The following is a 56,358-nucleotide window of genomic DNA, read 5'->3' as shown; positions in this document are numbered from 1 at the left end:
AATCATTGCGGTTTTGATGCCCAGGCGATGCAGTGTGGCGATGGCTTGCGCAGCGGAAGGCTTGATCGGATCGCTGACCGCGACCATGGCAGCAATTTGCCCGTCCACGGCCACGTAGATGGGGGTTTTGCCTGCTGCGCCCCAGGCGGCAATGGGATCTTGCGTCTCTCCATGGCCCGCATTGTGCCTTGCGGCGACGTCGACACCATGCTCGGACATCAAACGGCTATTGCCGGTAATGACTTTTCTGGCTTCGACGGTGGCTTGTACGCCGGAGCCGGTAAAGGCCTGAAAATCGTCGGCGTTCGGCAGGCTGAGGCCTCGCTCCTCAGCCGCTGCGACGATGGCCAGTGCAATGGGATGCTCGGACCGAGTCTGTACGGCAGCGAGCCAGCGCAGCACCTCTGTCTCGTCGAATCCATTCATCACATGGATATCAGTGAGCGCGGGCTTGCCTTCGGTCAAGGTGCCGGTCTTGTCGAATGCGATCACGTCCACGTCGCGCAACGCCTGCAAGGCGTCGCCCTGACGAAACAGGATACCCATATCCGCGGCTCGACCTGTACCCACCATAATCGAGGTCGGCGTGGCCAGTCCCATGGCGCAGGGGCAGGCGATGATGAGCACCGCGACCGCATTTACCAGCGCAAAGGGCAGGGCAGGCGCCGGCCCCCACATCAACCACGCGGCAAAGGTCAGCAGCGCGGCGGCCATCACGGCTGGCACAAACCACGCGGTAACCTGATCAACGAGCGCTTGAATGGGCAGACGCGCGCCTTGGGCGGCCTCCACCATACCGATGATGCGTGCCAACATCGTGTCCGCACCGGTGTGAGTGACGCGCAGTGTGAAGCTGCCTGAAGTGTTCAGGGTGCCGCCGGTCGCGGACATGCCTACGCTTTTTTCGACGGGAACGGGCTCGCCCGTCAACATCGACTCATCGACAAAGGAGCGGCCTTCGATAATCTCACCGTCGATAGGGATTTTTTCTCCCGGACGGACAACGACATGTTCGCCGCGCAAGACCTGTTCAATGGGCACATCCTGCAATTTTCCCTCGCGCAGCACACGCGCGGTGCGCGGCTGCAGGCCGATCAAACGCTTGATGGCTGCGCCGGTGCGGCCTTTGGCGCGTGCTTCCAGCATGCGTCCCAACAAAATCAGCGTAACGATAACGGTGGCTGCTTCGTAATACACGTGCAGCGCATTGCTGGGTAGCCAGTCCGGCAAAAAGGTCGCGACAGTGGAGTAGCCCCACGCTGCGCCGGCACCGACAGCAACCAGCGAGTTCATCTCTGGCGCGCGCCGCCATAATGCGGTCAGGCCTTTGGTAAAGAACACGCGGCCCGGCCAGGCCAGCACGAGCGTGGTCAGGACGAACTGCAATAGCCAGCTATTTTCCCGTCCCAGGGTGTCGAGAATCCAGTGATGAAAGGCCGGCACAATGTGCGAACCCATTTCCAATATGAAAACCGGCAAGGTCAGGATCACGGCTATCGTAAAGGCACGGCGCAGCGCGCGAGCCTCCTCGGCACGGGCCTGGGTTTGGCGATCTTCGTGTCCGTCGTTGGCGGTGATGGGCTGGGCCTCATAGCCCATGCGAACGACGGCAGCAATCAGCGCCTCGGCATTCGCGGCGGCAGGGTCATAATTCACTTGCGCACGTTCGGTGGCCAGATTGACGCTGGCCTGATTCACGCCGGGCACAGCCGTTAGTGCCTTTTCAACGCGCTTGACGCACGAGGCGCAGGTCATGCCCGTAATGGCAAGCTCTGTATGGGTGAGAGAGGAGGCGTTCATGGTGAACTCCGTCAAAGTTGAGAGCGAATAGTGATAGTCTCAACCTTGACATGATGGGAAGGTCAAGCTTGATTGTACGCTTGACCTTGACATCATGGGAAGGTTTAAGCTGGTTGCAATCGGTCCGGTGCCACGCTGAACACGTCTCGTGCCACGCGGACTTGATGTTGACTACCTAAAAAGGAGCATTTATGTCTTTCCAATTCAACGTTCCCGATATGACCTGCGGCCACTGTGTGAGCATGATTACCAAGGCTGTGAAAGAGGCGGTGCCGGGCGCCACCGTGGCCACCGACCTGAGTGCGCATCGCGTCACGGTTGACGGAGCCCCGGACGTCGAAGAAGTACGGCAGGCGATTGTCGACGCCGGCTACGAGGCTCAACTGGCCTGACACGCCGTGGGCACAGGCCGTGCTGCAAACAGCATGCAGGCGGCCTCGGCCCGATAGTGGTTCGGCAGTTCACTTTTGTTGTTTAATTAGTGTTGTCTTTTTATTTCCAGTAGTCGATTGGTTTTGTCTATCAATTAATTAAAATAATTAAATTGGATATATCGATAGCTATTGTTTATTATTTCCGCATGGTCGCTGAGGACCTCTCAACACATCTGGAGATAAACGAATGCTGCAAAACCGCGAAGGCCAACGAGTCCCTAACGTCACTTTCCCTGTCCGCGAGGGCAATGAGTGGAAACAAGTGACGACCGACGATATTTTCAAGAACAAGACCGTTGTTGTCTTCTCCCTGCCTGGTGCTTTTACGCCGACTTGCTCGTCGACCCACCTGCCTCGTTACAACGAACTGGCGCCGGCCTTCTTTGCTGAAGGCGTCGATAGCATCGTCTGCGTGTCGGTGAACGACACGTTCGTGATGAACGAATGGGCCAAGGATCAAGAGTCCGCCAACATCACGCTGCTGCCCGACGGCAACGGTGATTTCACCGAAGGCATGGGCATGCTGGTCGACAAGCGTGACCTGGGCTTTGGCAAGCGCAGCTGGCGCTATTCCATGCTGGTGAAAGACGGCGTGGTTGAAAAAATGTTCATCGAGCCGGAAAAAAAAGGCGACCCGTTTGAAGTGTCCGATGCGGACACGATGCTGGCTTACTTCGCCCCGAAGGCCAAAAAACCCGATCAAGTTGTCGTGTTCTCCAAGCCGGGCTGCCCGTTCTGCGTAGAAGCCAAGGCCCTGTTGGATGAGAAAGGCTACAACGCCATCGAAATCCCCTTGGAAAACAAGGTGCGCGGCCGTGTGATCGGCGCAGTGTCGGGTAAAGCGACTGCTCCGCAGGTCTTTATCAACGGCAAGCTGATCGGTGGCCTGGAAGACCTGAAGGCGCATTTCGCCTGATGGCCAGGGGGCCGGGAGTTTCTTGGCACCCCAACCGTTTTTTATAGATAACGCTCGCGTCAGCCATTAAGGCGGCTGCGCGGGCGTTTGTTTTGGGCGCGTTGGCCTTGCTCAGGGCGCAGCGCAAGATTCAGTAGGAAAAATGATGAAGACTCTGCATACCGATGTTGCGGTAATTGGCGCGGGCACCGCAGGGCTCGCGGCGTATCGTGCGGCGCGTGCGGCTGGCAAGCGCGCTTTCTTGATCGAGGGCGGCCCCTATGGGACGACATGTGCGCGTGTCGGATGCATGCCTTCCAAACTGTTGATCGCTGCTGCCGAGGCCGCTCATCATGCTGCGCATACGGCGCCGTTTGGCGTGCATGTGGATGGGCCGATCCGCGTTGATGGGCGTGAAGTCATGGCGCGCGTCCGCCGTGAGCGTGATCGTTTTGTCGGATTCGTGCTCGAGGGCGTTGAAAACATTCCTGCCGAGGACAAGATCCCCGGGTATGCGAAGTTCGTTTCAGACACGGTATTGCGCGTCGACGATCAAATGGAAATTAAGGCGGCTAGCGTGGTGATTGCGACAGGGTCGCGTCCCATAGTGCCCCCGCCATTCCAAGGATTGGGCGATCGTCTCGTGGTGAACGATGATGTATTCGACTGGGACGACTTGCCCAGCAGTGTGGCGGTCTTTGGTCCTGGCGTGATTGGGTTGGAACTGGGGCAAGCCCTGGCGCGTCTAGGTGTGCGCGTACGTGTGTTTGGTGTGAGTGGCAGTCTGGGCGGCCTGAGTGATCCCGCCGTGCGCCAGCGTGCGCGCCGCACGTTCCAGGACGAGTTCTATCTGGATCCGGATGCGCGTGTCCTGTCGACAACGCGGGTCGGCGATCAAGTGGAAGTACGCTACATCGCGCTGGATAACACTGAACGCACCGAGACGTTCGATTATGCGTTGGTGGCAACCGGCCGTCGCCCGAATGTCGATCAGCTGGATCTGCAAAACACCAGTCTCGTGCGCGATGCGCGCGGTGTGCCGGAATTCGATCGTCATACGCTGCAATCGGGCAATTCGCAGATCTTTATCGCTGGAGATGCGAATGCAGACGTGCCGTTGTTGCACGAGGCTGCTGACGAAGGGCGCATTGCCGGCCAGAACGCCGCGCGATATCCCGACGTGCAACCCGGTTTGCGCCGGGCGCAGTTAGGTGTGGTTTTTTCTGACCCGCAGATCGCATTGGTGGGAACGCCGTATGCCCGTTTGCCGCAGGACGGATACGTCACCGGCGAAGTGGATTTCGGGGATCAAGGCCGTTCACGCGTCATGCTGAAGAACAAAGGCATGTTGCATGTTTATGCCGAGATCGGCACGGGGCGTTTCCTGGGCGCAGAGATGATCGGCCCGTCGGCTGAGCATATTGGCCATTTGCTGGCGTGGGCCGTGCAGCAAGAACTGACAATTGCACAGATGCTCGATATGCCGTTCTATCACCCAGTAGTAGAAGAAGGCCTGCGCACGGCATTACGCGACGCGGCGGCGCAATTGGCACGTGTCGATGCGACGCCGATGCGCGCGGCTGCGTAGTGGTGACCGTCTTGCCCTGACGTACGCGACGCGATGGAGAAAGCCTGCCTGTGAGCGTAGCAGTATGGCTGAGACAGGCCTTCTCAGGCGTGGGATAGGGGATCGACGACGGACGGCCGGTCTCTGCGAAAAACCTGTGCGGCTCGGTCTGTGGCCGTGGTGATCATGAATGCCTATTGCAATTTCACCTGAGCATCCGTGATCACCTGGTGCCACGTATCGAGTTCGGCATCGATGTGTTTACCGAATTCCGCCGGAGTCGATCCCACGACCTCGTAGCCATAGCCGGCCAATTGTTCCTGTAATGCGGGTTGCTTGACTGCGTTGGCGATGCCTTTGCTGAGTTTGTCGACGACGTCTTTCGGTACCCCTGCGGGCGCAATAATGCCGTACCAGCCGTTGACGACAAAGTCCGGCGTACCGGACTCTTGCACAGTGGGCACCTGGGGCAACACCGCTGCGCGTGAGCTGCCTGTCACCGCCAGTGCTTTCAGTTTGCCGGCTTTGACCTGGGGTAATGATGTCGAGATGCTGTCGAACATCAATCCCACTTCGTTGCCTATCAAGGCCACGACGGCCGGACCGCTGCCTTTGTATGGCACATGCAGCAGGTCGATGCCTGCCTTGCGCTTGAACAATTCGACCGCGAGGTGACTGGTGTTGCCGTTGCCTGCCGACGCAAATGAGATTTTGCCGGGATGGGCTTTGGCGTACGCGATCATTTCCGGCAATGTGTTGTATGGCGCCGGCGTGGGCGCGACGACTAACAGCGGCAGATTCGCCACCCACGATACCGGCGAAAAATCCTTGCGCGTGTCGTACGGCAATGACGGGTACAGGCTGGGATTGATCGCATGGGCGGCCAACACCATCAGCACGGTGTAGCCATCCGGCGCCGAGCGTGCGAGCTGAGCCGTCGCTATCGAGCCGCCTGCTCCGGGTTTGTATTCGATGACGATCGGTTGCCCCAGTTCCTTCTGTAGCACCGCGCCCAGTGGACGTGCCAGCATGTCCGCGCTGCCACCGGGCGGATAGGGGATCAGCAGCGTAATTGGTTTGTTGGGATAGTCCGATGCTGCATGGGCAACTGCGGTCGTGATCAGGCAACTCAGTGCGCTCGCCAAACTCAATGCGGCAGCGCCAACCCGGCGTGTCCAACGTCGATTCAATGTCGCTATGGGTGTCATGACGTCTCCTGCTGTCTGGTGGTGATGAGGCTATGCGTCGTCGGATTCGCTCTCGTTGCGGACAGCGATGTCCTTTATCCACGCGCGTTCGAGCAAAGTCGATTCCGGGCGTCAGTCACGCTCGATATTGCACGCGATCATCGGATACGCGTTCGATAATGCGCGGCGGGATCGGCGTGTGCAGCGTGGCTTGCGTGACGGATTGCAGCGTGGCGATGCTGATTCCGTCCAGAATGGCGTAGAGCACCATTCCCTGAGTGCTGATGTCGACCACGGCCATGTCGGTGTATATGCGGTCCACCACCTTTAAACCCGTCAGGGGATAGGTGCATCGGTCCAATAGCTTCGGCATCCCTTCGCGTGTGCAGTGATCCATAGTGATGTAGACCTTGCGCGCGCCTACTGCCAGATCCATTGCGCCGCCCACGGCGGGAATGGCGTCCTTTGCATCGGTAATCCAATTGGCCAGGTCGCCGTTAGCCGCGACTTGAAATCCACCCAGCACGGTGTAGTCCAGATGGCCGCCGCGCATCATGGCAAAGGATACGGTGTGTTCCGAGATAGATGCGCCCGGCAACAGCGAGATGGTCTCGCGGCTGGCGTTGATCAGATCGGGATCGGCTCGTTCACCCTCAACAACGGCGCCCATGCCCAAAATGCCGTTCTCGCTATGCAGCACGATTTCTCGATCGGGCGGGAGGTAGTTCGACACCAGCGTAGGCATGCCGATGCCCAGATTGACGATAGATCCGTCAGGGATATCGCTGGCCACGAGTTGAGCGATGTGATGGCGAGATAGGCGTTGTTCGCGTGGAGGCAATAGCGCTTGACTCATTGGGGATCCTTGGCGAGTACCACGGTCTTTACAAAAATGCCTGGCGTCATGACGTGCTCTGGTGCGATCGCGCCTAGCTCTACGATCTGGTCGACCTGAGCGATCGTGTGCCGTGCGGCCGAACTCATGACGGGGTTGAAGTTGCGCGCCGCAAATCGATAAGTCAGATTGCCCCAGCGATCACCCAAGTGACCGCGCACCAATGCAAAGTCAGCGCGCAACGGTTGCTCCAGCACATAACCGATGTCATCGATGACGCAGGTCTGCTTGCCTTCGGCCAGCGGCGTGCCATAGCCGGTAGGGGTAAAAAATGGCCCTAATCCGGCACCGCCTGCGCGAATGCGTTCGGCCAGTGTGCCTTGCGGGACGACTTCGAGCGCCACCTGGCCTGCGCGGTAGGCGGCGGCAAAGACCTCGGAATTAGGCGGGCGGGGGTGCGAACAAATCACCTTGCTCACCTGCCTGGCCAGGATGAGCGCCGCAATGCCGCGATCGAATGTGCCGCTGTTGTTGCTGATGATCGTCAAATCCCGCGAGCCATGTTCCAACAGGGCTTGCATCAATTGCATTGGAACACCGGCTTCGCCGAAGCCGCCGATCATGATGCTAGCGCCGTCTGCGATTGGCGAGACGGCATCGCGCAGGGAAGGACATATTTTGTTGATCACCGGTTACTCCTGCTTCAAGCCTGCTTTTTGCACAATGTCTTTCCATTGCGTCCGTTCGCGCTCTACGAACGCCGCATAATCGTCGGGAGTATCCCCGCCGGGCTCGCCCCCCAATGCGCGAAAACGCTCGGCGATGGGACCGTCGTGAATGATCTTGTTGGTCGCTTGCTGCATCTGGTTCACGATATTCATGTCGGTCCCCGCAGGGGCGAACAGGCCGAACCACGCGGTGACCACCATGTCCTTTACACCGGCTTCTTCCATGGTGGGGACATCGGGCAGAACGGGTGATCTTTTTGCACTGGTCACAGCCAGCGCGCGAAATTTTCCATCTTGTATCGCGCCTAGCGAGCTCGGAAGGTTGTCGATCATGAAGGTGAATTGAGATCCGAGCAATGCAGCGACGGCGGGACCGGCGCCTTTGTACGGAACGTGAGTGGCCTCGATGCCGGTGCGCTGTTTGAACATCTCGGCAGACATATGCGGTGATTGGCCTGTGCCTGACGATCCAACGGTAACGGGCTCTTTTTTCGCGGCTGCAATCAAGTCCGCTACGGTCTTGTAGGGAGATTTGGCGTTCACGACCAGGATGTTGGGCACCATGATGACCTGCGTCACGGGCGTGAAATCGCTGGGTTTGTAGGGTAGCTCTTTGTACAGGGAATAATTGATGGCATTGGGGCCGATATTGCCCATGAGAAACGTATAGCCGTCATTCTTGGCGCGGGCGACGAGCTGTGCGCCAATGATGCCGCCTGCACCGGCGCGGTTCTCTATGACGACTTGCTGTTTCAAGGCAGTGCTGAGTTTTTCGCCTACGAGACGAGCGACGATGTCGGTGGTGCCGCCTGGGGCGGCGGGGACGATGATGGTGATGGGATGGTCAGGCCAGGCCGCGTTTGCCTGAGTCGCGCAAGCCAGCGCGCACATCATCGCAAGACGCCGTACGTTCTTGATCATGAATGTCTCCACGGTCGCCGGATGTTTCGATGTTCCAGCGTTATTGGTATCTCGGTCGCAATGTGTGCGGCACGGATAGAGTGTTACCGGTGGAGCTTGCGGTGACTATTTGCTTTTGCTGAAGTTAGGGTTCGGCGGAGCAAAGTGCTTTGATTCGTTTATTGTTGTTGCCACTGCCACTGCTGCTGCTGTTACTACTATTGCTATGGTCGTTAGTGCTATTGCTGCTGCGGGATTGTCGTTCTTTAGGCGTCCCAACCGGGAGCCTGAAAGCCACACCGGGCCTATCGCCGCGACTCGGCCCATGACCAGGGGCCTCGGCCTCGCTGCGCGAGGCTAAATCGCGGCTCTACGGTCCGGTGTGGCTTTCAGGCTCCCGGCTGGGACTCGCAATGAGGAAATGCCGCGGATGCTGTCTGGCGTGCGGCTAGGTTCTTAATGGCAAAATCGTTGAGCCGCGGGCCATAGCACTAGATGAACGCAATCTGTAGATTGTTTTGACCGCCGTCGTTAATCTCTAATGCAGCTGGTGGTCGGGGTGCGAAGGCGATGCTGGCCTTTTGAGCGACGGGTAGTCCCCGTAGGGGACCTCGGCGCCTGGTGTTGCGCCGAGCCGTTGCGATTAGGCCAGCATCGCCTTCGCACCCCGGCCGCCAGCGTCAAAAGAACCAACAACCGCACAAAAGAAGACCCAACACCCACTCAATAGAACCAATAACAGCCGATCATAAAAATCTAAGCCGCCCGCTTTTGCTCTTCATCCCCCGCCAAAGCATCCAACACAGCCCGTTCAAACTGCATCTGACTACGTGGCTTCTCCAGCGTCGCCCCCGTGAGAATGAACACGTCTTCGACGCGATCGCCCAGCGTCATGATCTTGGCCATGCTGACCTCGACCTTATGCTTGGAAAACACCCGCGTCAACGCATGCAACAGCCCAGGCCGATCCGTTGCCGTCACAGACAAACGCCACGATTGGCTACGCTCATCAGGCTGCAATTCAGCCTGAGGCAAGACCGGAAAAGCCTTTGAAATACGGGATTGACGACGCTGCGGCGCGACCTGATATGTGGTCGAAGCGCTCGTGCCATCCTGCAGCTGACGCAAACGCTGCGTCAGTTCGTGCTCAACCAACGTCGCCTGCGCGCGTAGATCCGACGCGCCTTCCGGCGGCAGCACGATGAAACTGTCCAATGCCCAGCCGTGCCGCGTCGTATGAATGCGGGCATCCTGAATGCTCAGCGCCTTGGCGTCAAAGTAGCCGCAGATCGCCACCACCAACTCTGCGACGTCCCGCGTGTACACCATGATCTGCAGGCCTTCGCCGTGTTCGGTGGGGCGGGCGCGCACGACGGGTCCATCGGGTGCGACCTGGTAATACAAATGGCGCGTGTGCCATGCGATGTCCGAGGCGTCGTGGCGCAGGAAATACGCGACGTCCAGTTGATTCCAGAACGCCTCGCGGGCATCGTCCCGCAGGCCCGCCAAACGCGTCAAGCGTGCGGCTTCTTCTTTGCGCTCGGTCAACACCGTGTGCGTGTCGGCAGGCGATCCCCCTAGCGCCGCCAAGGTCAGGCGATAGAGGTCCTCCAGAAGCTTGCCTTTCCAGGCATTCCAGACCTTGGGGCTGGTGCCGCGGATATCGGCTACCGTCAGCAAATACAACGCAGTCAGATGCCGTTCGTCACGTACCGTGGCGGCAAAATCGGCGATCACGGCGGGGTCGGAGAGATCGCGTTTCTGTGCCACGGCAGACATCAGCAGATGCTGGCGCACGAGAAACTCCACGAGTTCTGCATCCTCGGGATCCAGGCCGTGATCGTGAGCGAAACGCCGTACTTCGCGCGCGCCCAATTCCGAATGATCGCCGCCGCGGCCTTTGGCAATGTCGTGAAACAGTGCCGCGACATACAGCAGCCAATGGCGTTCGAGGTTGGCAATCAACTGGCTGGCCAACGGATATTCCTGCGCGTGCTCAGGCATGGTAAAGCGCCGAACATTGCGCACGACAGCGAGGGTGTGCTGGTCGACGGTATAGACGTGGAACAAGTCGTGCTGCATTTGCCCGACAATGCGCCGAAATACCGGCAGGTAACGCGGCAGAATGTTCAGCATCGTCATGCGCCGCAGTTCGTGCACAATGCCGCGCGGCTGTTGCAGGATCTGCAGAAACAGTTTGCGGTTGACCGGATTGCGCCGGAATTGCGCATCGATGCGGTGACGCGAATGCCAGATGGCACGCAGGGTGCGCGGCGACATGCCGGTTAGTTCGGTGTGCTGCTGCATCAGCAGGAACGCGCGCAACAACAGCGTCGGTTTGCGTTCGAAGCCATCGTCGCGCACGATATCCAGGCGGTTGCGTACGTTGCGGAAATCTTCGTCGATGTCGCGCGCGTCGGTGTCGGGGCGAGGGTAGAGCCGCTCTTCGATGCTGGGCACCAGGATGGCGTTTAGCTGCGTCACCAGGCGCGCGGCCCAGTAGTAGCGTTGCATCAATATTTCGCTGCTGCGGCGAGTGGCAGTCGCCTGTATGCCATAGACCTCGGCCAGACCAGGCTGCAGGTCGAATAGCAGACGGTCTTCGCGACGGCCGGTCAGCAGGTGTAGTTCAATTCGCAGGCGTTTGAAAGCCTGCTCGGCACGTCGCAGGTCGCGTGCCTCGGAAGGCGTCAATAACCCCGCCTGGGCGACTTCTTTCCAGGTGCCGCCGAAGCCCGCCGCGCGCGCCATCCACAAGATCACCTGCAAATCGCGCAGGCCGCCCGGCGACTCCTTGCAATTGGGCTCCAGTGCGTACGGCGTGTCTTGATAGCGTGCATGACGCTGCTGCATTTCGACGCGTTTGGCCTGGAAAAAGGCCGGTGCGTCCATTTGCTGCTGGATGGTGGACTCGAACTGCTTCATGAGCGAGCGGCTGCCGGCCAGCCACCGCGATTCGAGCAGGGCCGTTTGGACCGTGATGTCGGCGTCGGCCTCGCGGACGCAGTCCTCGAGCGTGCGTACGCTATGACCGGGCTCCAACCCCAAATCCCAGAGCGCAGCGACCAGCGCTTGAATGGCCTCGGCCTCGGCGGGCGAGGGCGCATGGTGCAACAGGATCAGCAGGTCGACGTCAGAGTGCGGATAGAGTTCGCCGCGACCGTAACCGCCCACTGCTGCCAACGTGGCGCCGGCGGGCAAAGGATGCAGCTTGAGCAAGTCGCGCAGCGCCTGATCGACAAGGCGCCGCAGATCGTTCAGCAGGGTATCGGGCCGTCGATGTTGGCGAAACTGCGCAATAGCGGCACGACGGGCCGCCTGGAGGCGCTCGCGCAGATCGGATAGCCTGGTGAGAGTGGCGTTCATGGCAGGACCTGCCCCGTAGGTGTACAAAATAAAACGCAATGTCGCTCAGACCGTCGTCCGGCCGGCATGTGGCTGGCACCCGATACAGAGCTGGTGAGCAGGGCGCACGAGGCGCCCTTGATCATGCCACGCCGGCGATCAGGCCGTCGGCAATACGAGCCGGTCGGCGATGAAGTCGGGCGGTTGGCGCACGCCCGCCGACAAGGTCAAGACTTCGTAGCCCGTGTCCGTGACCAGCACGGCATGTTCCCATTGTGCCGACAGACTGTGATCGCGGGTGACGACCGTCCAGCCATCGGACAACTGGCGGATTTCGCGGCGGCCGGCGTTGATCATCGGTTCGATGGTGAAAATCATCCCGGTCACCAGCGGCACGCCCGTACCGGGCTTGCCATAGTGCAGAACCTGGGGGTCTTCGTGAAAGCGGCGGCCGACACCGTGGCCGCAGTATTCGCGCACCACGGAATAGCCGTTGGATTCGGCATGTTTTTGAATCGCATGGCCGATATCGCCCAGCGTGGCGCCATTGCGCACCTGCTGGATGCCTTTCCACATGCACTCGAAAGTCACCTCGGCCAGGCGGCGGGACTGGATGCTGGGCTCGCCTACGTGGTACATGCGGCTGGTATCGCCGAACCAGCCGTCCTTGATGATGGTGACGTCGATATTGAGCGAATCGCCGTTCTTCAGGACTTTGTCGCCCGGAATGCCGTGGCAGATCTGGTGGTTGACCGAGGTACAGATCGCGCCGGGAAAGGGCGGATATCCAGGAGGCGCGTAGCCCACCGTCGCCGATTTCACCTTGAGCTCGTCAGTCAGATATTCCAGGCACAAACGGTCCAGTTCACCCGTGGTGACACCTGGTTTGACGTAAGGGGTGATGAAATCGAGGATTTTGGCGGCGTCCCGGCAGGCGGCGCGCATTTTGTCCAGATCGGCGGGGTTGGTAACGAGTCCCATGTATGGCGAAGTGTCTTTGGCTTGAGTAAGTGGATAGAAAGATAGTAGAATTATAGGCTTGCCTGAAAACCGGGGGCAATGCTTGGGTTAACCGCCTGCTGATCGCTGCTATCTATATAGCGCTCGTGATCGCGAGGGGGCCGAAGTGTTGCCGGTGGCCGGGTCTACTTTGAGATGCATTGTAGGCCCTATGCTGCTACGGTCGTCTGGGTTTGTTCTCCATAGCGGGTGTTTTGCTGTGGTGATCGGCCGGCCGGGTTCAGGGCTAGACCATTTCGGTGGCCAGGTGGCCATCGAAAAATCGCGCGTTATGCCACCCAGGGTGCCAGCCGTGTCATGCACGGGCCGGTACAGGCGTAACGCAAGAACCAACCCTCGGAGAACATTATGTCCCTCATGCGCGAAATGCTGGAAGCCGGTGTCCACTTTGGTCACCAGACCCGTTACTGGAACCCCAAGATGGCCCCGTACATCTTCGGTCACCGTAACAAGATTCACATCATCAACCTCGAACAGACCGTGGCGAAATACCAAGAAGCCACCAAGTTCGTGAAACAACTGGCTGCCCGTGGCGGCAACATCCTGTTCGTTGGCACCAAGCGCGCCGCTCGCGAACTGGTCGCTACCGAAGCCGCCCGTTGCGGCATGCCCTACGTCGACGCTCGCTGGTTGGGCGGCATGCTGACCAACTTCAAGACGGTCAAGACCTCGGTCAAGCGCCTGAAAGACATGGAAACCGTCGTCGCCGAAGGCGGCGCCGAGCGCATGATCAAGAAAGAAGGCCTGCTGTTCCAACGCGAACTGGACAAGCTGAACAAGTCCATCGGCGGCATCAAGGACATGAACGGTCTGCCCGACGCGCTGTTCGTGATCGACGTTGGCTACCACAAGATCGCCATCGCCGAAGCCCGCACGCTGGGTATCCCCGTGGTCGCCGTGGTTGATACCAACCACTCGCCCGAAGGCGTGGACTACATCATCCCCGGCAACGACGACTCGGCCAAGGCCATCGCGCTGTACGCCAAGGGCATCGCTGACGCCGTCCTCGAGGGCCGCGAACAGAACCTGAACGGCATCGTCGAAGAAGCCGGCGAAGGTTCGGAAGAGTTCGTCGAAGTGCAGGACAACCAGGCCTAATGCCTGATCCGGTGGTGGTTTGTGACAGCCTGGTCTGTTACAACCGCCGTCGGACGTCTCGAGACGGGCTCCCGTCTCATGCCCGCCGAAAGCGGGCGTCTTGTCGAATCAAACCATATGTCCCGGTGCGACCGGGGCATGTCTAAGCGAAATTGGAGCAATCATGGCTGAAATTACCGCCGCCCTCGTCAAGGAACTGCGTGAGAAAACCGACGCGCCCATGATGGAGTGCAAGAAGGCCCTGACCGAAGCCGAAGGCGATCTGGCCCGTGCCGAAGAAATCCTGCGCGTCAAGCTGGGCAACAAGGCCAGCAAGGCTGCCGCCCGCGTGACGGCCGAAGGCCTGATCGGCCTGTTCATCTCGGCTGACGCCAAGCAAGGCGCTGTCATCGAAGTCAACTGCGAAACCGACTTCGTTGCCAAGAACGACGACTTCGTCGCTTTTGTGAACAAGCTGGCCGAGCTGGTCACCACACAAAATCCCGCCGATGTGGCTGCCTTGTCGGCGCTGCCCCTGGGCGAAGGTACCGTTGACACCACCCGTACCGCCCTGGTCGGCAAGATCGGTGAAAACATCTCCGTACGCCGTTTCCAGCGCATCGAGACCCCCAACGCACTGGCCAGCTATGTGCACGGCGGCCGGATCGGCGTGCTGGTTGAATACACGGGCGCCGAAGAAATCGGTAAAGACCTCGCCATGCACATCGCTGCGACCAAGCCCAAGGCCCTGAACGCCGAAGGCGTCGCCGCCGCTGACATCGCTGCCGAGCGTTCGGTTGCCGAACAAAAGGCCGCCGAGTCCGGCAAGCCTGCCGAAATCGTCGCCAAGATGGTTGAGGGTTCGGTGCAGAAGTTCCTGAAAGAAGTTACGCTGCTGTCGCAGCCCTTCGTCAAGAACGACAAGCAATCGGTTGAACAGATGCTCAAGGAAAAGAGCGCCTCGATCAGCCAATTCGTGCTGTTCGTCGTAGGCGAGGGCATCGAGAAAAAGACCAGCGACTTCGCCGCTGAAGTTGCCGCAGCCGCCGCTGGCCGCGCCTAAGTAGTCGTAGTACCCAGGGCCGGCTAGATAAACATCTAGTCCGGCCCTATTTCTTGTCTTACACTTTCGTCGGATCGTTCCCTGGGACATCACCTATGAGCAGCAGATCATACAAACGGGTTCTTCTCAAACTTTCCGGCGAGGCGCTGATGGGCGATGATGCTTTTGGCATCAATCGCAGCACCATCGTGCGCATGACCGATGAAATTGCAGAAGTCTCGGCGCTAGGCGTCGAACTGGCCATCGTGATTGGCGGTGGCAATATTTTCCGTGGCGTTGCGCCCGGCGCCCAGGGCATGGATCGCGCCACGGCCGACTACATGGGCATGATGGCGACCATCATGAACGCGCTCGCCCTCCAGGACGCGCTGAAAAACAAAGGTGTCGACGCTCGTGTGCAGTCGGCCCTGAATATCGATCAGGTCGTCGAGCCTTACATCCGTCCCAAGGCCCTGCGTTACCTCGAAGAAGGCAAGGTCGTGATTTTCGCGGCGGGTACGGGCAATCCGTTTTTCACGACCGACACGGCTGCCGCGTTGCGCGGTGCCGAAATTGGCGCTGAAATCGTGTTGAAGGCCACCAAGGTCGACGGCATCTATAGCGCCGATCCCAACAAAGACCCGACGGCGACGCGTTACACCCGCATCAGCTTCGACGAGGCCATCGTGCGCCGCCTCGAAGTCATGGATGCGACGGCGTTCGCGCTTTGCCGCGACCAGAAACTGCCCCTGAAAGTGTTTTCGATCAATAAGTCCGGCGCACTCAAGCGTGTCGTCAGTGGCGAAGACGAAGGCACGTTGGTACACGTTTAAGCAAAGGATATTTTCATGAGCGTCGCAGAAGTCCGCAAATCGGCCGAAACCCGCATGGCCAAGTCGCTGGAAACGCTGAAAGTCAACCTGTCCAAGATTCGTACGGGCCGTGCCCATACGGGCATCCTGGATCACGTTCAGGTCGAATACTACGGTTCGCCGGTTCCTGTCAGCCAAGTCGCCAACGTGAACCTGGTCGACGCACGTACCATCAGCGTGCAGCCTTACGAAAAGCCCATGGCCGCAGTGATCGAGAAGGCCATCCGTGAGTCGGACCTGGGCCTGAACCCCATTTCGATGGGCGAAACCATCCGTGTCCCGATGCCGGCTCTGACCGAAGAGCGCCGTCGTGATCTGACCAAAGTGGTCAAGAGCGAGGGCGAGGATGCCAAGATCGCCGTGCGCAACCTGCGTCGCGAGGCTAACGAGTCGCTCAAGAAGCTTGTCAAAGACAAGGAAATCTCCGAGGACGACGAGCGTCGCGCCCAGGACGAGGTGCAAAAGCTCACCGATCGTAACGTTACAGAGATCGACAAATTGGTCTCCACGAAAGAAGCGGAGATCATGACCGTATAATCGGGTCAGGATATTGTTCGCACGCGCGCCGCTTGCGCCGTACCGCTGCTGCATGGCCGGCACGGTGCTGGTGTGGCGGCGTGATTTTTTTGATTTTCAGCTTACATAAGGCCCTGGCGGCCCGACTTGTTTCCTACATGGCAATCAGTTCCACCCAGGCGATTCCCGCCACGCAGGCAGTTCCACAGCACGTTGCCATCATCATGGACGGCAACGGCCGCTGGGCGACGCGCCGGCATTTACCGCGTACCGCCGGGCACGCCAAGGGCGTACAGGCTGTGCGGCGCGTGGTGGAGGCTTGCGGGCGGCGTGGGGTGCGTTATCTGACGTTGTTTGCCTTCAGCTCCGAGAACTGGAGGCGGCCCGTCGAAGAGGTATCCCTGCTTATGCGCCTGTTTGTGCAGGCGCTGGAACGCGAGGTCGACAAGCTCAACGATCAGGGTGTACGCCTGCATGTGGTCGGCGATCTGTCGCATTTCGAGCCGCGGCTGCAGTCATTGATCGCTGATGCGCAGGCCCGCACAGCCCATAATGATCGCTTGCATCTGACCGTGGCCGCCAATTACGGCGGACGCTGGGACGTATTGCAGGCAACGCGCGCCATGCTTGCCCAGCACCCTGAGTTGGCCAATGATCCGCAGCGCATCGACGAAACGCATCTGAGCAACCACTTGTCCATGTCCTGGGCGCCAGAGCCCGATTTGTTTATCCGCACTGGCGGCGAACAACGCATTTCCAATTTTCTGATTTGGCAATTGGCGTACACCGAGCTGTACTTCACCGATCATTACTGGCCTGATTTCGGGGCTGATGAACTCGAGGCAGCTTTCGAGTGGTACCGCACCCGCGAACGCCGTTTTGGCCGTACTAGCGCACAATTGCGCGAAGACGCGGCGCGCTGAGGCCACCGGAGATATCTATGCTCGTTCAACGCGTTATCACCGCCGTCGTGTTGCTGGCCGTGCTGGCCCTGACGCTGTCTGTGGGAAATCCCTGGTGGTTCATGGTGTTGTTGGCGATAGGGGCGGCGTGCGCATGCTGGGAATGGCTGCGGTTGACCATCGCAGCACCGGCGGCTCGCGTATTGAGCGTTGTGATAGCGTTGGCGCTGCTGGCCGTGATGCTATATGCAAGCTGGGCCTGGCTATATGGCATGCCTGATAGCGGCGCGCTGCGTGAGGCGGTCGTTCAGGGCTTGGTGCCCGTCGTGGCGCTGATATGGCTGGTAGGTGCCACGGCAGCCGTGGTGCGCGGACGATCCGATGCGCCGCCTGCCAGTGTCCTTTGGTCGATATTTAGCGTTCCGGCCATTTTTGCTGCATGGTCGGTATTGGCATTGGCCTTTATGACGCACGGCGCATGGTTTGTCGTGTCCTTGTTGGCGCTGGTGTGGGTCGCGGACATTGCAGCCTATTTTGCCGGCCGGGCGTTCGGCAAGCGTAAACTGGCCCCTAAGGTCAGCCCCGGAAAGACCATTGCTGGCGCCGTAGCCGGCGTCGCGGGCGCCGCCATCTGGGTCTGGATATCGAGTTTTTGGGAAGGCAGCTTTGGCCAGGTGCTGATCGGACGTTTGTCTCTGCCGCTGGCTTTGCTTGCCGCGATGTTATTGGGCGTCATCTCTATTGTGGGCGATCTGTTCGAATCGCTGCTCAAGCGCCGCGCCGGCCGCAAGGATTCCAGTGGCCTGTTGCCAGGGCATGGCGGTGTCTATGACCGCATCGATGCGATCCTGCCGGTGGCGCCATTTGCCTTATTGCTGTCTGGAGTGTTGTCTTGAGCCGTTTTCAACGCGTTGCCGTTCTCGGCGCTACGGGATCTATCGGTGAAAGCACGCTGGATGTGATTGCCCGCCATCCGGACCGGTTGGCGGTGTATGCCTTGTCTGCGCACAGCCGCATGGAACGTCTGGCCCAACAAGCCTTGGCAAGCCGGGCGGCTGTGGTCGTCGTGCCGGACGACGCGGCGCGCCGCCGCTTTCTGGCCGCATGGCCGGCTGGACAGTCCGCGCCGGAAATCCGGGTGGGGGCCCAGGCCCTGGCGGATACCGCCGCAGATGCCGAATGCGATACCGTGATGGCTGCCATCGTTGGCGCGGCAGGCTTGCCGTCGGCGTTGGCCGCGGCCCGGGCGGGCAAACGGATCTTATTGGCCAATAAAGAGGCGCTGGTAGCGGCAGGCGGCCTGTTCATGCAGGCAGTCCGCGAGAATGGCGCCGAGCTGCTGCCGATCGATAGCGAACACAACGCCATTTTTCAATGCCTGCCTCAAGGGCAACACGCCGGCGCGCCGACTGAGCCGGCGCGCGGCGTGCGGCGCTTGCTGTTGACCGCTTCAGGTGGGCCGTTCCGGCGTCAGGACCCCGAGGATCTGCACGACGTCACCCCCGATCAGGCCTGCGCGCATCCCAACTGGAGCATGGGACGCAAGATCTCCGTCGATTCGGCCACCATGCTGAACAAAGGGCTGGAGGTCATTGAAGCACATTGGCTGTTTGCCATGCCTGCGGAGCGCATCGAGGTCCTGATACACCCGCAAAGCGTGGTGCATTCGATGGTGGAATATGACGACGGCTCGGTGCTCGCGCAGTTGGGACAGCCCGATATGCGCACCCCGATTGCCTATGGCCTGGGTTTTCCGGATCGCTTGGCGAGCGGCGTCAGCCCCTTGGACCTGGCCCGATGCGGGCGTCTGGAATTCGAAACGCCAGACCTGGACCGTTTCCCGTGCCTGGGCCTGGCATTTGACGCTTTGCGCCGCGGGCAGGGGGCCTGTATTGCGCTGAACGCTGCCAATGAAATCGCGGTCGAGGCGTTCTTGGCGGGGCGCCTGCGTTATACGTGGATTCCGAGGGTGATTGCCGCCGCCGTGGAATGGCAGCAACGACAGTCTTCTGTTACGCTCAATAATCTGGCCGATGTGTTGGCGCTCGATACTGAAATACGGGCCTACACCGGTAATCTCGGCTTAGCCTGATTCTCTCGCCTATCGACACATGCTTTTTACCCTGCTTGCTTTCATCGTCGCCCTGGGCATCCTGATCACATTTCACGAGCTGGGTCATTACTGGGTGGCGAGGCTGTGTGGGGTGCGCGTGTTGCGGTTTTCCGTCGGCTTTGGCCCGGTACTGCTGCGCCGGCGCGACAAGCATGGCACCGAATGGGCGCTGTCGGCGATTCCATTGGGCGGCTACGTCAAGATGCAGGACGACCCGCCAGCCGGGGCGACTCGCGCAGAGGCGGCACAATCTTTCAATACCCAACCGGTGGGCCGCCGTATCGCCATTGTTGCGGCAGGGCCGGTATTCAATCTGATTTTGGCCGTGGCGTTATATGCCGGCTTGAATCTCGCAGGTACTGAAGAACCCGCGCCTATCATCGCGCCTCCTGCCACCGAGACACCGGCCGGCCGGGCAGGGTTTCATGGCGGCGATCAGATCGTGGCCATCGATGGCAGTCCGGTCGTCTCGTGGAATGACGCGCGTTGGCATCTGATTGACGTGCTGTCCACGGGCGGACAGGCACAGGTTGAGGTCCGCACGTCCGACGGGGCGACTCAGCACCGCGTATTGCAGGTGACCGGCAGCGGGATGGATCCCCAGCAGGGTGATCCTCTGGCAGATGCAGGATTGCGGCTGGCTCAGCCCAAGCCTATCGTGCGCGGTGTGGTGGCGGGCAGCGAAGGCGAGCGTGCCGGCTTGATAGACGGCGACCGCATCATTCGCGCGGGCGATCTGATCGATCCCGATACCGCGCAACTGGTGCAGATCATTCAGCAGCATGCGGGCCAACCGCTGGCATTGACCATGGTTCGCAATGGGAGCGAGCAATCAGTAACCGTCGTGCCGCGAGCAGAAACCGTAGATGGCCAGACCATCGGGCGTATCGGTGTGCAGCTGGGGGGAGACCTCCCCATGGTGACGGTACGTTACGGTGTGTTTGCAAGCATTGGTCACGCGGCTGTGCGCACGTGGGATACCGCATGGCTGTCACTGCGCATGATGGGCCGCATGGTGATCGGCGAGGTTTCCTGGCGCAATATCAGCGGTCCCGTCACCATCGCAGACTACGCTGGACAGACCGCACGTATCGGCTTTGCAGCCTATATTGCCTATCTGGCGCTCATCAGTATCAGCCTGGGTGTATTGAACTTGTTGCCGATCCCCATGCTGGATGGTGGTCATCTGCTGTACTATCTCGTCGAAATTGTACGAGGCAGTCCTCCGCCCGACCGATGGATAGACATCGGGCAGCGCGCCGGTATCGGTGTGTTGGCAGGGTTGATGGGGCTCGCCTTGTTTAATGATTTCGCCCGCCTGTTCACATGACAGGCAATAGAATAAAATCTTTCGCCATTTGCTCGACCTAGGATAGCCAAGCACATGTTTTCTCGGATGTTTCATCACAAAAAGGGCTTGATGCCGGGCCTGCTTGCCGCGCTTCTCATGCCGGCGCTAGCTCATGCGTTCGAACCTTTTGTCGTGCGGGATATCCGCGTCGAGGGCATTCAACGTACGGACGCGGGCACGGTGTTCGGCTATATGCCCGTCAAAGTCGGCCAGCAATTCACCGAGGCCGAAGCCACCGAAGCCATCCGCCGCCTGTATAGCACGGGTTTTTTCAGTGACGTCAAAATCGAGACGGACAACGACGTGGTCGTTGTGGTCGTGCAGGAGCGTCCCACGATCGCTTCCGTGACCTTCAACGGTATGCGCGAGTTCGACTCCAAGGCCATCACTAAATCGCTTATGCAAGTGGGGTTTGGCGAGGGCCGCGTATTTGACCAGTCGATGCTGGAACGCGCCGAGTTCGAGCTCAAGGAACAATATCTGAGCAAGGGCAAATACGGTGTCGAGGTCACTGCGACCGTGACGCCGCTGCCGCGCAACCGTGTGGGCGTAAGCTTTGACGTGTTCGAAGGCGAGGTCGCCAAGATCCGCCAGATCAGCGTCGTGGGCAACAAGGCCTTTTCCGAAGGCGACCTGCTGGATCTGTTCCAGTTGTCGACGCCCGGCTGGCTGACCTGGTACACCAATTCGGACAAGTATTCCCGCGAGAAACTAGAAGGCGATATCGAGACGCTGCGTTCGTTCTACCTGGATCAGGGTTACCTGGAATTCTCGGTCGAGCCGCCGCAGGTCACGATTTCCCCCGATCGCAAAGACATCTACATCACGGTCACCATTCATGAGGGTGAGCCTTACAAGGTTCGCAGCGTGAAGCTTGCCGGCAACCTGCTGGGCCTGGATTCCGAAATCAGGAATCTCGTGCAAGTCAAAGAAGGCGAGACCTTCTCGGCGGCTCAGGCAAACGATTCGTCCAAGGCGATCACGGATTATCTGGGCGAGTTGGGTTACGCCTTTGCCAACGTCAACCCGAACCCGACGCTGGACCGTGCCAAACACGAGGCCGATGTGACGTTCTACGTCGATCCCAGCCGCCGTGTCTATGTGCGCCGCATCCAGATCGGCGGCAACACCCGTACCCGCGACGAGGTGGTGCGCCGTGAAATGCGCCAAGAAGAAGCCGCCTGGTACGACTCGGGCGATCTGAAGATCTCCCGCGACCGTATTGACCGCCTGGGCTATTTCAATGAGGTCAACGTTTCGACGGATCCGGTTCCGGGATCGCCTGACCAGGTCGACGTCAACGTGGACGTCAAAGAAAAGCCTACCGGGATGATCAACCTTGGTGTGGGTTACGGTTCGTCTGAAAAAGCCATTCTGTCGGCCGGGATCAGCGAAGACAACGTGTTCGGCAGCGGCACCAACCTGACCCTGCAATTCAACACCAGCAAGAGCAATCGCGCGGTCGTGCTGTCGCACACGGATCCGTATTTCACCAAGGACGGCATCAGCCGCACTACGTCGGCGTACTACCGCGTGACGGAGCCCTGGGACGGTAACGATGGCGATTACCGCGTCAAGGCCATGGGTCTGGGGATGAACTTTGGTGTGCCGATTTCGGAATACGACCGGATCTTCCTGGGCGGCACGTTCGAGCACAACCAGATTGATCTGTACGACAACTCGCCGCAAGCCTACCGCGATTTCGTCGATGAGTATGGCGACAGCACGAATGCGCTGATCTTCAACGCCGGCTGGTCCAAGGACACACGTGATAGCGCGCTGGCGCCGACCAAGGGTTCGTACACCCGCCTGAAGGCTGACGTCTCTACCATGGACCTGCAGTACTACATGCTGACCGCTCAGCAGCAGTACTATGTTCCGTTGGGCCGTAGTTACACACTGGCCTTCAACGGCATGGTGGATTACGGCTTCAGCTACGGCAGCAAGGACTTCCCGGTCATCAAGAACGTCTATGCGGGCGGTATCGGGACGGTACGTGGTTACGACGGTTCCTCGCTGGGTCCGCGTGACTCGCTCACGGGCGATTACCTGGGCGGTGCGCGTCGTATCGTCGGTAACGCGCAGTTGTATCTGCCTTTCCCCGGCGCATCCAAAGACCGTACGCTGCGCTGGTTCCTGTTTGCTGACGCGGGCCAGGTCTCGGCGGGCAGCGGAATGCGATGCACGGGTGGCGAGCCGGGTAGCGAGGTCGAAGATCCTTGCGGCTGGCGCTTCTCGGCAGGTATCGGCCTGTCGTGGCAGTCTCCGCTGGGACCGCTGCAGTTGTCTTACGCCCGTCCGCTCAATTCCAAGTCGGGTGACGATTTGCAATCGTTCCAGTTCCAGATTGGTACTGGTTTCTAAACAGTGCTGCGGCCAGAAAGGTTACGCATAATCACACTCGCAAGACGCCGCAACGCGGTATTTGCTCGATTAGTGGCACAATAGCAGTTTTGCTTTACCTCATTGGAAGGTGAGATTTTCATGATGTCTGATTTCGCACTCAAAACCTCGAGCCCGTCGCGCATCCAGCGCGCCGGCAAACTGCGCGGTACGCTGGCCCTGGCGGGTGCGCTGTTCCTCGGCTCCGCCGTGACGCTGCCTGCGCATGCACAAGGCACCAAGATCGGCTTCGTGAATACCGAACGTATCCTGCGCGAATCCGGCCCTGCCAAGACGGCACAAAGCAAGATCGAGTCGGAATTCAAACGACGCGATGACGAGCTGCAGCGCCTGAGCAGCAGTCTGCGCAGCCAGGCTGAAAAATTCGACAAAGACTCCCCAGTGCTGTCCGAGACGGATCGTGTCAACCGCCAACGTGACTTGTCGCGCCTGGATACCGATCTGCAGCGCAAGCGCCGTGAGTTCCAAGAGGACTTCAACCGCCGTCGCAACGAGGAGTTCTCCTCTATCGTGACCAAGGCTAATCAAGCCATCAAGAAAATTGCGGAACAAGAAAACTACGACCTGATCGTGCAAGACGCCGTGACGGTCAACCCGCGTATCGACATCACCGACAAGGTGATTCAGGCGCTCGGCAAATAATCGCCGAGGTCGCATGCCGATCCTGTTGGATACCGCCCGCGCACCCGCCCTGGATGCGCTGCTGGCTTCGGTGAATACCCAAGGGCTGGACCTGCGTATCGAGACGGGCGCGGCGGGGGATGTCAAAAGTATCGCTCTCGGCGATACGGATCAGGGTGATGCCGCCGCGTTGCGCGCGGCGCTGCCCCGTATCCGGGGCATCGGCACGCTGGCGTCGGCCGGTCCGGAAGAAATCTCTTTTCTAAGCAATCCGCGCTACCAGAGCCAGTTGGCTGGTACGCGAGCTGCGGCCGTCATCGTCACGCCGGATGTGGCTCAGGCCATGTCGGCAGGCGCGGACGGCCCCTCGTGTATCCGGGTTGTGTGTGCGCATCCTTATCTGCTTTACGCGCGTCTAGCGCAGTGGTTCGACGCCGCTCGCCACCCGAAACAGCCTGCCAGCGTGCATCCGCTGGCGGTGGTGGCACCCGACGCCGTCATCGAGGATGACGTGCGTATCGGTCCGCATTGTGTGGTCGAGGCGGGCGCTCGTATTGGGCGCGGCTCTACGCTCGGGCCGGGATGCGTGATAGGCCAGGGCTCCACGGTTGGGCCGGACTGCATGCTTTACGCCCGGGTGACCTTGTACGCCAACGTTCGCATCGGCGCGCGCGCCATCGTGCACAGTGGGGTCGTGCTCGGCGCCGACGGTTTCGGTTTCGCGCCGGACCCGACGCTTGGCAAGGGCGCATGGGGGAAAATCGCTCAATTGGGCGGGGTGCGCATCGGCGACGACGTCGAGATCGGCGCGAATACCACGATCGATCGCGGCGCTCTCGAGGACACCGATATCGGTGACGGCGTCAAGCTCGATAACCAGATCATGGTGGCGCACAACGTGCGTATCGGCGCCCATACCGCGGTGGCCGCCTGCGTGGGCATTGCCGGCTCGACGGTCATCGGCGCGCGCTGTACCATCGCTGGCGCAGCCATGCTGTCCGGGCATCTGACGCTGGCCGATGACGTTCATATTTCGGGGGGAACGGCGGTGACCTCCAGCATTTCTCAGCCGGGCCGTTACACTGGCGTGTATCCTTACGCTGAACACGGCCAGTGGCAACGTAACGCCGCCGTGATACAACAACTGTCGCAGCTGCGCCGCCGGCTGCGGGCACTCGAAAAAGCCTGACCTGTCGCCGCGGCTCGCGGCGATGGCGTCATCATTCAATACGGTAGGAATCTTTACGAAATGGAACTCGACATCAAGGCGATCATGGAGCGCTTGCCGCATCGCTATCCGATGCTGCTCATTGACCGCGTGCTGGAAATCGTGCCGGGCAAATCCATCGTCGCCATAAAAAATGTGTCGATCAATGAGCCTTTCTTCGAAGGCCATTTCCCGCATCATCCTGTGATGCCCGGTGTGTTGATCACCGAAGCCATGGCTCAAGCGGCGGCGCTGTTTTCTTTCACAGATGACGACGGCGGCCTGAAATGCGATAGTGCCAAGACGGCCTATTACCTGGTAGGCATTGACGAGGCGCGTTTCCGCCGCCCCGTGGTGCCCGGCGACCAATTGCGTCTGGAAGTGCAGGCTGAACGGCTCAGCCGCGCCATCTGTAAATACCAAGGGCGTGCACTGGTGGACGGCCAGGTTGTGGCCGAGGCCAAGCTCATGTGCGCCATCCGTAGCCTGGAAGCGTAAATGTCAGGAAATATCCATCCCACCGCCTTGGTCGACCCGGGCGCTCAGATCGACAGCAGCGTGCGGATCGGGCCGTATAGCGTCGTTGGCCCGGATGTCACTATCGGTGCTGGGACGGAGATCGGCCCTCACTGCGTGATCGACGGCGTGACGACGATAGGCCGAGATAACCGGTTTTACCGGTTTTGTTCGATCGGCGGCATGCCGCAGGACAAGAAATACGCCGCAGAACCCACGCGTCTAGTGATTGGCGACCGTAATACGGTCCGGGAATTCACCACGTTCAATACGGGCACGGTCCAGGACGGTGGCGTGACCACCATGGGCAACGACAACTGGATCATGGCCTACGTGCACGTTGCGCACGATTGCCATCTCGGCAACAACACCATTCTGGCCAACTCAGTACAACTGGGCGGTCACGTCCACGTCGGCGACTGGGCCATTGTGGGCGGACTGACCGGGGTGCACCAGTTCAGCAAGATCGGGGCGCACAGCATGACTGGGGGCAATAGCTCGCTGATGCAGGACATGCCGCCTTTTGTGTTGGGCGCCGGCAATCCTTGCCGACCCGTGGGCGTTAATGTCGAGGGCTTGCGCCGTCGCGGTTTCAGCGCGTCGGTGATTTCCAGCCTGCGAGAGGCATACAAGATCGTTTTCCGCCGTGGGTTGTCGTTGGACGAGGCGCGCGCAGAGCTGCGCGCTCGCCAGCAGTCGCATCCTGATGCGACCGAGGCGTTGCAGGTCTTGCTGGATTTCTTTGATGCCTCGAACCGGGGCATCATCCGGCCATGACCACTACTGTCGGCATGGTGGCAGGTGAGCCTTCGGGTGACCTGCTGGCCAGCCGTGTCATTACCGGCCTGCATCAGGCATCGTCCGATTTACATTGCCAAGGCATAGGCGGGCCCGCCATGGATGCGGCCGGCTTCGAGGCCTGGCATCCCATGCATGCGCTGACGGTATTTGGCTATGTGGACGCCCTCAAACGCCTGCCTGGGTTGTTACGAACCTACGGTGACGTCAAGCGTCGCTGGCTGTCCAAACCGCCCTCAGTGTTCGTTGGGGTGGACGCGCCGGATTTCAATCTGAAGCTCGAATTGCAGCTGCGCCAGGCGGGGACGCCTACCGTGCATTTCGTCGGCCCGTCGATCTGGGCGTGGCGTTACGAGCGTATACACAAGATCCGCGAGGCGGTGTCGCACATGCTGGTGCTGTTTCCTTTCGAGGAAGACCTGTACCGCAAAGAAGGCATCCCGGTAACCTATGTCGGGCATCCCTTGGCTGACGCCATTCCGATGCAACCCGACCGTGCGGCGGCACGCCTCCGTCTGGGCCTGGATGACAATGCGCGTGTCTTGGCAATCTTGCCAGGCAGCCGCTCGTCGGAGATCCGCATTCTCGCACCGCGTTTTCTGCAGGCGGCGCAACAACTGCGCCGGCGGGATCCCAGTCTGATATGCATCGTGCCCATGGTCAATGCCCAGCGCCGTCAGGAATTCGACGCCATTTTGGCGCAATATCCGGTCCCGGGGCTGCGCTGTGTGACTGCCGATGATCTGACAGCAGCAGGCAGTGCACCGGTGGCCTGGACAGCGCTTGAGGCCAGCGATGCGGTGCTGGTGGCCAGTGGCACGGCCACCCTGGAGGCAGCGCTATTCAAGCGCCCCATGGTTATTTCGTATTATTTGTCCCCCTGGATGCGCCGCATCATGGCTTGGAAATCCGGCCAGCAACGGCCGTATCTGCCCTGGGTGGGGCTGCCTAACGTGCTGCTGCGGGATTTCGCCGTGCCGGAGCTATTGCAGGACGATGCTACGCCGGATAAGCTGGCTGAGACGACCTGGGCTGCCCTGACGGACGAGGCCCATGCCGCACGCATATACTCGCGTTTTACCGCCATGCATCACGATCTGACGCGCGATACGGCGAGCTTGGCGGCGCGCGCAATTCTCGATGTGGCCCATGGATCAACATAGCCTTTTTGCCTGCACCACGCCGGATTTTTCGGGCGTGACGATGGCCGGCGTCGACGAGGCCGGCCGCGGGCCGCTCGCAGGGGCTGTATACGCAGCTGCCGTGATTCTGGATCCCGCCAGGCCCATCGACGGCTTGGCCGACTCCAAGGTGCTCACCGCAGTCCGCCGCGAGGCGCTGGCCATAGAGATCCAGGAATACGCATTGAGTTGGTGCGTTGCCAGTGCCAGTGTCGATGAAATCGACAACTTGAACATTTTGCGGGCGACACTTTTGGCCATGCAGCGCGCCGTCGAAGGGCTGGCTCATGCGCCGCAGGTGGCCATGGTCGATGGCAACCAGGCGCCAAAGCTCCGCTGTACGGTGCAAACCGTGATCAAGGGGGATGCGCTGGTGCCGGCCATCTCGGCAGCCTCCATTCTGGCGAAAACAGCTCGTGACGCTGATTTGTTGCGCTTGCATGCACAGTATCCACAGTACGGTTTTGATCAGCACAAGGGCTACGGCACTGCGTTGCACTTGACGCGGCTGCGCGAACATGGGCCCTGCGCGGAACACCGGCGCAGTTTTGCGCCCGTGCGCGAGCTGTTGATGCCGGCACCGTAAGATACTGTTTACCTCGAGGATTTCCCGCTCGTGCGGTGCAGGCTGAATTGCATTTAATTCGATTTAATGGCGTTCTTCGCACGGGTATCGTGCACCGCGTATTGCACCCTCTATCTCTGCCATGAAACACATCGCGTCCCGCGACAATCCTCAATTCAAGCAATTGCAGCGTCTGGCCCAGCATGCCGGGCGTCGTGGCGAAAACGCGATCCTGGAGGGCGTGCATTTGTGTCAGGCCTGGTTGGCGTCGTCAACGACGCCGGCCTTGGCGGTATTCGATGCGGACCGGCTGGACCGTCCGGAACTGTCGGCGTTGCTGGCTGCCGTACAGGCGGTCCTGCCCGAGCGGCAAATTTTGGCGTTGACGCCGCAGCTTTTGAAGCATCTGGAGACCGTTGAAACCGGTCAGGGCGTGCTGTTCATTGTCGATCCGCCGTCGCCAACGCTGCCTGTGCGCTTGGACGAGTCCATGGTATGGCTAGACCGGGTGCAGGACCCGGGCAACGTCGGCACGATTTTGCGGATATGCGCGGCCGCAGGCGTGTCTCGCGTGTTGCTGTCGCCGGGCTGCGCGGCGGCCTGGTCGCCCAAAGTGCTGCGTGGCGGCCAAGGTGCGCATTTTGCGCTGTCCATACACGAACAGGTGGATCTGATGGCCTGCGTGGATCGTCTGGATGTGCCATTGGCGGTGACGACGTTGGAAAACGCCCAGGAGCTCTATGCAACTGCGTTGCCAAAGGCATGCGCCTGGGTATTCGGCCACGAGGGGCAGGGCGTTTCGTCCGACTTGCAGTCTGTCGCCACGCTACGGGTACGCATTGACCACGCCCCCTTGGTGGAGTCTTTGAACGTAGGCGTGGCAACGGCGCTGTGTCTGTTTGAACAGCGCCGCCAGGGAACGGCTCCACGCGGCCGGAGCTGACCAGATGCGATTCCCTGCGACGGTTTGAACGGAGTGCCTGAGTGATGTGGGCTATCTAAACAGGCCTCGTATGCCGCGCTCGCGTCCTTGCATGAATGGCCGGCCCTCCATACGACGGTCTAATTCGATCTATCCAGGCCCACCTCTTGCATGACCGTCGTGGCGATTTCCTCGATGGACTTTGTCGTCGTGGATAACCAGGAAATCCCTTCGCGGCGCATCATGCGCTCGGCCTCGGCCACTTCGTAGCGGCATTGTTCCAACGTCGCGTACTGGCTGTTGGGACGGCGTTCGTTGCGGACCTCGGACAGGCGTTCAGGCTGAATCGAGAGGCCAAACAGCTTGGATCGATGCGGCGCCACCGTCGAGGGCAGCGTGCCCCGCTCGAAATCGTCGGGCGTCAGCGGGAAATTGGCGGCTTTGATGGCGTACTGCATGGCCAGATACAGGCTGGTCGGCGTCTTGCCACAGCGGGACACGCCGACTAGGATGACATCGGCCTGGTCCAATTGGTTGATGAACTGCCCGTCGTCATGTGCCAGGCTGAAATTGATGGCATCAATCCGGTTCCGGTACTGCTCAGAGTTGGCCGCCATATGGGAACGGCCGACGGAATGATTGGATTTCATCCCCAAAGCCTGCTCGATATGTCCGACGAAGGTGCCAAAAAGGTCCAGAAAAATTCCATTGGCGCGGCGGACGCATTCCATGCTGTGGGGGTCGACCAGCGTGCTGAAGACAATAGGCGGCAGGCCGGTTTCATTGGCGTTGCGGTCGATGCGCTCGGCGACTTCCCGGGCTTTTTCCAGTGTGTCGATAAAGGGCAGGCGGATCGGCTTGAAGCGTACTTGCTCAAATTGGGACAACACAGAGTGACTGAATGTTTCTGCGGTGATGCCGGTGCTGTCCGAGACGATGTAGACAGTACGTTCGATAGGGGACGAAGCCATATGTAAAATATTCCAACCAAAGTGGAGGGCTGGAGTGCCCGACCGGGTACAATTCGACCCCAATCAGTCACCCCAAGAGCGGTCTCAGGCTGGTTTGGTCAGCGCATCGTGATGTTTTGACCAAACTCGCTTTCTCTATTGTAAAAGGTGACTTAAATGTCGTACGTCGTTTCGTTCGAGCAGCTCCGCATGACGGATGTGGACTCGGTAGGAGGTAAGAACGCATCACTAGGTGAAATGATCAGTCAGCTGTCCGGCGCGGGTGTCCGCGTACCGGGCGGTTTTGCTACGACTGCTGAAGCCTTCCGTGATTTCCTCAAAGCCTCTGGTCTGGATGCGCGCATTGCCACGCGACTCAGCACGCTGAACCCCGAAGACGTTCGCGAGCTGGCGACGGCTGGCGCCGAGATCCGCCAATGGATCGTCGATGCTCCGTTCTCGCCCGAATTCGAGCAGCAGATCCGCACGGCCTTTGCCGCGCTGGATGCTGACGGCAAGGGTTCGTTCGCTGTGCGTTCGTCCGCAACGGCCGAGGATTTGCCTGATGCCTCGTTCGCGGGCCAACAGGAAACCTTCCTGAATGTCGTCGGTATTGACGACGTGCTGGACAAGATTCGCCACGTGTTCGCGTCGTTGTACAACGACCGTGCGATCTCCTATCGCGTGCACAAAGGCTATGCTCACGCCGAAGTCGCGTTGTCGGCGGGCGTGCAACGCATGGTGCGCTCTGACAAGGGCAGCGCCGGCGTGATGTTCACCATCGACACCGAATCGGGCTTCCAAGACGTGGTGTTTATCACCTCTTCCTATGGCCTGGGCGAAACCGTGGTGCAGGGCGCCGTGAACCCCGACGAGTTCTACGTGTTCAAGCCTACGCTGGAAAAGGGTCACTATCCCATCGTCAGCCGCCGTATCGGCTCCAAGCTGATCAAGATGGAATTCGATCCCGAGCGCCCCGAAGGCCGTGCCGTACGCACAGTGGATGTGCCGGTATCCGAGCGCAACCGTTATTCGTTGACCGATGATGAGGTCTCTGAATTGGCGCGCTACGCGGTCATCATCGAAAAGCACTACAAGCGCCCGATGGATATCGAGTGGGGCCGTGACGGCGTGGATGGCAAAATCTACATTCTGCAAGCTCGCCCCGAAACGGTGAAATCGCAGCAAACCGGCAACGACGTCCAGCAGCGCTATCGCCTGAAAGCTACCGGCCAGGTCCTGATCACCGGCCGTGCTATCGGCCAGAAAATCGGCTCCGGCCCCGTGCGCGTCGTGGCCGACATTTCTGAAATGGATCGTGTGCAGCCCGGCGATGTGCTGGTGACCGACATGACCGACCCTAACTGGGAACCGGTCATGAAACGCGCCTCGGCCATCGTGACCAACCGTGGCGGCCGTACCTGCCACGCGGCCATTATTGCGCGTGAACTGGGTATCCCGGCTGTGGTGGGCTGCGGAGAAGCGACCGATGTCCTGAAAGAAGGCCAGGCCGTGACCGTGTCGTGCGCCGAGGGTGACGAGGGCCGCATTTACGACGGTCTGATCGAAACCGAAGTCGAAGAGGTCCGCCGCGGCGAAATGCCGCCGATCGACGTCAAGATCATGATGAACGTCGGTAATCCTCAGCTGGCTTTCGATTTCGCGCAAATCCCCAACTCGGGTGTGGGCCTGGCTCGCCTGGAGTTCATCATCAACAACAACATCGGCATTCACCCGAAGGCCGTGCTGGATTACCCGAATGTCGATGCCGAGCTGAAAAAGGCGGTCGAATCGGCTGCCCGCGGCTATGCCAGCCCGCGCGCTTTCTTTGTCGAAAAGCTCGCTGAAGGCATCGCCACCATCGCCGCCGCGTTCTGGCCCAAGTCGGTCATCGTGCGTATGTCGGACTTCAAGTCCAACGAATATCGCAAGCTGGTGGGCGGTTCGCGTTACGAGCCTGAGGAAGAAAACCCCATGCTGGGTTTCCGCGGCGCGTCGCGCTATATCGCTGCCGACTTTGCCGAGTGCTTCCGCATGGAATGCGAGGCGCTCAAGAAAGTGCGCGACGAAATGGGCCTGACCAACGTCGAGATCATGGTGCCGTTCGTGCGTACGGTCAGCCAGGCCAAGCGCGTGGTGGACCTGCTGGCCGCCCATGGCTTGGCTCGCGGCGAAAACGGCCTGAAGCTCATCATGATGTGCGAAGTCCCGTCCAATGCCTTGTTGGCCGACCAGTTCCTGGAACATTTCGACGGCTTCTCGATCGGTTCGAACGACATGACGCAGTTGACGCTGGGCCTGGATCGCGACTCCGGTATGGAGCTGTTGGCCGCCGACTTCGACGAGCGTGATGATGCGGTGAAGTTCATGCTGAGCCGTGCGATCAAGGCTTGCCTGGCCGCCAACAAGTACGTCGGTATCTGCGGCCAAGGCCCCAGCGACCATCCCGATTTCGCTCAGTGGCTCAAGGACGAAGGCATTCTGTCCATGTCGTTGAATCCGGACACGGTGGTCGATACGTGGCAGCGTCTGGCTAAGTAATCTGGCTGGAACAGCTCGTCATAGCAAAAGCCCTGCATTCAAAGAATGCAGGGCTTTTTTTCGCCTTGGGCGTTACTTTGCTTGGATATGGCCGGTGTTTTGAGGCGATCGCATGGACGTACGCTGGCACAGTCCTAGAAATCGTCGCACCAGGCTAGCCGCCGTGGGTGTCGGCCCCAAGGCAGCGCTGAGGGCGGCGGTATCGAGCCCTTCGCGGCCATATGCGGTCTGATACTGCTGCAGATGATCGCGCATGAACTCAGGCCCGAATTCTGGATGGAATTGCGTGGAATAGATCGCGGGCGCCAGGCGGATCAATTGATGAGGATCCATATCTGAGCGGGCCAGCGCGACGGCACCGGGGGGTAACTGCGTGACGCTTTGTGCGTGCAGCAATTGGGCAGGAAAGCGGGTGGGCAAACCCGTCATCAAGGCATCGCCTGTCGCATCTGGCAAGCACTCTATGGTTTGCGTTCCAAGTTCGCGGCCCTTGATGTTGTAGTCCACTACGCCCCCGAGCGCATGCGCCAGCAATTGATGGCCGTAGCATACGCCGAACATAGGCAGGCTCTCGGCTGCTGCCTGCCGTATCCACGCGGCCGTGCGCTCGCTCCAGGCCTCGAGGTCCGTCACCATGGCAGGTGACCCCGTGATCAGTGCCGCGCGATAGGCCGAGGGCGCCAGAGGCTCCTCGTCCAGATACACCCGTACGATGTGCACCGCATCGGGCGACAGTCCGGCAGCATGGCGCATCATGTCGGCATAGCCGCCATGCGATTGGCGCAGGACTTCATCAGGGTCACCGGTATGCAGAATCAGGACGGGCAGTAGGCCGTCGGAATGGGGGGCAGCAGTATTCATTGGGAAATCCAGAGGCTTGCCATTGGGCGCAAAACGCAGTCAACACAGCATGATGATAAATCGTCATGACGCAGAAATCCGTACAATCGAGCCATATTCTGTTGCAGAGGGGACGCGGGGATGCCCCTTGCTTCCTTGGCTTCCGAGGGCATATGGGCCGGTAGAGTCCAACCCAGGGTTTATCAAATAAGGCATCACATGATGTGGATATGGTTCGGACTGGCAGCGGCCGCACTCATCGGTGAGGTGGCTAGCGGCACGTTTTACCTGTTGCTGGTCGCACTGGGGCTGGCCGCGGGCGGCGCAGTAGCGTGGTTCGACGCCGGCTTCGAGTGGCAACTCGTGGCATGCGCTGTGGTGGCTTTGGTGGGATTATTTGTATTGCGCCGTACCGGCGTCCTGAAAAAACGCGAGGTCGATGCGAAGAGTAATGCGGATGTGCATCTGGACATCGGCCAGACTGTCGAAGTCGAAAGCTGGACCGACGCCGGCATTGCACGCGTCTGGTATCGTGGCGCGCATTGGCAAGCAGAGCTCGCAGCCGGTCAACCGCGTGAGCCGGGTCTGTACATGATCAGCGAGGTCCGTGGTCCGCGGCTGGTGCTGAAGCGCAAGGTGTGAATCGCATAGCCGAGTACGTTACAGTCTAGGCTTGTCTGTCTGATTTCGTGGCCGCCCTCGATGGGTGCGGTCGTCTCTCATCCCACGCAGGACCATTTCCATGATGCTCGAACCTTCCACTATCGCCCTGATCGTCTTGGTCGTTCTGGCGTTGTTGATCATCATCAAGGCCATTGCCATCGTGCCGCAGCAGCACGCCTGGGTCGTCGAACGGCTGGGCAAGTTCGACCGGGTGCTTTCGCCAGGCGCGGGGTTTGTGATCCCGTTTATTGAGCGCGTTTCCTACAAACATTCGCTCAAGGAAATCCCGCTGGACGTGCCGAGCCAGGTCTGCATTACGCGCGATAACACGCAATTGCAGGTCGATGGTGTCCTCTATTTCCAGGTAACGGATCCGATGCGCGCGTCGTACGGTTCGTCCAACTACATCTCGGCAATTACTCAGCTGGCGCAGACCACGCTGCGTTCGGTGATCGGGAAACTGGAATTGGATCGCACTTTCGAGGAACGCGAATTCATCAACGCCACGATTGTGGCCTCACTCGATGAGGCCGCGCTGAACTGGGGGGTGAAGGTATTGCGTTATGAAATCAAGGATTTGACGCCGCCCAACGAAATCCTGCGCGCGATGCAAGCTCAGATTACCGCCGAGCGGGAAAAGCGTGCGCTGATCGCAGCCTCCGAAGGCCGCCGTCAGGAGCAGATCAACATCGCGACCGGCGAACGGGAAGCCGCCATCGCGCGCTCGGAGGGTGAAAAGCAGGCGCAGATCAACCAGGCCCAGGGCGAGGCTGCTGCTGTGCTGGCCATTGCCGAAGCAACTGCGAAGGCGATCACACAAGTGGGCGAGGCAGTGCGTCAGCCAGGCGGCATGGAAGCCGTCAACCTGAAGGTCGCCGAGCGTTATGTCGATGCCTTCGGCAATGTCGCCAAGGAAGGCAACACCCTGATCCTGCCGTCCAATTTGTCGGATGTCGGCGGCCTGATTGCGTCGGCGATGGCGATCGTCAAGACGAGCAAGCCGGTGTAATACAGGTTTGTGCCGGATGCGCCAGACTGCCTGGTTCAGACGTGGCAGCCTGCCTTGGTCAGAACGCTGCGTATCCAGCAGACGGCCAGTTTCAACGAGCCTCGAGCGCGTTTCGGCAAAGGCCTCTGTAGAAGGGTCTCGCCGAGGTCAAGGTGGCGACTGACAGATGTGTCTAGCCTCATCTGGCTTGGCGAGGCTGCAGGATGGCCAGCCGTCGTTCAATCGTCGCGCCGCGAACTGCGGGTGTCGTGCTTCATGATGCGTTCTTTCTCGCGCTGCCAGTCTTTTTCACGAGAGCTGTCGCGTTTGTCGTAAAGCTTCTTGCCGCGGCCCAGCGCGAAATCGAGCTTGATCCGTCCATTTTTGTAGTGCAGATTCAGCGGGACGAGGGTGTAGCCACGTTGCTCGACCTTGCCGATCAGCTTGCTGATTTCCTCGCCTTTGAGCAGCAGTTTGCGCGTGCGCATGGCGTCGGGATGGATGTGCGTGGAGGCAGTAGGCAAGGGGCTGACATGCATGCCCAGCAAAAACAGCTCGCCATCGCGCACGATGACGTAGCTTTCTTTGAGCTGGACGCGGCCCTCGCGAATCGCCTTGACCTCCCAGCCTTGCAGGACCAGGCCGGCCTCGTAGCGGTCTTCGATGAAATAATCGTGGGTGGCCTTGCGGTTGTCGATAATGCTCATAAAGGCTGATCAGGCAGTAATCCGGCGAAAAATGCGGCGGTAGCTGCGCTACCGGTAAAATCCAACCATTCTAGCGATTTGCGATAGCCGATGCATAAAGTACAGCGATCTGTCCTGGTTCCCTATAGTGCCGCGCAGATGTTCGACCTCGTTGCCGACGTGGAAAAGTATCCCGAATTCATGCCGTGGTGCGGCGGAACGGAGGTCCAGTCACGGGACGAACACGGGATGCAGGCCTCTGTGATGATCAGTTTTGCGGGGATGAAGCAGCGCTTCACCACCCGCAATACCCACGAGTACCCCAACCGGATTCAGCTCGAGCTGGTGGATGGCCCGTTCTCGATGCTGGTGGGCAACTGGGAATTCCAGGCCCTGGCCGAGGACGCGTGCAAGGTCCTGTTCACACTGGAATACGCGTTTTCCAACCGCGCCCTGGAAATGGTGGTGGGCCCGGTCTTTAACCGGATTGCGACCAGTTTTATCGATTCCTTTACCAAACGGGCGCAGGCGATCTATGGGGAATAAGCCTGCCGTGCTGCGAGTCAGCGTGTGTTATCCCACGCCTACGGCCACATGGCTGCGCGAATTGACATTGCCGGCCGGCGCCACGGCCGCAGACGCGCTGCGCGAGAGCGGTTTTGAGGCTGGGTTTCCCGGGCTGGATCCGTGGGGGCAGGGCGTGGGCGTGTTTGGCAAACAATGCCAGGCCGAGACGCCATTGGCCGACGGTGATCGGATCGAGATCTATCGTCCGCTGACGTTCGATCCCATGGTCTCGCGCCGCCGACGGGCTGATCACCGCCGCGCCAAGGCCACGGCGGCACGCAACGGCCGCGAGCGCCCAGCTGGATTGTTGTAGACCCCGTTTCGCAGCGAACCCGCCGCCTGTCGCGGAAAAAGTCATCGGCAGGACAAAATAGTCCCTGGATTCCGGCGTAAGATACCGGCTACAGATTTACGTTTACGTTAACGTCATGCAAAATGGACGGATGGCGGATGTGGCCGTTCACGAGACAGCCATGACGCCAGCTAGACCAACCAACAGGAGACAACGCTGTGGATCTGGAATTGACTGACGAGCAGCAGGCTTTTGCGCAGGCTGCGCGCGACTATGCACAGGGCGAGCTCGCCCCCAACGCCGCTCGTTGGGATGCCGAGGGCATTTTTCCCCGTGAGGCCTTTGCGCGAGCGGGCGAATTGGGTTTCTGCGCGATTTATGCGTCCGAGGATATCGGCGGCCTGGGGCTGCCTCGGTTGGACGCCACGCTGGTGTTCGAGGAAATGGCCGCGGTCGATCCATCGACGACAGCGTTCCTGACGATTCACAACATGGCGACCTGGATGGTTGGCCAATGGGGCCAACCGGCGCTGCGTGAGGCCTGGGGGCCGTTGCTGGCCACCGGAGAAAAACTCGCTTCGTATTGTTTGACTGAGCCTGGCGCAGGGTCGGATGCCGGTTCGTTGCGCACCAGCGCGAAACGCGACGGTGACGATTTTGTGCTCAACGGCGCCAAGGCGTTCATCTCGGGCGGCGGCGATACGGATCTGCTGGTCGTCATGGCGCGCACCGGCGGCGAGGGGCCTGGCGGTGTCAGCGCTTTTGCCGTCCCGGCCGACAGCGCTGGTATCAGCTATGGCCGCAAAGAGGAAAAAATGGGATGGAACAGCCAGTCCACGCGTCCCATCACCTTTGAAAACGTGCGAGTGCCGGCCGCCAATATGCTGGGCAAGGAAGGCGAGGGTTTCAAGATCGCCATGAAAGGCCTGGACGGCGGACGCATCAATATCGGTACCTGCTCCGTGGGCGCTGCCCAGGGCGCATTGGACGCCGCACGGCGCTACATGGACGAGCGCAAACAGTTCGGCCGCCGCCTGGCTGAGTTTCAGGCCTTGCAGTTCAAACTCGCGGACATGGCTACGCATTTGGTTGCCGCCCGGCAGATGGTGCGATTGGCAGCGTGCAAGCTGGACGCCGGCTCGCCCGATGCCGGCACATATTGCGCCATGGCCAAGCGCTTTGCGACCGATATGGGTTTCCAGATCTGCCTGGACGCACAGCAGATTCATGGGGGTTATGGCTACTTGCGGGACTATCCCTTGGAGCGCCTGGTGCGCGATACTCGTGTCCATCAGATTCTCGAGGGCACCAACGAGATCATGCGTGTGATCGTTGCCCGCCAATTGCTGGAAAAAGGAGCAGATATCAGATGACCGCCCCCGTGCTGTTCGAAGAAAAAACCGCCGCCAATGGGATGCGTGTGGCGTTTGCCACGCTGAACGCGCCGCAGACGCTCAACGGCCTGTCGCTGGAGATGGTCGATATGCTGGCCGAACGCTTGACGGCCTGGTCGCAGGACGACAAGGTGGCGATGGTGGTGCTGCAGGGCGCAGGCGGCAAAGCCTTCAGCGCGGGCGGAGATCTGCATGGTCTGTATCACAGCATGCAGGAATACCAGGGGCAGGGTGCTTGGGCCAATCCGCTGGCCCGTGATTTCTTTGAGCGCGAGTATCGTCTCGATTATCAGATTCACACCTATCCCAAGCCTATCCTGTGCTGGGGGCATGGCATCGTGATGGGCGGCGGCGTCGGCCTCATGATGGGGGCCAGCCATCGGGTAGTCAGCGAAACAACGCGCCTGGCCATGCCGGAAATTTCGATTGCCCTGTTTCCCGATGTGGGCGGCAGTTGGATGCTGAACCATATGCAGGGGCGCATCGGGCTGTTCTTGGCGCTGACGGGTGCGCATCTGACGACCTCGGATGCCTTGTATGCCGGCGTTGCGGATTATCGTCTGGACTCGTCGGGCTGGCCCCAGTTTGTCCAAGCATTGCTGCAAACGCCTTGGGCGGCGTCGGGTGCCGAGGATGGACGCTCAGCGCGCTCGATGAACGACGACCTGTTGCGTGATGTCCTGCTGGCTCATGAGCCCGAGACAGAGCTTTCCCCTGGGCCATTGCGTCAGCATGCGGCATTGATCAATGGCCTGTGCGGCGGCGAGAACCTGAGCGCGATCTATGGCGCGATCGCCGAGCTGAAAACCCACGAAGACCCTTGGCTGGCCCGCGCCGCAGCGACGATGCTGGCGGGCTCGCCGGGTTCGGCACGCCTGGCTTTTACCCTGTTGCGCCGCACGCGGCTCAGCTCATTGGCCGAGGTGTTCCGCATCGAATACATTGCGGCCCTGGCATGCACGGCCGAGGGGGATTTCGCCGAGGGTATCCGAGCCTTGCTGATAGACAAAGACAAGCAACCCAAATGGAATCCGGCGACCTTGGAGCAGGCATCCGAGGTGTGGGTGCAGCGCTTTTTCGAGGCGCCTTGGCCGGCAGGGCAGCCTCATCCGCTGGCGGACTTGGGCGCCGAGGCTTAAATTCGGTAGTAATCTGATTTCAGACAGCGCATACAGACAAACACGAGGAGACCCCCACATGAGCAGTATTGCGTTTATCGGTCTGGGCAATATGGGTGCGCCCATGGCAAACAATCTGATCAAGGCCGGCCACCAGTTGGCGGTGTTCGATCTGGTGCCTGGCGCGGTCAACAGCTTGGCCGATGCAGGCGCGCGTGCGGCGACGTCTGCCGCCGATGCGGTGCGAGGCGCCGAAGTCGTGGTCACCATGCTGCCTGCCAGCAAACATGTCGAGGCCCTGTATCTGGGCCAGGACCTGCTGGGCGCGATCGATCCCAGCGCACTGGTGATTGAGTGCAGCACCATCGCCCCGGATTCGGCGCGCAAAGTCGCCACAGCGGCTCAGCAGCGCGGTCTGGCAATGATCGACGCGCCGGTGTCCGGCGGCACTGCAGGCGCGGCCGCAGGGACGTTGACATTCATCGTCGGCGGCGAGGCCGACAATCTGGCGCGTGCCATGCCGGTTCTGCAAGCGATGGGCAAGAATATTTTCCACGCCGGCCCGGCTGGCGCGGGCCAAGTGGCCAAGATCTGCAACAACATGCTGTTGGGTATCTTGATGGCCGGAACCTCAGAGGCTTTGGCCCTGGGCGTGGCTAATGGCCTGGATCCCAAAGTCCTGTCGGACATCATCGCAAAGAGCTCTGGCCGCAACTGGGCAACCGAGTTGTACAACCCCTGGCCCGGCGTCATGGAAAACACGCCCGCATCAAAGGGCTACGCCGGCGGCTTTGGCGTCGACCTGATGCTAAAAGATCTGGGCCTGGCCGCAGAGGCGGCGTTGTCCTCGCGATCGTCGATTCCCTTAGGCGAGCTCGCACGCAATCTGTATTCGCTGCATAGTGGTGACGGCAGTGGCAAGCTGGATTTTTCCAGCATCGTCAATCTGTACACGCACAAGACGCAGTAAGAGCAGGCGTTGGTCTGCAGGCGTACGCATTACGCAATGAGCTCTCGCGTTGAGCCGCGTTTGCGTACGCGGATTTTTCCTAGCCCGGTGTTTGCGGGGCCATGAGTTTTCATAACGGGAACAACCGTGTCGTCCGAGCCCACACAAACCGCCGCTATCCAGTGCGTGCGTGACAGCTTTGCCCGGCAAACCATCATGACCTTGTTTGATGCGCGTTTATCGCGCGTCGAGCCCGGGCTGGTCCATATCGAACTGCCGTTTCGTGCGGATCTGTGCCAACAGAACGGCTATCTGCACGCCGGGATATCCACGACCATCGCGGACAGCGCAGGCGGTTATGCGGCGCTGTCGCTGTTCGAGCCCGGCGAAGACGTCCTGACCTCTGAATTCAAGATGAATTTCCTGTCGCCGGCTGACGGCGAGCGTTTTGTGGCGACAGGGCGGGTGCTCAAGCCCGGACGGAGGTTATCTATCTGCCAGGTTGAGGTCCATGCTTATCGCGGCGATCAATCCACGCTATGTGTGGTGGGGCTGATGACGGCTGTCCGTGTGAAGCCGCGATAGGGGCGCGAAGGTAAATCCCAGCCTTATCGTTTGAACCCACCGTCGGCCAAATCGTACGGCAATGGCGTTACGGTGATCTTTGCACCGTCAGGCGTGCCTACGCGCAGATCGCCATCGTCCAGCGAGGCCAGAGCGATCTCGAACAACGCGCCGCCACGCGAGGCATCGACGATGCGTCCGCACGGCTCATCGGGTTGTCTGGCATCGTAAATGTCGGTACCGGGGGCCGGCGGCTCATCCATCGTGTCCCACTGACCATACGCGGTGCGGCGTTTTACCGTGCCACGATAGTGGCTGCGGGCGACGATTTCCTGTCCTGGGTAGCAGCCCTTGGTAAAGCTCACGCCGCCTATCAGGTCCAGATTCAGGGTTTGCGGAATGAACAAGTCTTGCGTCGCGGCACCCACCCAGGGCAGGCCAGCGGCCAAGTCGGCCGCGTGCCATTGATCAGCGTCGCCGCGTTGCACCAGCGCCGCCAGCGCCGCGGCGCTGGTTTGCTGCGCCTCACTGGCGATCCACCACCAACGCAGGCCGCCGCTGACAGAGGGCGCGGCAATCCATGTTCCGCTGGGCAGCTCGGCCCGTTGCCAGGGCGTGGCGGGCAAGGTTCCGCCAACTGCAGTCTCCAATTTCGCCATATCGGCAGGTTCGGCCCAGACACCGGTCACGTGCAGCGCCGCCGGCGCCAGCTTGGCTTTGGCGCGCAGCACAAACATTGATAGCCGTTTGACCAGCGCCTCGGTCAGATCACGGCGGACCAATGCATAGAGTTGGGGGCCGTCCGCGTTTTCCGATGCCTCGCCGTTCTGTTGCGTCCGCCACAGCACCAGCGTCGCCAGCAGGCGTCCCTTGGCCGTACAGTACCCGCCCAGTCGGGCGGTTTCGGGCGTCAGTCCCGTCACGTCCTGCGTCAGTTGTCCGTGTAAAAAGGACAAGGCATCCGCCCCCGAGGCGTAAATGACCGTGTAGTCGGACAGCGGGGCGGCATAGGCCGTCCCTGCCGTGTTCGGTGATAGTGAGTCAAAAAAAGCAGACATGTCGTAGCCCGGCAATGGAGTGGGGCGCGCTAGAGCGCCCGATGCCGTGATGATACCCGGACGTCGCCTGCGGTGAGGTTTAAACCCTGGTCTGTTCCAGGAAAAAACGGATCTCTCGGGGACGCCCCTTGCCTATGGGAGAGGCGCCGTAAGCGGGGTCTATCGATGACCAGCCATACCCTTGCGGACACAACGAGACACAGCCAGCGCCAGATCAAATGCGCGCGATCCATTAAACTGCGTACATCTTTGACCGATCCCTTCCCTAAAGGAAAGGAATTTCCATTTCCCCGAACCGAGCCGTTGCACGTCATCGCTCATGCACTCAGCTGGATGAAAAAGCTTTTCCTCTATTTTCTGCTGCTCTGTCTGACAGTACTCGTATTGGCAGGCGCAGCTGCCGGTGGCGCCTGGTATTGGATGAACCGCGCGATTGCCTTGCCGGCCGACAAGGTCGAATTCATCGTTACGCCGGGCAGCACCCCGCGCGCGATGGCACGCGCCATGAACGAGGCCGGGATTCCTATCTGGGAAGACGGCTTTGCCTGGATGGCCCGGCTGTCCGAACGTGACAAATTGATCAAGGCGGGGGGCTACGAGGCTCGCCGCGGCGACTCTCCGTGGACATTGCTGGATCGTCTCGCTCGAGGCGAAATGGTGCAGCGGCAGGTCACCCTGCTGGAGGGGTGGACGTACCAGCAAATGCGCGAGGCACTGCGCACCAATCCCGACGTGAAACAAACGCTCGGCGACATCAGCGACGAGGCCCTGATGGAGAAACTGGGCTCTTCCATCAAGGCGCCAGAGGGCATGTTTTTCCCGGACACCTACGTTTTTACCCCCGGGACGACAGATTTCGACCTGCTGCGCCGAGCCTATCAACAGGGACAGCAGGTGCTGAACACGATCTGGGCGCAACGCCAGGATGATCTGCCGCTGAAGACCCCGTACGAGGCCTTGATTCTGGCCTCGATCATCGAGAAAGAAACCGGCCATGGCCCTGACCGCAACCGAGTGTCAGGTGTATTCGTGAATCGCTTGCGTATAGGCATGATGTTGCAGACCGATCCCACAGTCATCTACGGCATGGGGGAACGCTACCAAGGCCGCATCCGGCGCGCAGACCTGCAGGCCGATACGCCGTGGAACACCTACACGCGCGCCGGCCTGCCGCCGACACCGATTGCCGCCTCTGGGCGTGCCGCGCTGTTGGCTGCGGTCCAGCCGGAGCGCCATAAATATTTGTACTTTGTTTCGCGCGGCAACGGCACCAGCGAGTTTTCGGCTAATCTTTCCGAGCACAACCGCAACGTGGCGCGCTACATCCTGGGCAGGACGCAATGACAGCACGTGGACGTTTTATCACCCTTGAGGGCGTAGATGGGGCAGGGAAAAGCACTCATGCCGCGTGGATCGCGGATACGCTGCGTGCGGCGGGGCTCAGCGTCATCACGACTCGAGAGCCTGGAGGCACGCCGCTGGGCGAGATACTGCGCGGTCTGGTGTTGTCCGAGTCCATGACCTTAGATACGGAAACTCTGCTCATGTTTGCCGCACGTTGCGAACACGTGGCGCAGGTCATCGAGCCGGCGTTGGCCCGAGGCGATTGGGTGGTTTGCGATCGCTATACCGACGCCACCTACGCCTATCAAGGCGGCGGACGCCAGTTGGGTGCCCAACGGGTCGCCGTGCTCGAACAATGGATGCAGCCCTCGTTGCAGCCCGACCGGACCTGGTTGTTCGATGTGCCGTTGGAATTGGCCCGCGCACGCCTCGCAGATGCCCGTGAGCCAGACCGCTTCGAGCGCGAAGAAGCCGCCTTTTTCGAGCGCACGCGGTCGGCCTACCATGCCCGAGCCCAGGCGCAACCCGAACGCTTTCGTATCGTGGATTCCAGTCAGCCTATGCCCCAGGTGCGCGCCCAGTTGGAATCCGAACTGAAGGCCCTGATACAGGCCTCGCGAGCCCTATGAGCGTCGCCCAGTTTTTGCCGTGGCAACGCGAGATTGCGCAGAGCTGGTTGGCTGGGCGTGATCGTTTCGCGCACGCCTGGCTGATCCACGGGGTGGCGGGCATCGGCAAAGTCGAATTCGCCGCCGCGGCGGCGGCCAGTCTATTGTGCGAGTCGCCCATTGACAACTTGGCTTGCGGCCATTGCCCGGCCTGTACCTGGGTCGCCAGCGGCAACCACCCTGATTTGCGGCGCATTCGGCCCGAGGCAGTGGCATTGCAAGAGGGAGCGGCCACGGCTGAGAATCCTGACGATGCGGCGGCGCCTGCGAGCGAAACCGGCGCGGCCAAACGGGCGCCCTCCAAAGAGATTCGCATCGACCAGATCCGTGCGTTGGAATCCTGGTTCAATACGGCGACCCATCGGGGCGGCTGGCGTGTCGCCTTGCTGTATCCCGCTCAGGCCCTGAACGTGATCTCCGCCAACGCCTTGCTCAAGGTCTTGGAGGAGCCTCCCCCTCATACCGTATTCCTGCTGGTCGCCGACGCGCCCGACAGGCTGTTGCCGACGCTGGTATCGCGTTGCCGCCGTCTGCCGCTGCCGGCGCCGGGCAGCGATGTCGCTCTACAATGGCTGACAGAGCAGGGGGTAGCCTCGGCTCAGGACTGGCTGGCTGCGGCGGGCGGGGCTCCTTTGGCGGCGTTGCGTTTGTCTCAAAGCGGCGAGCAGGCTTGCCCCGAATGGCTGTCGAAATTGATCGAGCCGCTGGCCAAAGGCCAGTCGCCCGACATAGGCACCTTGGCCGAGAGCCTGGAAAAAAATGCGCCTGCAGATTGGATTGACACCTTGCAGCGGCTATATGCGGATCTGATGCTGGCAGGTGTCGGAGCCCCGGTGCGGTATTTTCCCTCACTGGCTCGGCCGGTCCAGCAGACCGCCTCGCGTGCCGATGCCGTGCGGCTGGCAGAGGGTGCGCGCTGGCTTACCCAACAGCGCCGCCTGGCCACCCATCCGCTCAGCCCTAAATTGTTTGCGCATGCCACCCTGCAGCGCGTGGCAGCATCTTGCCAAGCTTGACGATTCCGTATGTACGTAGATTCTCATTGCCACCTGAATTTCCCCGATCTCGCGCAAGATTTGCCCGGTATCCTGCAACGCATGGAGACGAACCGGGTCACTCACGCCTTGGTTGTCAGCGTCGATATGCCCGATTGGCCGGGTTTGATCGAATTGGTCGAGCCGCATCGCCATTTGTGGGCGTCGGTTGGCGTGCATCCCGACTATGAGGCGACCTCGGATCCGACCGAGGCAGAGCTGCTGGAATTGTCGAGGCATCCAAAGGTCGTAGCCATAGGCGAAACCGGGCTGGATTATTACCGGCTGAGCGAGCCGCTGGACTGGCAGCGCGAGCGATTCCGCCGCCATATTCGCGTGGCGCGGCAAGCGAACTTGCCGCTGATCATCCATACCCGCCAGTCAGTCGAGGACACCCTGCGTATTCTGCGCGAGGAGAATGCCGCCGAGGTCGGGGGAGTAATGCACTGCTTTACCGAGTCTTGGGAAATGGCGCAGGCTGCCATCGACCTGAATTTTTATATTTCCATTTCGGGCATCGTTACGTTCAAGAACGCCGGCATCGTGCATGAGGTCGCGACTAAAGTCCCCTTGGATCGCCTGTTGATCGAGACCGATTCGCCTTATTTGGCGCCGGTGCCTTACCGCGGCAAACGCAACGATCCGTCCAAGGTCATTCATGTGGCCGAAAAGATCGCGGATCTGAAGGGCATTCCAGTGGCTGAGGTGGCACGCGCTTCGACAGAGAATTTCTTCAAATTATTCAATAAGATAGATCGTTAACTTAAACTGATTTGTTTAAATTAAATTATTTAAACTAATTTCTTGATATCAATGCCATACGCACTGAAAGGATTTGGATTTTTCTAATTAAAAATCAATTATTTGTGTGATTTTTATGAAGTGAAATCTAGGTCTGGTGCCAAGCTCTTTCTTAAAGTAATTTCTACAATACGAAGTCCCGGGTTTTGACTGCACTTGCCTCGTACGAGGACGGTAGCTGTCGCGAGAGACGGGCTTATGCCGAGAATGCTATGAAACGTTATGCATCCTTTCCTATGAAAGCCCGCGGCCTCCTAGCAGCATTTGCGGTAGCGACGGCGGCGGCAGCTGTGCCGCCCGCCGCTCACGCCGATACCGCACCGGCAAATTGGTGGGTGTATGTCCATAACGACAAAGCTTCGGATCTCAAAGCACTGCTCGCCAAGGGGGCAGACCCCAATGTGCGCTACACCAATGGACAACCGGCTTTGATGCGTGCAGTGGTCGACGGAGCATGGAACGTCTTTGATGTGCTTGCCGCCGATCCCCGTACCGACGTCAACGCCGTCAATCCCGCCAATGAGACTGCCTTGATGTATCTGGCCGTGGCAGGGGAAACAGAACGAGCGCGCAAGCTCATTGCCCGGGGCGCCCAGGTCAACCGCCTGGGCTGGACCCCGCTGCACTATGCCGCGTCCAAAGCCCAGATGGACACGGCCAAGCTGCTGCTGGCCAACAAAGCCATGGTGAATGCGCCGTCTCCCGAGGGGACGACGCCGATCATGATGGCCGGCTTTTCCGGGCGTATGTACATGGTGCAACTACTGCTGGATGCCGGCGCCGACATCACCACCCGCAATCTCAAAGGACAAAATGCGTCCGATTGGGCCTATGCCGCCAAGCGTAACGAGCTCGGCGCAGAACTGGCCAAGATGATTGCAAAAGCCGAGCAGCAACGCGCTGCCCAGCGGGCGCAACAGGGACGTACGACAGCGATTCCCGTCACGGGCACGCCAGCGGCCCCCGTCGAGCCGGAACAAGTTCCACAGGCCGTGCAGCCTGATGCGCACACCTCTCAGCCCGCCAAAATCTCGGCACCAGCCCAATCAGAAGGCGAAGGCTCCTCTGTTGGCGGCGTGTCTGGCGTGCGGTTGAATAATTACGACTGATTTACGTCCTGGATTTCCCTAGTGATTCTCATAATTTGGGAAATTTCAGATAGAAATTTGAGAAAGAATCGCTAACCTGCGGCCTTCTAATCAGCCGCAGGGAGCGTACGCATGTCAGATCAAGCCATAGCCGGAGGCGCCGACCGGGTGCTATACGTGCTGGCTACGCTCGCGCGTCACGACGGTCCGCTCTCAATCGCCGCGCTGACCGAGCAAACGGGTCTGGCGCAAAGCACGCTGTACCGGCAAATCGCGTTGCTCAAACGCTGGGGATTCGTGTCGGAGCAGGGCGGCGAATATGGCCCTGGCCCGCTCTGCGTACAACTGGCATGGGGCTTTGATCAATCCTCGTTTCTGGTGCAAGAGTCCCAGCCGGACATGGCTCGCCTGGCGGCTGACTCGGGCGAAACGGTCGGACTGCTCGTCGCCATGAAAGACCAGGCCGTGTGCCTGGATATGGTTGAGAGCCAGCACCCCTTGCGTTGTTCCTTCGTTAAAGGCCGCGGTCTGCCGCTGGTGCGTGGCGCATCAGCCCGTTCGCTCATGGCCTTTATGCCCCCGGCGCGCCTTCAGGCGCTCTTGAGCGACTTGCAGGCCGCAGGCACTGACGTCGCGGCATTGGCCGCGAGCCTGGAACCCATTCGCAACGCCGGCTATGTCGTCACCGATAGCGAAGTCGACGCCGGCGTCTGGGGCGTCAGTGCGCCAATATTCCAGCGTCCTCATCTGGCTGTGGCGTCGATCACGTTGATGGCGCCATCCACACGGGCCGCGCAGCGCGCGAGCTTGCTGACCGATATGACGGTTGCCGCTGCCAAGCGGATCTCGCATCGATTGCAAAGCCGCTGATGTGTTTGGGCGCGGACTTGCCGTCCCGTCGATCTGTGTTGTTCCTCACCTGCCGTTTTATTCATTCATTCTCCAAGGAAACATCATGAATACTCGCCGCCAACTATTGACCGCTGTCGTGGCTCTCGGTTTGACCTGGGGCGCAACGTCCGCCCAGGCCCAGGAAACGTTGCGCGTGGTGACCGACGCGACCTTTCCTCCCATGGAGTTCGTCAAAGACGGCAAACGCACCGGCTTCGATATCGAGTTGATCGAAGCGCTCGGTAAGGCGATGGGCAAGAAAATCGAATGGATCGACATCGATTTCAAGGGGCTGATCCCCGCACTACAAGCAGGCAGGGCGGAGATGGCGGTCTCGGCCATCTACATCACCGACGCACGCAAACAAGTGGTGGATTTCACTGACCCGTACTATGCCGGCGGACTGGTTGTCCTGACTCGCAAAGACGGTCCCATCAAGACGCTGAAGGATCTCGATGGGCGCAAAGTCTCGGTGCAGGTCGGCACCAAATCCGTGTCTTATCTGAAAGAGCACTATCCCTCGGTGCAACGCGTAGAGGTTGAGAAGAACCAGGAAATGTTCAATCTGGTGCAGATCGGCCGCGCCGACGCCGCTGTCACGGGCAAGCCGGCCGCCAAACTATTTGCGCAGAGCACGCCTGACTTGACGGTGTTGGCCGATCAGATCACTACCGAAGAGTATGGGATTGCAGTCTCCAAACGTCTGCCTGAGCTCAAGACTGAGTTAAATGAGGCGCTCAAAAAGATCAAGGCTGACGGCACCTATGAGCAGATCGTCAACAAATGGTTTGAGGCGCCGGCGCAATGAACCTGGATTTTTCTCCCGTCTTCGCCGACTTTGATGCGTTGCTGCGCGGCGCTATCGTCACCGTCGAAATTACCGCGTGCGCATTGCTGTTAGGCTGCGCGATTGGATTGCTGGTCGGTATCGGCCGGCTCAATCCGCAGCGGCGCATCGTCTATGGGATCTGCAGCGCGTATCTGCTGGCTTTCCGTGGCACGCCGCTGCTGGTCCAGTTGTTCATCTGGTTCTTTGGCCTGCCTCAGTTTGATATCTTGCTGCCGGCATTTGTCTGCGGTGTTCTCGGGCTAGGGACATATTCTGGCGCCTATGTCTCCGAGATCGTGCGTGGCGCGATCCAATCGGTCGAGCGCGGCCAAACGGAAGCGGCGCGTTCGCTCGGGATGTCCGGCGGACAAGCCATGCGCATCATCATCTTGCCGCAAGCCATTGTGCGCATGATTCCGCCGCTGGGTAATGAATTCATTGCGCTCATCAAAAACTCGGCGCTGGTCTCGCTGTTGACGATTCACGACTTGATGCACGAGGGCCAGAAAATCATCAGCGTGTCGTACCGCTCGCTGGAGACGTACCTGGTGATCGCCTTGATCTACTTTGTGCTGACCACGGCAACGACAATGATTTTGCGCAAGATCGAACATCGCTTGCGTGCAGGAGGGATGGTCCAATGAGCCAACAAGAAATGATCCGTATCCGTGGTCTGCGTAAATCCTTTGGCGCGGTAGACGTGTTGCGCGGCATTGATTTCGACGTGCAGCGCTCGCAGGTCGTCGTCGTGATCGGGCCCAGCGGTTCGGGCAAGAGCACATTGCTGCGTTGCTGCAATGGCCTGGAAGTCGCACAAGGCGGCACCATCGACATCTGCGGGCAGTCGTTGCTGGACCATGGAAAACCGATGAGCGAGCCGGACTTGAATCGACTGCGTATGCGTGTCGGGATGGTGTTTCAGTCGTTCAATCTGTTCCCGCATTTGTCGGTACTGGATAACGTCACTGTCGGGCCGCGTACGTTGCGCGGTGTCAGCCGAGCCGACGCCGAGGCGCAGGCCGAGCAGCTGCTCTCGAAAGTCGGCCTGCGCGAGAAAATGCGCGCCATGCCTGGCAGTCTGTCCGGGGGCCAGAAACAGCGCGTGGCGATAGCCCGTGCCTTGGCCATGGAGCCTGAGGTCATGCTGTTCGACGAGCCCACTTCCGCGCTGGACCCCGAGCTGGTGGGCGAGGTCCTGCAAGTCATGAAAGTACTGGCCAAAGAAGGGATGACGATGATGGTCGTCACCCATGAAATGGGTTTCGCCCGGGATGTGGCCGACGTGGTGGCCGTGATGGATGGAGGCAATATCGTCGAATCCGGCCCGCCAGAGGTGATCTTCACTCAACCCCGCGAGGCCCGAACCCGCGCTTTTCTGCAAGCCGTGCTGAGCAGCTCGCAGCGGGAGGCCGCATGACTGCTGCGTTGGACCCCGCTATTTGGCGGGCGCGTGATGACAGCCATGAACGCGGTGATACGCGCAGGCTGGCGCATGTTGCGACAGCGATCGAGACTGGCATCCAGGAGGATGATCCTGTGTTGATCGGCTTCGCTTGTGACGCAGGCGTAGCCAGAAACCAGGGCCGCCTGGGCGCCGCTCAAGCACCGCAGAGCATACGGCGCATGCTGGCGGGCCTGCCAGCGCACGACTACAAGCGTTTGGTTGATGCCGGTGATGTGGTGTGCGACGGTGATCAACTCGAGGCTGCTCAGGACCAATTGGCGGCTCGCATTGCCCAGGTTCTATCTGCGGGAGCCCGGCCGCTGGTATTGGGAGGAGGGCATGAGGTTGCTTGGGGCAGTTTCCAGGGTCTTAGGCGCTGGCTGGATAGCATAGGCGATACGCAACCCGTGCTGGTTCTGAACCTGGATGCGCATTTCGACCTGCGTACGGGGCGGCCGGGCAGCTCGGGCACGCCGTTCGATCAGATTGCCGAGTATTGCGAGGCACATGGTCATGCATGGCAATACGCCTGTTATGGGGTGTCCAGATTAGGAAACACGGCCGCACTCTATTCCAGGGCGGCGGAGATCGGCGCGCTATGGATCGAAGACCATGCCATGCAGGAACGGCACATCGCACAACGTCTGGCTGACCTGGATGCGCTGCTCGCTCGTGCGGGGCATGTTTATCTGACCATCGATATCGACGTGCTACCCGCAGCCGTCGCGCCAGGCGTGTCCGCCCCTGCAGCGTACGGCGTACCGCTCACCGTCATCGAAGAAATCGCGTTGAAGGTAAAACAAAGTGGCAAATTGCGACTGGCTGATTTGGCAGAATGCAATCCAGATTACGATATCGACCATCGCACCTCAAAGGTAGCGGCCAGGCTCGCCTGGCAGTTGTTGGCTCCGAGCAAGACCCAAGCAGAACCGAAATTCAGATAATTTTTATGTGTCCCTAATTTATTTTGTTTAAATTAATTGGGGACGCTACAAAATCTGTGGCTACAATAATGCCGATCCTAGCCTGGAGATCCTCTCATGTCGGACAAACCCACTCATGCTTTGCCGTCGTACCTGGATGCCGAGCACCTCGGTCCCTGGGGCATCTATCTGCAACAAGTCGATCGGGTCACCCCGTATCTTGGTCCACTGGCACGTTGGGTGGAAACGCTGAAACGCCCCAAGCGGGCGTTGATTGTCGATGTGCCCATTGAGCTGGATAACGGCAGCATCGCGCATTTCGAGGGTTATCGGGTCCAGCACAATACGTCGCGCGGTCCAGGCAAGGGGGGCGTACGTTTTCACCAAGACGTGACGCTGTCCGAGGTCATGGCGCTGGCCGCGTGGATGTCGGTCAAGAACGCTGCGGTCAATTTGCCGTATGGCGGCGCAAAGGGCGGGATCCGCGTAGATCCCCGCTTGCTGTCTCAATCCGAGCTCGAGCGCATGACGCGGCGTTATACCTCGGAGATCGGCGTCATCATCGGGCCGTCGAAGGATATCCCCGCACCGGATGTGAACACCAACGCGCAAACCATGGCGTGGATGATGGACACGTATTCCATGAACGAGGGGGCGACGGCAACCGGTGTGGTGACCGGCAAGCCGATCGCGCTGGGCGGGAGCCTGGGCCGGGTCGAGGCAACGGGTCGCGGCGTGTTCGTAACGGCATGCGAGGCAGCGCGCGATCGCAATATCGATGTGAGCACCGCTCGGGTGATCGTGCAGGGCTTTGGTAATGTGGGCGGCACGGCAGCGCGCTTGTTCCATGAGACCGGCGCCAAAGTGATCGCTGTTCAGGATCACACCGGCACGGTATACAACCCAGCCGGCCTGGACGTGCACAAGCTGCTGTCCCACGTGTCGCAAAAAGGCGGCGTCGGCGGTTTCAGTGCCGGCGAAGCGCTGGACAACGCGCAGTTCTGGGAATTGGAAACGGAATTCCTGATCCCCGCCGCTCTCGAAGGCCAGATCAACGAGGCCAATGCCGGCAAGGTGCGGGCCAAGATCGTGGTCGAGGGCGCAAACGGCCCCACGACGCCGATCGCCGATGACATCCTGCGTGAAAACGGCGTATACGTGGTGCCCGATGTGCTGGCCAACGCCGGCGGCGTGACCGTCAGTTATTTTGAGTGGGTGCAGGATTTCTCGAGCTTCTTCTGGAGCGAGGAAGAAATCAATAATCGTCTCGAGCGCCTGATGCGCGAGGCCTATGCTGCCGTGTCTCAAATGGCCAAGGAGCACAACGTCACGCTGCGTACGGCCGCGTTTATCGTGGCTTGCACCCGCATTCTGCAAGCCCGCCAGGTGCGAGGTCTGTATCCGTGATGCGTTTGGCGATCCCTCGAGTCTAGACCTGAGAGACGAAAAAACGCCCCGCACGATTGCTAATCGTGCGGGGCGTTTTTTATTGTTGGGCCGCTGTCGCGCCTCACGCCGGGGATAAATGTCAGCCGCAAATCCCGCATCCAAATTCAGGCAGTGGGCATGAACTCCGGTCGCAAGATGCCATGCAGTTCAGTATAGGGAATCAGCAACTCCGGTTCACCATGAGAATACGGGGCGATCGAATACGCATCGTATTTCACGACCAGGCCCTCGCGCGTCAACGCGAAGTTATTGCTTTCCTGGAACGGCCACATGCGGTCGTAGGCAGCGCGATCGCGTTGCGCATCCTCATTACGCGTGAGCCAGGCCTGATGGGCACGCTGCAACGCCTCGACGAGCGCGGGATGCTGATTCGGCAGCAGGGCTTCGTCCAGCGCCAGGACGCGCTCGCGGTCTCGTTGCCAGTTCAGATACTGCGTCGCAGGAATCCCATGCGCTGCACCAGTCAGGTATTGGCCGGTGTGCAACTCAATGGCAATGATCTGAGGACTGACGTCCTTGACGCTCGCCTTGAAAATGGTGCTGTCGCGGGACTGTGCGGTCTGCCAGAAATACTGCGTGTATTCCGATAGCGTTTGATACGGTCGCGGCCGGCTGGGATCGACGCCCGTCATATAGGCCAGGACATGGTCCACCAGCGCCGTCAGTTTCGGGATCCCGGGGAATCCCACGCTGTCGATCTCAATGGTGGGGCATTGTCCTTTGCAGCCAGGCTTGGTGCCTTGCCACTGGATTTTCTCGACCTCCAGGCCGGCGACTTTGTCTTCGGTCTTGGCAGGTTGAGGGACGTTGGAGGGCAGGGTGATATTGGACGGCGTCGAGCTCGCGCAGCCCGCCAGCAACACCAGCATGGACAAGATGCCGGCAGGAGCAAGGCGGCGAGTTCGAGGAAAAGCGGATAGATTCAATCTCATGGCATTCAAGGGACTTGAGCAGTCCATTCCTGGCTGGAAAATTTATCGCGCGCTTGGGCCTGGGCTTTTTCCAGCGTGGTCTGTGACAGGGATATCGGCGTCAGTGACGCCAGTCCCCGAAAGGTTTGCAGCATGCGCTCGATGATGACGTCACGCTCCAGGCCCGTCTGACTGCGTAGCGGATCGACGCGTTTTTTCGCGCTCGTCGTGCCTTTGTCAGAGAGCTTTTCGCGGCCGATGCGCAGCACCTGCACCATCTTTTCCGCATCGATATCGTATGACATTGTCACGTGATGCAAGACCGCTCCCGCGCGCCGGGCCTGCGCGGCGCCGCCGATTTTGCCGCTTTCCGAGGCAATGTCATTCAGCGGTTGATACCAGGCCTTGATGCCCAGATCGTGCAGCGCCTGGATCACCCAGGCGTCGAGAAACTCATACGATTGCTGAAAGCTCATGCCCTGTACGAGGGCCTGGGGGACGCTGAGCGAGTAGGTAATGGTATTGCCGGGCTCCACAAACATGGCGCCGCCGCCGCTGACGCGGCGCACGACTTTGACGCCATGACGTTGCGCACCCTCGGGGTCGACTTCGTTTTTCAACGACTGAAAGCGCCCGATGATGACGGCGGGTTGGGACCATTCCCAGATTCGCAGTGTCGGGGGGCGCAGGCCCGCGCCGACCTCGTCGGTAATGACCGCGTCCAGCGCCATGTGCAATTCAGGGGATTGCGGCCCATCGTGCAGCAATTCCCATTGGTAGTCGCCCCACTGTGTACGTTCGCTCACGCTAGCGCCCTCCGTACCGTGACTGCGATGGCCTCGGGAGAAAATCCGAACAGCTCGGCCTGCGCGGGCAGGGATTGTTGAACAGCGGCTGCGATGCGCGCGTCGTCTGCATTGGCGGGCAGGCCCGTGAGCGCAGCGTTGATCACATCCAGCGCCTCGGGCGGCTCCAGGAAAAAATCGCCGCTCAATCGCACATCGCTGAGCGCGCCGTCTTTGACTTCCAGATCGACGACGACGAGTTTGCCGCCGGGTACTTTGTATTCACCATGCATGGCGATATCGGACTCCGAATTAAATGGCGAGTTCCAGCTTCATGCCTTCGTGCGTCGCGACGAAGCCTAGCGACTCATAGAATCGGCGGGCGTCGGCGCGCGCCTTGTCGGTGGTCAATTGAACCATACCGCAGCCGTGCGCACGGCATTGCTCGATAGCCCATTCAAACAAGGCCCGTCCCGTACCCGCGCCGCGTTCGTCTGATGCGACGCGCACGCTCTCGATCTGGCCGCGCCACAGCCCGCGGCGCGAGAGGCCCGGAATAAAGCTCAATTGCAGGCAGCCTACCACCGCGCCGCCGCGCTCGGCCACTGCCAGGTACTGATTCGGATCGCGGTCGATAGCCTCGAAGGCCCGCACATAGCACGGGGCGGCGGGGAAGGACGCATCCTCGCGCTGGCTGCCCAGCACGTCGTCAGCGAGCAATGCGATGATAGCGTCGAGGTCGGCCCGGCCGGCGCGACGAAACTGTAATGGAGCGGGCTGAGACATGAACGGTTCCTACGGTCGCTGCGAACGGTTTTCCAGATGAGATGTGATGATAGCCATCAAATCGGGTTATCCCAAACTCGCTTGCCGCCAGGGGTGGACATATTGCTCCTGGCTGGGCAGTGGGACCTGAGACTCAGGCTTCCGACTGCCTCTTTTGCTTTCCGGCCCACCGTGCCAGCATGTCGTGAGGACCCACCAGCCGAAATCTCCAATTCAGGCTGACCGCCGCCGCAGCCAGGAAAATCAGGCTGATCCCGGCGATTTGCGACCAGGCCAGTTGCTGACCATAGACGAGGTAGTCCAGCAAGATCGCGACGGCGGGGTAAATGAAAGCCAGGGCCGCGGTCGAGGTCGTGGGCAGTTTTTGAATGGCCGAATACAACAGGATATAGGTCAGGCTGGTATGCAGCAGGCCGATCGCGGCCAGATAGCCCCATTGCACTGGAGCGGAGGGCAGGGCATGCAGGTCCACCATCGGCAGCAACAGCACGGCGCCCAGGCTGACCTGCACGAGCGCCAGCACGTGCGGGGCGATATGCTTGAGCCGCTTGACGATGATGGAAGTAACCGCATAAAGGGCGCCCGCGCCCAACGCCAACGTCAAACCGTGGATATAGCCACCGGCCTGCGCCAGCTCTGCGGGTTCGATCCGCAATACCAGTATCAAACCGCCAAACGCCAGTACCGACCAGCCCAGCTTGGCGAGCGTTGGGCGTTCACCCAGAAACACCGCACCTAGCGCGATCAAAAAAAACGGCTGAAAGTTGTAGACCGCCGTGGACAGGGAAATCGACGCCCAGCGATAGGCAGAGAACAACAACACCCAGTTCAACACAATGGCCACGCCCGCCGCCATGGCCCATGCCAGCGTTGTGCGCGTAAAAATGCCAGGCCGCAGCAGGCCACGCGCCAGGCAGTAGGCCAGCAGTCCCAACGCGCCAAACACGCAGCGAAAGAAGACCACGTTCCAGGCACTCTGACCCGACTCCAGGACAAATATTCCGACCGTGCCCGAGATGGTCATGGCCATGGCCATTTGGGCTACACCCGCATTTTGATTGGCGATTTTCATCGATTGCTCCCTGTTCCATAGGTGCTTGCGGCGCACCGTTGATGAGAAAAATTATCCCAGGGAGTTAAAGCGGATAATATGCACAAAAATCAGAAAATTTCTGCGCCTGCCTTCTTTTCAGGGTTTTTTATGAGTAATGACCTAAAAATCGAAAATGACGTTCTGGACGGCATCGACCGTCGTCTAGTGCAGCTGTTGACGGCGAATGCGCGCACCACGACCGCCGATCTGGCGCGCCAGGTTGGCATGTCCTCGCCCAGCGTCGCTGATCGCCTGCGGCGTCTTGAGGAATCAGGTGTGGTGCGTGGTTATACGCTGGATGTCGATCCCGTGGCGCTGGGCTATACCCTGACCGCGGTCGCGCGTATCCGCCCCTTGCCTGGTCAGCTGCGTCGCGTTGAAAAGCTCATCGCCGAAATCGGCGAAGTGATCGAGTGCGACAAGGTCACAGGGGACGATTGTTTTATCGCGCGCCTGGTATTGAAATCCATCGAGCAACTCGACGGCGTGCTGGACAGGATCACTGAGTTCGCAGAAACGAATACCGCGATAGTAAAAAGCAGCACGGTGCGCCGCCGCCTGCCGCCGCTGCAATCGAGGTCCTGACATCGCGCCACACATGGTGCAGCCGTACTCAATCAGGCCTCAGCGTCAATCAAGCCTCAGCACTGCAGGCCTGCAAGATATCTTCCTTCAGCGAAGCAGGCTTGTCGGTGGGCGCATAGCGTTTGATCACCTGACCGTCTCGGCCCACGAGGAATTTAGTGAAATTCCATTTGATGCCCTCGGTGCCCAGCACACCGGGCTTTTCGCCTTTCAGCCAGCGATATATCGGATGAGCATTGGGCCCATTGACCTCGATCTTGGCGAACATCGGAAAGGTCACGCCGTATTCCGTCGAACAAAAATTCCGAATGGCAGCTTCG

57 protein-coding genes (2 of these 57 running past the window's edge) are annotated in these 56,358 nt (G+C 60.1%); 40 read left to right on the top strand and 17 right to left on the bottom strand.

Features of this window, described 5'->3' with window-relative positions:
* A protein-coding gene (locus tag CAL20_RS12150) for a heavy metal translocating P-type ATPase (RefSeq protein WP_094837978.1) crosses the window boundary here: on the bottom strand, nt 1-1,800 show its 5' portion. 504 nt of this gene lie to the left of the window's left edge; only the first 1,800 of its 2,304 coding nucleotides appear in the window; its start codon is at nt 1,798-1,800; the stop codon falls past the left edge of the window.
* A gap of 191 nt (nt 1,801-1,991) precedes the next feature.
* Here CAL20_RS12150 and CAL20_RS12145 point away from each other — a divergent pair, with 191 nt between their 5' ends.
* The 3 genes from CAL20_RS12145 to CAL20_RS12135 all read left to right on the top strand — a co-directional run bounded on the left by CAL20_RS12145 (nt 1,992) and on the right by CAL20_RS12135 (nt 4,717).
* Nucleotides 1,992-2,192 (top strand): heavy-metal-associated domain-containing protein, encoded by a 201-nt coding sequence (locus tag CAL20_RS12145; RefSeq protein ID WP_094821251.1) that lies wholly within the window; start codon nt 1,992-1,994, stop codon nt 2,190-2,192.
* 229 nt (nt 2,193-2,421) lie between these two features.
* Nucleotides 2,422-3,150, top strand: a complete 729-nt coding sequence (locus tag CAL20_RS12140; protein ID WP_094837977.1) for a glutathione peroxidase — start codon at nt 2,422-2,424, stop codon at nt 3,148-3,150.
* Between the two features lie 145 nt (nt 3,151-3,295).
* On the top strand, nt 3,296-4,717 hold the full coding sequence (locus CAL20_RS12135; RefSeq protein WP_094837976.1) for a dihydrolipoyl dehydrogenase: 1,422 nt from the start codon (nt 3,296-3,298) through the stop codon (nt 4,715-4,717).
* A 173-nt stretch (nt 4,718-4,890) separates the two neighbouring features.
* Here CAL20_RS12135 and CAL20_RS12130 read toward each other — a convergent pair whose 3' ends face one another.
* The 6 genes from CAL20_RS12130 to map all read right to left on the bottom strand — a co-directional run bounded on the left by CAL20_RS12130 (nt 4,891) and on the right by map (nt 12,672).
* A complete protein-coding gene (locus CAL20_RS12130) occupies nt 4,891-5,904 on the bottom strand; it encodes a tripartite tricarboxylate transporter substrate binding protein (RefSeq protein WP_094837975.1) in 1,014 nt (337 codons plus the stop codon).
* 115 nt (nt 5,905-6,019) lie between these two features.
* Nucleotides 6,020-6,739 carry a 3-oxoacid CoA-transferase subunit B gene (locus tag CAL20_RS12125; RefSeq protein ID WP_094837974.1) on the bottom strand — a complete coding sequence of 240 codons (720 nt, stop codon included), beginning with the start codon at nt 6,737-6,739 and terminating at the stop codon, nt 6,020-6,022.
* Nucleotides 6,736-7,407 carry a 3-oxoacid CoA-transferase subunit A gene (locus CAL20_RS12120; protein WP_094837973.1) on the bottom strand — a complete coding sequence of 224 codons (672 nt, stop codon included), beginning with the start codon at nt 7,405-7,407 and terminating at the stop codon, nt 6,736-6,738. The genes CAL20_RS12125 and CAL20_RS12120 overlap by 4 nt, the downstream gene beginning before the upstream one ends.
* Before the next feature lie 3 nt (nt 7,408-7,410).
* Nucleotides 7,411-8,367 carry a Bug family tripartite tricarboxylate transporter substrate binding protein gene (locus CAL20_RS12115; protein ID WP_094837972.1) on the bottom strand — a complete coding sequence of 319 codons (957 nt, stop codon included), beginning with the start codon at nt 8,365-8,367 and terminating at the stop codon, nt 7,411-7,413.
* Nucleotides 8,368-9,102: 735 nt separating this feature from the next.
* Complete coding sequence (locus tag CAL20_RS12110; RefSeq protein WP_094838377.1) at nt 9,103-11,712, bottom strand: [protein-PII] uridylyltransferase; 2,610 nt, start codon at nt 11,710-11,712, stop codon at nt 9,103-9,105.
* Between the two features lie 138 nt (nt 11,713-11,850).
* On the bottom strand, nt 11,851-12,672 hold the full coding sequence (gene map / locus CAL20_RS12105) for a type I methionyl aminopeptidase (protein WP_094837971.1): 822 nt from the start codon (nt 12,670-12,672) through the stop codon (nt 11,851-11,853).
* A gap of 387 nt (nt 12,673-13,059) precedes the next feature.
* Here map and rpsB point away from each other — a divergent pair, with 387 nt between their 5' ends.
* The 16 genes from rpsB (at nt 13,060) to CAL20_RS12025 (ending at nt 28,818) form a co-directional block, all read left to right on the top strand.
* The gene (rpsB, locus tag CAL20_RS12100; protein WP_094821242.1) at nt 13,060-13,809 is read left to right on the top strand and encodes a 30S ribosomal protein S2; all 750 of its coding nucleotides are present in this window, start codon (nt 13,060-13,062) and stop codon (nt 13,807-13,809) included.
* Between the two features lie 163 nt (nt 13,810-13,972).
* The gene (gene tsf, locus CAL20_RS12095; protein WP_094821241.1) at nt 13,973-14,851 is read left to right on the top strand and encodes a translation elongation factor Ts; all 879 of its coding nucleotides are present in this window, start codon (nt 13,973-13,975) and stop codon (nt 14,849-14,851) included.
* A gap of 95 nt (nt 14,852-14,946) precedes the next feature.
* On the top strand, nt 14,947-15,663 hold the full coding sequence (gene pyrH, locus CAL20_RS12090) for a UMP kinase (protein WP_094821240.1): 717 nt from the start codon (nt 14,947-14,949) through the stop codon (nt 15,661-15,663).
* 15 nt (nt 15,664-15,678) lie between these two features.
* Nucleotides 15,679-16,239: a ribosome recycling factor gene (gene frr / locus CAL20_RS12085; RefSeq protein ID WP_094821239.1), complete on the top strand. Its 561-nt coding sequence runs from the start codon at nt 15,679-15,681 to the stop codon at nt 16,237-16,239.
* A gap of 137 nt (nt 16,240-16,376) precedes the next feature.
* On the top strand, nt 16,377-17,141 hold the full coding sequence (gene uppS, locus CAL20_RS12080) for a polyprenyl diphosphate synthase (RefSeq protein WP_094821424.1): 765 nt from the start codon (nt 16,377-16,379) through the stop codon (nt 17,139-17,141).
* Between the two features lie 17 nt (nt 17,142-17,158).
* Nucleotides 17,159-18,016: a phosphatidate cytidylyltransferase gene (locus CAL20_RS12075; RefSeq protein ID WP_094821238.1), complete on the top strand. Its 858-nt coding sequence runs from the start codon at nt 17,159-17,161 to the stop codon at nt 18,014-18,016.
* On the top strand, nt 18,013-19,212 hold the full coding sequence (locus CAL20_RS12070) for a 1-deoxy-D-xylulose-5-phosphate reductoisomerase (protein WP_094837970.1): 1,200 nt from the start codon (nt 18,013-18,015) through the stop codon (nt 19,210-19,212). Before CAL20_RS12075 ends, CAL20_RS12070 begins: the two co-directional genes overlap by 4 nt.
* 19 nt (nt 19,213-19,231) lie before the next feature.
* A complete protein-coding gene (rseP, locus tag CAL20_RS12065) occupies nt 19,232-20,563 on the top strand; it encodes an RIP metalloprotease RseP (protein WP_094837969.1) in 1,332 nt (443 codons plus the stop codon).
* A gap of 54 nt (nt 20,564-20,617) precedes the next feature.
* Nucleotides 20,618-22,948 carry an outer membrane protein assembly factor BamA gene (gene bamA / locus CAL20_RS12060; RefSeq protein WP_094821235.1) on the top strand — a complete coding sequence of 777 codons (2,331 nt, stop codon included), beginning with the start codon at nt 20,618-20,620 and terminating at the stop codon, nt 22,946-22,948.
* Between the two features lie 120 nt (nt 22,949-23,068).
* Nucleotides 23,069-23,629, top strand: coding sequence for an OmpH family outer membrane protein (locus CAL20_RS12055; protein WP_094821234.1), 561 nt, complete (start codon nt 23,069-23,071; stop codon nt 23,627-23,629).
* Nucleotides 23,630-23,642: 13 nt separating this feature from the next.
* Nucleotides 23,643-24,797, top strand: a complete 1,155-nt coding sequence (gene lpxD, locus CAL20_RS12050) for a UDP-3-O-(3-hydroxymyristoyl)glucosamine N-acyltransferase (protein WP_094837968.1) — start codon at nt 23,643-23,645, stop codon at nt 24,795-24,797.
* Nucleotides 24,798-24,857: 60 nt separating this feature from the next.
* The gene (gene fabZ, locus CAL20_RS12045; RefSeq protein ID WP_094821232.1) at nt 24,858-25,313 is read left to right on the top strand and encodes a 3-hydroxyacyl-ACP dehydratase FabZ; all 456 of its coding nucleotides are present in this window, start codon (nt 24,858-24,860) and stop codon (nt 25,311-25,313) included.
* On the top strand, nt 25,314-26,108 hold the full coding sequence (gene lpxA, locus CAL20_RS12040) for an acyl-ACP--UDP-N-acetylglucosamine O-acyltransferase (RefSeq protein WP_094821231.1): 795 nt from the start codon (nt 25,314-25,316) through the stop codon (nt 26,106-26,108).
* Nucleotides 26,105-27,292 (top strand): lipid-A-disaccharide synthase, encoded by a 1,188-nt coding sequence (gene lpxB, locus CAL20_RS12035; protein WP_094837967.1) that lies wholly within the window; start codon nt 26,105-26,107, stop codon nt 27,290-27,292. The genes lpxA and lpxB overlap by 4 nt, the downstream gene beginning before the upstream one ends.
* Entirely contained in the window at nt 27,279-27,896 is a 618-nt protein-coding gene (gene rnhB, locus CAL20_RS12030; protein ID WP_176456498.1) for a ribonuclease HII, read from the top strand. Before lpxB ends, rnhB begins: the two co-directional genes overlap by 14 nt.
* A 121-nt stretch (nt 27,897-28,017) precedes the next feature.
* The gene (locus CAL20_RS12025; RefSeq protein WP_094821229.1) at nt 28,018-28,818 is read left to right on the top strand and encodes a TrmH family RNA methyltransferase; all 801 of its coding nucleotides are present in this window, start codon (nt 28,018-28,020) and stop codon (nt 28,816-28,818) included.
* Nucleotides 28,819-28,937: 119 nt separating this feature from the next.
* Here the strand turns inward: CAL20_RS12025 and ppsR are convergent, their stop codons facing one another.
* Nucleotides 28,938-29,768 (bottom strand): posphoenolpyruvate synthetase regulatory kinase/phosphorylase PpsR, encoded by an 831-nt coding sequence (ppsR, locus tag CAL20_RS12020; RefSeq protein WP_094821228.1) that lies wholly within the window; start codon nt 29,766-29,768, stop codon nt 28,938-28,940.
* 156 nt (nt 29,769-29,924) lie between these two features.
* Between ppsR and ppsA the strand changes: the two genes are divergently transcribed.
* Nucleotides 29,925-32,288: a phosphoenolpyruvate synthase gene (ppsA, locus tag CAL20_RS12015; RefSeq protein WP_094821227.1), complete on the top strand. Its 2,364-nt coding sequence runs from the start codon at nt 29,925-29,927 to the stop codon at nt 32,286-32,288.
* Nucleotides 32,289-32,360: 72 nt separating this feature from the next.
* On the opposite strand, the gene CAL20_RS12010 is transcribed toward ppsA, so the two are convergent.
* Nucleotides 32,361-33,149 (bottom strand): glutamine amidotransferase, encoded by a 789-nt coding sequence (locus CAL20_RS12010; protein WP_094821226.1) that lies wholly within the window; start codon nt 33,147-33,149, stop codon nt 32,361-32,363.
* Between the two features lie 201 nt (nt 33,150-33,350).
* Here CAL20_RS12010 and CAL20_RS12005 point away from each other — a divergent pair, with 201 nt between their 5' ends.
* On the top strand, nt 33,351-33,770 hold the full coding sequence (locus CAL20_RS12005) for an NfeD family protein (protein ID WP_094821225.1): 420 nt from the start codon (nt 33,351-33,353) through the stop codon (nt 33,768-33,770).
* Between the two features lie 103 nt (nt 33,771-33,873).
* The gene (locus CAL20_RS12000) at nt 33,874-34,800 is read left to right on the top strand and encodes an SPFH domain-containing protein (RefSeq protein ID WP_094821422.1); all 927 of its coding nucleotides are present in this window, start codon (nt 33,874-33,876) and stop codon (nt 34,798-34,800) included.
* A gap of 218 nt (nt 34,801-35,018) precedes the next feature.
* On the opposite strand, the gene smpB is transcribed toward CAL20_RS12000, so the two are convergent.
* Nucleotides 35,019-35,486 carry an SsrA-binding protein SmpB gene (smpB, locus tag CAL20_RS11995; protein WP_094821224.1) on the bottom strand — a complete coding sequence of 156 codons (468 nt, stop codon included), beginning with the start codon at nt 35,484-35,486 and terminating at the stop codon, nt 35,019-35,021.
* Between the two features lie 90 nt (nt 35,487-35,576).
* Here smpB and CAL20_RS11990 point away from each other — a divergent pair, with 90 nt between their 5' ends.
* The 6 genes from CAL20_RS11990 (at nt 35,577) to CAL20_RS11965 (ending at nt 40,370) form a co-directional block, all read left to right on the top strand.
* Nucleotides 35,577-36,011 carry a type II toxin-antitoxin system RatA family toxin gene (locus CAL20_RS11990; protein ID WP_094821223.1) on the top strand — a complete coding sequence of 145 codons (435 nt, stop codon included), beginning with the start codon at nt 35,577-35,579 and terminating at the stop codon, nt 36,009-36,011.
* A complete protein-coding gene (locus CAL20_RS11985) occupies nt 36,001-36,345 on the top strand; it encodes an RnfH family protein (RefSeq protein ID WP_094821222.1) in 345 nt (114 codons plus the stop codon). Before CAL20_RS11990 ends, CAL20_RS11985 begins: the two co-directional genes overlap by 11 nt.
* A 197-nt stretch (nt 36,346-36,542) precedes the next feature.
* Nucleotides 36,543-37,697 (top strand): acyl-CoA dehydrogenase family protein, encoded by a 1,155-nt coding sequence (locus CAL20_RS11980; protein ID WP_094821221.1) that lies wholly within the window; start codon nt 36,543-36,545, stop codon nt 37,695-37,697.
* The gene (locus CAL20_RS11975) at nt 37,694-38,857 is read left to right on the top strand and encodes an enoyl-CoA hydratase/isomerase family protein (RefSeq protein ID WP_094837966.1); all 1,164 of its coding nucleotides are present in this window, start codon (nt 37,694-37,696) and stop codon (nt 38,855-38,857) included. The genes CAL20_RS11980 and CAL20_RS11975 overlap by 4 nt, the downstream gene beginning before the upstream one ends.
* A 58-nt stretch (nt 38,858-38,915) precedes the next feature.
* Nucleotides 38,916-39,806, top strand: a complete 891-nt coding sequence (mmsB, locus tag CAL20_RS11970; protein ID WP_094821219.1) for a 3-hydroxyisobutyrate dehydrogenase — start codon at nt 38,916-38,918, stop codon at nt 39,804-39,806.
* Between the two features lie 126 nt (nt 39,807-39,932).
* The gene (locus CAL20_RS11965) at nt 39,933-40,370 is read left to right on the top strand and encodes a PaaI family thioesterase (protein ID WP_254924023.1); all 438 of its coding nucleotides are present in this window, start codon (nt 39,933-39,935) and stop codon (nt 40,368-40,370) included.
* Nucleotides 40,371-40,393: 23 nt separating this feature from the next.
* Here the strand turns inward: CAL20_RS11965 and ygfZ are convergent, their stop codons facing one another.
* Entirely contained in the window at nt 40,394-41,407 is a 1,014-nt protein-coding gene (ygfZ, locus tag CAL20_RS11960) for a CAF17-like 4Fe-4S cluster assembly/insertion protein YgfZ (protein ID WP_094837965.1), read from the bottom strand.
* A 333-nt stretch (nt 41,408-41,740) separates the two neighbouring features.
* Between ygfZ and mltG the strand changes: the two genes are divergently transcribed.
* From mltG to CAL20_RS11905, 11 genes are all read left to right on the top strand, one after another.
* Nucleotides 41,741-42,751 (top strand): endolytic transglycosylase MltG, encoded by a 1,011-nt coding sequence (gene mltG / locus CAL20_RS11955; protein ID WP_094821421.1) that lies wholly within the window; start codon nt 41,741-41,743, stop codon nt 42,749-42,751.
* Nucleotides 42,748-43,380 carry a dTMP kinase gene (tmk, locus tag CAL20_RS11950; protein ID WP_094821216.1) on the top strand — a complete coding sequence of 211 codons (633 nt, stop codon included), beginning with the start codon at nt 42,748-42,750 and terminating at the stop codon, nt 43,378-43,380. The genes mltG and tmk overlap by 4 nt, the downstream gene beginning before the upstream one ends.
* Nucleotides 43,377-44,435, top strand: a complete 1,059-nt coding sequence (gene holB, locus CAL20_RS11945; RefSeq protein ID WP_094821215.1) for a DNA polymerase III subunit delta' — start codon at nt 43,377-43,379, stop codon at nt 44,433-44,435. The genes tmk and holB overlap by 4 nt, the downstream gene beginning before the upstream one ends.
* A gap of 9 nt (nt 44,436-44,444) precedes the next feature.
* Nucleotides 44,445-45,215: a TatD family hydrolase gene (locus CAL20_RS11940; protein ID WP_094821214.1), complete on the top strand. Its 771-nt coding sequence runs from the start codon at nt 44,445-44,447 to the stop codon at nt 45,213-45,215.
* 251 nt (nt 45,216-45,466) lie between these two features.
* A complete protein-coding gene (locus CAL20_RS11935) occupies nt 45,467-46,363 on the top strand; it encodes an ankyrin repeat domain-containing protein (protein WP_094837964.1) in 897 nt (298 codons plus the stop codon).
* A gap of 111 nt (nt 46,364-46,474) precedes the next feature.
* A complete protein-coding gene (locus tag CAL20_RS11930) occupies nt 46,475-47,212 on the top strand; it encodes an IclR family transcriptional regulator (protein WP_094821212.1) in 738 nt (245 codons plus the stop codon).
* Between the two features lie 85 nt (nt 47,213-47,297).
* Nucleotides 47,298-48,041 (top strand): transporter substrate-binding domain-containing protein, encoded by a 744-nt coding sequence (locus CAL20_RS11925; RefSeq protein WP_094821211.1) that lies wholly within the window; start codon nt 47,298-47,300, stop codon nt 48,039-48,041.
* Complete coding sequence (locus tag CAL20_RS11920) at nt 48,038-48,706, top strand: amino acid ABC transporter permease (protein ID WP_094821210.1); 669 nt, start codon at nt 48,038-48,040, stop codon at nt 48,704-48,706. The genes CAL20_RS11925 and CAL20_RS11920 overlap by 4 nt, the downstream gene beginning before the upstream one ends.
* Complete coding sequence (locus CAL20_RS11915) at nt 48,703-49,479, top strand: amino acid ABC transporter ATP-binding protein (RefSeq protein ID WP_094821209.1); 777 nt, start codon at nt 48,703-48,705, stop codon at nt 49,477-49,479. The genes CAL20_RS11920 and CAL20_RS11915 overlap by 4 nt, the downstream gene beginning before the upstream one ends.
* Nucleotides 49,476-50,450: a formimidoylglutamase gene (gene hutG / locus CAL20_RS11910; RefSeq protein WP_094821208.1), complete on the top strand. Its 975-nt coding sequence runs from the start codon at nt 49,476-49,478 to the stop codon at nt 50,448-50,450. Before CAL20_RS11915 ends, hutG begins: the two co-directional genes overlap by 4 nt.
* 96 nt (nt 50,451-50,546) lie before the next feature.
* Nucleotides 50,547-51,836 (top strand): Glu/Leu/Phe/Val family dehydrogenase, encoded by a 1,290-nt coding sequence (locus tag CAL20_RS11905; RefSeq protein WP_094821207.1) that lies wholly within the window; start codon nt 50,547-50,549, stop codon nt 51,834-51,836.
* Between the two features lie 146 nt (nt 51,837-51,982).
* Here CAL20_RS11905 and CAL20_RS11900 read toward each other — a convergent pair whose 3' ends face one another.
* From CAL20_RS11900 to CAL20_RS11880, 5 genes are all read right to left on the bottom strand, one after another.
* Nucleotides 51,983-52,810, bottom strand: coding sequence for an RsiV family protein (locus CAL20_RS11900; RefSeq protein ID WP_094837963.1), 828 nt, complete (start codon nt 52,808-52,810; stop codon nt 51,983-51,985).
* 5 nt (nt 52,811-52,815) lie between these two features.
* Entirely contained in the window at nt 52,816-53,595 is a 780-nt protein-coding gene (locus CAL20_RS11895) for a lipoate--protein ligase family protein (RefSeq protein WP_094837962.1), read from the bottom strand.
* A complete protein-coding gene (locus CAL20_RS11890) occupies nt 53,592-53,867 on the bottom strand; it encodes a lipoate protein ligase C-terminal domain-containing protein (RefSeq protein WP_094837961.1) in 276 nt (91 codons plus the stop codon). The genes CAL20_RS11895 and CAL20_RS11890 overlap by 4 nt, the downstream gene beginning before the upstream one ends.
* 19 nt (nt 53,868-53,886) lie before the next feature.
* Complete coding sequence (locus CAL20_RS11885) at nt 53,887-54,360, bottom strand: GNAT family N-acetyltransferase (protein ID WP_094837960.1); 474 nt, start codon at nt 54,358-54,360, stop codon at nt 53,887-53,889.
* A gap of 133 nt (nt 54,361-54,493) precedes the next feature.
* Complete coding sequence (locus tag CAL20_RS11880; protein WP_094837959.1) at nt 54,494-55,432, bottom strand: DMT family transporter; 939 nt, start codon at nt 55,430-55,432, stop codon at nt 54,494-54,496.
* A 129-nt stretch (nt 55,433-55,561) separates the two neighbouring features.
* On the opposite strand from CAL20_RS11880, the gene CAL20_RS11875 reads away from it, so the two are divergent.
* Nucleotides 55,562-56,038, top strand: a complete 477-nt coding sequence (locus CAL20_RS11875) for an Lrp/AsnC family transcriptional regulator (protein ID WP_094838376.1) — start codon at nt 55,562-55,564, stop codon at nt 56,036-56,038.
* Between the two features lie 49 nt (nt 56,039-56,087).
* On the opposite strand, the gene CAL20_RS11870 is transcribed toward CAL20_RS11875, so the two are convergent.
* Nucleotides 56,088-56,358, bottom strand: partial view of a glutathione peroxidase gene (locus CAL20_RS11870; RefSeq protein ID WP_094821201.1) — the 3' portion only. It continues 221 nt past the right edge of the window; only the last 271 of its 492 coding nucleotides appear in the window; its start codon lies beyond the right edge, outside the window; the stop codon is at nt 56,088-56,090.

The sequence above is a fragment of the Bordetella genomosp. 4 genome, assembly GCF_002261185.1.
In the GTDB taxonomy this organism is placed as follows: domain Bacteria; phylum Pseudomonadota; class Gammaproteobacteria; order Burkholderiales; family Burkholderiaceae_B; genus Bordetella_A.
Note: the sequence above shows the minus strand (reverse complement) of the source record. Positions and strands in the feature narration are given on the sequence as shown.

Coding starts and splice junctions, on each gene's coding strand:
- pyrH (WP_094821240.1), top strand. CDS start 14,947: ATGAGCAGCAGATCATACAAACGGGTTCTTCTCAAACTTTCCGGCGAG.
- CAL20_RS12125 (WP_094837974.1), bottom strand. CDS start 6,739: ATGAGTCAAGCGCTATTGCCTCCACGCGAACAACGCCTATCTCGCCAT.
- CAL20_RS12145 (WP_094821251.1), top strand. CDS start 1,992: ATGTCTTTCCAATTCAACGTTCCCGATATGACCTGCGGCCACTGTGTG.
- CAL20_RS11915 (WP_094821209.1), top strand. CDS start 48,703: ATGAGCCAACAAGAAATGATCCGTATCCGTGGTCTGCGTAAATCCTTT.
- mmsB (WP_094821219.1), top strand. CDS start 38,916: ATGAGCAGTATTGCGTTTATCGGTCTGGGCAATATGGGTGCGCCCATG.
- CAL20_RS11985 (WP_094821222.1), top strand. CDS start 36,001: ATGGGGAATAAGCCTGCCGTGCTGCGAGTCAGCGTGTGTTATCCCACG.
- CAL20_RS12000 (WP_094821422.1), top strand. CDS start 33,874: ATGCTCGAACCTTCCACTATCGCCCTGATCGTCTTGGTCGTTCTGGCG.
- mltG (WP_094821421.1), top strand. CDS start 41,741: ATGAAAAAGCTTTTCCTCTATTTTCTGCTGCTCTGTCTGACAGTACTC.
- CAL20_RS12140 (WP_094837977.1), top strand. CDS start 2,422: ATGCTGCAAAACCGCGAAGGCCAACGAGTCCCTAACGTCACTTTCCCT.
- map (WP_094837971.1), bottom strand. CDS start 12,672: ATGGGACTCGTTACCAACCCCGCCGATCTGGACAAAATGCGCGCCGCC.
- holB (WP_094821215.1), top strand. CDS start 43,377: ATGAGCGTCGCCCAGTTTTTGCCGTGGCAACGCGAGATTGCGCAGAGC.
- ppsR (WP_094821228.1), bottom strand. CDS start 29,768: ATGGCTTCGTCCCCTATCGAACGTACTGTCTACATCGTCTCGGACAGC.
- CAL20_RS11940 (WP_094821214.1), top strand. CDS start 44,445: ATGTACGTAGATTCTCATTGCCACCTGAATTTCCCCGATCTCGCGCAA.
- fabZ (WP_094821232.1), top strand. CDS start 24,858: ATGGAACTCGACATCAAGGCGATCATGGAGCGCTTGCCGCATCGCTAT.
- rnhB (WP_176456498.1), top strand. CDS start 27,279: ATGGATCAACATAGCCTTTTTGCCTGCACCACGCCGGATTTTTCGGGC.
- CAL20_RS11875 (WP_094838376.1), top strand. CDS start 55,562: ATGAGTAATGACCTAAAAATCGAAAATGACGTTCTGGACGGCATCGAC.
- smpB (WP_094821224.1), bottom strand. CDS start 35,486: ATGAGCATTATCGACAACCGCAAGGCCACCCACGATTATTTCATCGAA.
- rpsB (WP_094821242.1), top strand. CDS start 13,060: ATGTCCCTCATGCGCGAAATGCTGGAAGCCGGTGTCCACTTTGGTCAC.
- hutG (WP_094821208.1), top strand. CDS start 49,476: ATGACTGCTGCGTTGGACCCCGCTATTTGGCGGGCGCGTGATGACAGC.
- CAL20_RS11900 (WP_094837963.1), bottom strand. CDS start 52,810: ATGAGATTGAATCTATCCGCTTTTCCTCGAACTCGCCGCCTTGCTCCT.
- tmk (WP_094821216.1), top strand. CDS start 42,748: ATGACAGCACGTGGACGTTTTATCACCCTTGAGGGCGTAGATGGGGCA.
- CAL20_RS12110 (WP_094838377.1), bottom strand. CDS start 11,712: ATGAACGCCACTCTCACCAGGCTATCCGATCTGCGCGAGCGCCTCCAG.
- CAL20_RS11975 (WP_094837966.1), top strand. CDS start 37,694: ATGACCGCCCCCGTGCTGTTCGAAGAAAAAACCGCCGCCAATGGGATG.
- CAL20_RS11905 (WP_094821207.1), top strand. CDS start 50,547: ATGTCGGACAAACCCACTCATGCTTTGCCGTCGTACCTGGATGCCGAG.
- CAL20_RS11925 (WP_094821211.1), top strand. CDS start 47,298: ATGAATACTCGCCGCCAACTATTGACCGCTGTCGTGGCTCTCGGTTTG.
- CAL20_RS12115 (WP_094837972.1), bottom strand. CDS start 8,367: ATGATCAAGAACGTACGGCGTCTTGCGATGATGTGCGCGCTGGCTTGC.
- ygfZ (WP_094837965.1), bottom strand. CDS start 41,407: ATGTCTGCTTTTTTTGACTCACTATCACCGAACACGGCAGGGACGGCC.
- CAL20_RS12135 (WP_094837976.1), top strand. CDS start 3,296: ATGAAGACTCTGCATACCGATGTTGCGGTAATTGGCGCGGGCACCGCA.
- CAL20_RS11880 (WP_094837959.1), bottom strand. CDS start 55,432: ATGAAAATCGCCAATCAAAATGCGGGTGTAGCCCAAATGGCCATGGCC.
- lpxA (WP_094821231.1), top strand. CDS start 25,314: ATGTCAGGAAATATCCATCCCACCGCCTTGGTCGACCCGGGCGCTCAG.
- CAL20_RS12010 (WP_094821226.1), bottom strand. CDS start 33,149: ATGAATACTGCTGCCCCCCATTCCGACGGCCTACTGCCCGTCCTGATT.
- lpxD (WP_094837968.1), top strand. CDS start 23,643: ATGCCGATCCTGTTGGATACCGCCCGCGCACCCGCCCTGGATGCGCTG.
- CAL20_RS12130 (WP_094837975.1), bottom strand. CDS start 5,904: ATGACACCCATAGCGACATTGAATCGACGTTGGACACGCCGGGTTGGC.
- CAL20_RS11885 (WP_094837960.1), bottom strand. CDS start 54,360: ATGTCTCAGCCCGCTCCATTACAGTTTCGTCGCGCCGGCCGGGCCGAC.
- ppsA (WP_094821227.1), top strand. CDS start 29,925: ATGTCGTACGTCGTTTCGTTCGAGCAGCTCCGCATGACGGATGTGGAC.
- CAL20_RS12055 (WP_094821234.1), top strand. CDS start 23,069: ATGATGTCTGATTTCGCACTCAAAACCTCGAGCCCGTCGCGCATCCAG.
- CAL20_RS11930 (WP_094821212.1), top strand. CDS start 46,475: ATGTCAGATCAAGCCATAGCCGGAGGCGCCGACCGGGTGCTATACGTG.
- uppS (WP_094821424.1), top strand. CDS start 16,377: ATGGCAATCAGTTCCACCCAGGCGATTCCCGCCACGCAGGCAGTTCCA.
- CAL20_RS12025 (WP_094821229.1), top strand. CDS start 28,018: ATGAAACACATCGCGTCCCGCGACAATCCTCAATTCAAGCAATTGCAG.
- lpxB (WP_094837967.1), top strand. CDS start 26,105: ATGACCACTACTGTCGGCATGGTGGCAGGTGAGCCTTCGGGTGACCTG.
- CAL20_RS12005 (WP_094821225.1), top strand. CDS start 33,351: ATGTGGATATGGTTCGGACTGGCAGCGGCCGCACTCATCGGTGAGGTG.
- tsf (WP_094821241.1), top strand. CDS start 13,973: ATGGCTGAAATTACCGCCGCCCTCGTCAAGGAACTGCGTGAGAAAACC.
- CAL20_RS11890 (WP_094837961.1), bottom strand. CDS start 53,867: ATGCATGGTGAATACAAAGTACCCGGCGGCAAACTCGTCGTCGTCGAT.
- bamA (WP_094821235.1), top strand. CDS start 20,618: ATGTTTTCTCGGATGTTTCATCACAAAAAGGGCTTGATGCCGGGCCTG.
- CAL20_RS11920 (WP_094821210.1), top strand. CDS start 48,038: ATGAACCTGGATTTTTCTCCCGTCTTCGCCGACTTTGATGCGTTGCTG.
- rseP (WP_094837969.1), top strand. CDS start 19,232: ATGCTTTTTACCCTGCTTGCTTTCATCGTCGCCCTGGGCATCCTGATC.
- CAL20_RS11990 (WP_094821223.1), top strand. CDS start 35,577: ATGCATAAAGTACAGCGATCTGTCCTGGTTCCCTATAGTGCCGCGCAG.
- frr (WP_094821239.1), top strand. CDS start 15,679: ATGAGCGTCGCAGAAGTCCGCAAATCGGCCGAAACCCGCATGGCCAAG.
- CAL20_RS11935 (WP_094837964.1), top strand. CDS start 45,467: ATGAAACGTTATGCATCCTTTCCTATGAAAGCCCGCGGCCTCCTAGCA.
- CAL20_RS12075 (WP_094821238.1), top strand. CDS start 17,159: ATGCTCGTTCAACGCGTTATCACCGCCGTCGTGTTGCTGGCCGTGCTG.